This window comes from Streptomyces sp. NPDC006643 (assembly GCF_042870175.1).
Classification (GTDB): Bacteria; Actinomycetota; Actinomycetes; order Streptomycetales; family Streptomycetaceae; genus Streptomyces.
Window position 1 is genome coordinate 54862 of record NZ_JBIAHA010000031.1, and the last position, 56057, is coordinate 110918.

General features: G+C 68.0%; 52 protein-coding genes and 6 pseudogenes. 32 read left to right on the forward strand and 26 right to left on the reverse strand.

Annotated features, from left to right (window positions below):
- Positions 1–171: 171 nt before the first annotated feature.
- Positions 172–606: a VOC family protein gene (locus tag ACFYNU_RS33580; protein ID WP_356589246.1), complete on the forward strand. Its 435-nt coding sequence runs from the start codon at positions 172–174 to the stop codon at positions 604–606.
- A gap of 144 nt (positions 607–750) precedes the next feature.
- On the opposite strand, the gene ACFYNU_RS33585 is transcribed toward ACFYNU_RS33580, so the two are convergent.
- The 3 genes and pseudogenes from ACFYNU_RS33585 to ACFYNU_RS33595 all read right to left on the reverse strand — a co-directional run bounded on the left by ACFYNU_RS33585 (position 751) and on the right by ACFYNU_RS33595 (position 2295).
- The gene (locus ACFYNU_RS33585) at positions 751–1704 is read right to left on the reverse strand and encodes an aminoglycoside phosphotransferase family protein (RefSeq protein WP_356589248.1); all 954 of its coding nucleotides are present in this window, start codon (positions 1702–1704) and stop codon (positions 751–753) included.
- 80 nt (positions 1705–1784) lie between these two features.
- Positions 1785–1943: pseudogene (locus ACFYNU_RS33590) on the reverse strand (transposase); the annotation flags it as partial.
- A gap of 37 nt (positions 1944–1980) precedes the next feature.
- Positions 1981–2295, reverse strand: a complete 315-nt coding sequence (locus ACFYNU_RS33595) for a hypothetical protein (RefSeq protein ID WP_356589250.1) — start codon at positions 2293–2295, stop codon at positions 1981–1983.
- 487 nt (positions 2296–2782) lie between these two features.
- Here ACFYNU_RS33595 and ACFYNU_RS33600 point away from each other — a divergent pair, with 487 nt between their 5' ends.
- A complete protein-coding gene (locus tag ACFYNU_RS33600) occupies positions 2783–3886 on the forward strand; it encodes a hypothetical protein (protein WP_356589252.1) in 1104 nt (367 codons plus the stop codon).
- Positions 3887–4100: 214 nt separating this feature from the next.
- On the opposite strand, the gene ACFYNU_RS33605 is transcribed toward ACFYNU_RS33600, so the two are convergent.
- Positions 4101–4628, reverse strand: a complete 528-nt coding sequence (locus ACFYNU_RS33605) for a carbonic anhydrase (protein WP_356589366.1) — start codon at positions 4626–4628, stop codon at positions 4101–4103.
- 278 nt (positions 4629–4906) lie between these two features.
- Between ACFYNU_RS33605 and ACFYNU_RS33610 the strand changes: the two genes are divergently transcribed.
- Together ACFYNU_RS33610 and ACFYNU_RS33615 are read left to right on the forward strand one after the other, a co-directional pair.
- Positions 4907–6268: a bifunctional o-acetylhomoserine/o-acetylserine sulfhydrylase gene (locus ACFYNU_RS33610; RefSeq protein ID WP_356589254.1), complete on the forward strand. Its 1362-nt coding sequence runs from the start codon at positions 4907–4909 to the stop codon at positions 6266–6268.
- An 83-nt stretch (positions 6269–6351) separates the two neighbouring features.
- Complete coding sequence (locus ACFYNU_RS33615; RefSeq protein ID WP_356589256.1) at positions 6352–7428, forward strand: homoserine O-acetyltransferase; 1077 nt, start codon at positions 6352–6354, stop codon at positions 7426–7428.
- A 287-nt stretch (positions 7429–7715) separates the two neighbouring features.
- Here ACFYNU_RS33615 and ACFYNU_RS33620 read toward each other — a convergent pair whose 3' ends face one another.
- Together ACFYNU_RS33620 and ACFYNU_RS33625 are read right to left on the reverse strand one after the other, a co-directional pair.
- Positions 7716–8045, reverse strand: a complete 330-nt coding sequence (locus ACFYNU_RS33620) for an antibiotic biosynthesis monooxygenase (RefSeq protein ID WP_356589258.1) — start codon at positions 8043–8045, stop codon at positions 7716–7718.
- Between the two features lie 94 nt (positions 8046–8139).
- Complete coding sequence (locus tag ACFYNU_RS33625; protein WP_356589260.1) at positions 8140–8889, reverse strand: class I SAM-dependent methyltransferase; 750 nt, start codon at positions 8887–8889, stop codon at positions 8140–8142.
- Positions 8890–9296: 407 nt separating this feature from the next.
- On the opposite strand from ACFYNU_RS33625, the gene ACFYNU_RS33630 reads away from it, so the two are divergent.
- A complete protein-coding gene (locus ACFYNU_RS33630; RefSeq protein WP_356589262.1) occupies positions 9297–10268 on the forward strand; it encodes a helix-turn-helix domain-containing protein in 972 nt (323 codons plus the stop codon).
- A gap of 2 nt (positions 10269–10270) precedes the next feature.
- Complete coding sequence (locus ACFYNU_RS33635) at positions 10271–10705, forward strand: SgcJ/EcaC family oxidoreductase (protein ID WP_356589264.1); 435 nt, start codon at positions 10271–10273, stop codon at positions 10703–10705.
- Positions 10706–11136: 431 nt separating this feature from the next.
- Here ACFYNU_RS33635 and ACFYNU_RS33640 read toward each other — a convergent pair whose 3' ends face one another.
- A complete protein-coding gene (locus tag ACFYNU_RS33640; RefSeq protein ID WP_356589266.1) occupies positions 11137–11289 on the reverse strand; it encodes a hypothetical protein in 153 nt (50 codons plus the stop codon).
- Positions 11290–11308: 19 nt separating this feature from the next.
- On the opposite strand from ACFYNU_RS33640, the pseudogene ACFYNU_RS33645 reads away from it, so the two are divergent.
- Positions 11309–11547: pseudogene (locus ACFYNU_RS33645) on the forward strand (IS630 family transposase); the annotation flags it as partial.
- A 389-nt stretch (positions 11548–11936) separates the two neighbouring features.
- On the opposite strand, the gene ACFYNU_RS33650 reads toward ACFYNU_RS33645, so the two are convergent.
- Both ACFYNU_RS33650 and ACFYNU_RS33655 read right to left on the reverse strand, forming a co-directional pair.
- Positions 11937–12668 carry a hypothetical protein gene (locus ACFYNU_RS33650; RefSeq protein WP_356589268.1) on the reverse strand — a complete coding sequence of 244 codons (732 nt, stop codon included), beginning with the start codon at positions 12666–12668 and terminating at the stop codon, positions 11937–11939.
- A 580-nt stretch (positions 12669–13248) separates the two neighbouring features.
- Positions 13249–13434, reverse strand: a complete 186-nt coding sequence (locus tag ACFYNU_RS33655) for a hypothetical protein (RefSeq protein WP_356589270.1) — start codon at positions 13432–13434, stop codon at positions 13249–13251.
- A 978-nt stretch (positions 13435–14412) separates the two neighbouring features.
- Between ACFYNU_RS33655 and ACFYNU_RS33660 the strand changes: the two genes are divergently transcribed.
- The gene (locus ACFYNU_RS33660; RefSeq protein WP_356589272.1) at positions 14413–14673 is read left to right on the forward strand and encodes a hypothetical protein; all 261 of its coding nucleotides are present in this window, start codon (positions 14413–14415) and stop codon (positions 14671–14673) included.
- 420 nt (positions 14674–15093) lie between these two features.
- Here the strand turns inward: ACFYNU_RS33660 and ACFYNU_RS33665 are convergent, their stop codons facing one another.
- The 3 genes from ACFYNU_RS33665 to ACFYNU_RS33675 all read right to left on the reverse strand — a co-directional run bounded on the left by ACFYNU_RS33665 (position 15094) and on the right by ACFYNU_RS33675 (position 19862).
- Complete coding sequence (locus ACFYNU_RS33665; protein ID WP_356589274.1) at positions 15094–15561, reverse strand: HIT family protein; 468 nt, start codon at positions 15559–15561, stop codon at positions 15094–15096.
- Between the two features lie 408 nt (positions 15562–15969).
- Positions 15970–16497 (reverse strand): hypothetical protein, encoded by a 528-nt coding sequence (locus ACFYNU_RS33670; RefSeq protein WP_356589276.1) that lies wholly within the window; start codon positions 16495–16497, stop codon positions 15970–15972.
- A gap of 482 nt (positions 16498–16979) precedes the next feature.
- A complete protein-coding gene (locus tag ACFYNU_RS33675; RefSeq protein ID WP_356589278.1) occupies positions 16980–19862 on the reverse strand; it encodes an NACHT domain-containing protein in 2883 nt (960 codons plus the stop codon).
- Between the two features lie 126 nt (positions 19863–19988).
- Here ACFYNU_RS33675 and ACFYNU_RS33680 point away from each other — a divergent pair, with 126 nt between their 5' ends.
- The 3 genes from ACFYNU_RS33680 to ACFYNU_RS33690 all read left to right on the forward strand — a co-directional run bounded on the left by ACFYNU_RS33680 (position 19989) and on the right by ACFYNU_RS33690 (position 22239).
- Complete coding sequence (locus tag ACFYNU_RS33680) at positions 19989–20204, forward strand: hypothetical protein (RefSeq protein ID WP_356589280.1); 216 nt, start codon at positions 19989–19991, stop codon at positions 20202–20204.
- Positions 20205–20516: 312 nt separating this feature from the next.
- The gene (locus tag ACFYNU_RS33685) at positions 20517–21422 is read left to right on the forward strand and encodes a ParB/RepB/Spo0J family partition protein (RefSeq protein ID WP_356589282.1); all 906 of its coding nucleotides are present in this window, start codon (positions 20517–20519) and stop codon (positions 21420–21422) included.
- The gene (locus tag ACFYNU_RS33690) at positions 21400–22239 is read left to right on the forward strand and encodes a DUF6551 family protein (RefSeq protein ID WP_356589284.1); all 840 of its coding nucleotides are present in this window, start codon (positions 21400–21402) and stop codon (positions 22237–22239) included. The genes ACFYNU_RS33685 and ACFYNU_RS33690 overlap by 23 nt, the downstream gene beginning before the upstream one ends.
- A 1037-nt stretch (positions 22240–23276) precedes the next feature.
- Here ACFYNU_RS33690 and ACFYNU_RS33695 read toward each other — a convergent pair.
- A complete protein-coding gene (locus ACFYNU_RS33695) occupies positions 23277–23939 on the reverse strand; it encodes a sigma-70 family RNA polymerase sigma factor (protein ID WP_356589286.1) in 663 nt (220 codons plus the stop codon).
- Between the two features lie 1092 nt (positions 23940–25031).
- Here ACFYNU_RS33695 and ACFYNU_RS33700 point away from each other — a divergent pair.
- Positions 25032–25544, forward strand: coding sequence for a hypothetical protein (locus tag ACFYNU_RS33700; RefSeq protein WP_356589288.1), 513 nt, complete (start codon positions 25032–25034; stop codon positions 25542–25544).
- 373 nt (positions 25545–25917) lie between these two features.
- Positions 25918–26190 carry a hypothetical protein gene (locus ACFYNU_RS33705; RefSeq protein WP_356589290.1) on the forward strand — a complete coding sequence of 91 codons (273 nt, stop codon included), beginning with the start codon at positions 25918–25920 and terminating at the stop codon, positions 26188–26190.
- A 468-nt stretch (positions 26191–26658) separates the two neighbouring features.
- On the opposite strand, the gene ACFYNU_RS33710 is transcribed toward ACFYNU_RS33705, so the two are convergent.
- Together ACFYNU_RS33710 and ACFYNU_RS33715 are read right to left on the reverse strand one after the other, a co-directional pair.
- Positions 26659–27420 carry a hypothetical protein gene (locus tag ACFYNU_RS33710; RefSeq protein ID WP_356589292.1) on the reverse strand — a complete coding sequence of 254 codons (762 nt, stop codon included), beginning with the start codon at positions 27418–27420 and terminating at the stop codon, positions 26659–26661.
- A gap of 12 nt (positions 27421–27432) precedes the next feature.
- The gene (locus ACFYNU_RS33715) at positions 27433–27669 is read right to left on the reverse strand and encodes a hypothetical protein (protein ID WP_356589294.1); all 237 of its coding nucleotides are present in this window, start codon (positions 27667–27669) and stop codon (positions 27433–27435) included.
- A 2803-nt stretch (positions 27670–30472) separates the two neighbouring features.
- Here ACFYNU_RS33715 and ACFYNU_RS33720 point away from each other — a divergent pair.
- Positions 30473–30910 carry a hypothetical protein gene (locus ACFYNU_RS33720; RefSeq protein ID WP_356589296.1) on the forward strand — a complete coding sequence of 146 codons (438 nt, stop codon included), beginning with the start codon at positions 30473–30475 and terminating at the stop codon, positions 30908–30910.
- A gap of 640 nt (positions 30911–31550) precedes the next feature.
- On the opposite strand, the gene ACFYNU_RS33725 is transcribed toward ACFYNU_RS33720, so the two are convergent.
- Positions 31551–32387, reverse strand: a complete 837-nt coding sequence (locus ACFYNU_RS33725; RefSeq protein WP_356589298.1) for an alpha/beta hydrolase — start codon at positions 32385–32387, stop codon at positions 31551–31553.
- A gap of 355 nt (positions 32388–32742) precedes the next feature.
- On the opposite strand from ACFYNU_RS33725, the gene ACFYNU_RS33730 reads away from it, so the two are divergent.
- Positions 32743–33015, forward strand: coding sequence for a hypothetical protein (locus ACFYNU_RS33730; protein ID WP_356589300.1), 273 nt, complete (start codon positions 32743–32745; stop codon positions 33013–33015).
- A 111-nt stretch (positions 33016–33126) separates the two neighbouring features.
- Positions 33127–33667 (forward strand): annotated as a pseudogene (locus ACFYNU_RS33735) (IS5/IS1182 family transposase); the annotation flags it as partial.
- A 15-nt stretch (positions 33668–33682) separates the two neighbouring features.
- Here the strand turns inward: ACFYNU_RS33735 and ACFYNU_RS33740 are convergent.
- On the reverse strand, positions 33683–34186 hold the full coding sequence (locus tag ACFYNU_RS33740) for a DinB family protein (protein WP_356589302.1): 504 nt from the start codon (positions 34184–34186) through the stop codon (positions 33683–33685).
- Positions 34187–34416: 230 nt separating this feature from the next.
- On the opposite strand from ACFYNU_RS33740, the pseudogene ACFYNU_RS33745 reads away from it, so the two are divergent.
- Together ACFYNU_RS33745 and ACFYNU_RS33750 are read left to right on the forward strand one after the other, a co-directional pair.
- Positions 34417–34542 (forward strand): annotated as a pseudogene (locus ACFYNU_RS33745) (IS5/IS1182 family transposase); the annotation flags it as partial.
- Between the two features lie 22 nt (positions 34543–34564).
- Entirely contained in the window at positions 34565–34834 is a 270-nt protein-coding gene (locus ACFYNU_RS33750; RefSeq protein WP_388768269.1) for a hypothetical protein, read from the forward strand.
- Positions 34835–34842: 8 nt separating this feature from the next.
- On the opposite strand, the gene ACFYNU_RS33755 is transcribed toward ACFYNU_RS33750, so the two are convergent.
- The gene (locus tag ACFYNU_RS33755) at positions 34843–35064 is read right to left on the reverse strand and encodes a hypothetical protein (protein ID WP_388768297.1); all 222 of its coding nucleotides are present in this window, start codon (positions 35062–35064) and stop codon (positions 34843–34845) included.
- Positions 35025–35195 (reverse strand): annotated as a pseudogene (locus tag ACFYNU_RS33760) (IS5/IS1182 family transposase); the annotation flags it as partial. The gene ACFYNU_RS33755 and the pseudogene ACFYNU_RS33760, both read right to left, overlap by 40 nt.
- An 83-nt stretch (positions 35196–35278) precedes the next feature.
- On the opposite strand from ACFYNU_RS33760, the gene ACFYNU_RS33765 reads away from it, so the two are divergent.
- The 10 genes from ACFYNU_RS33765 to ACFYNU_RS33810 all read left to right on the forward strand — a co-directional run bounded on the left by ACFYNU_RS33765 (position 35279) and on the right by ACFYNU_RS33810 (position 45562).
- Positions 35279–35470, forward strand: a complete 192-nt coding sequence (locus tag ACFYNU_RS33765) for a hypothetical protein (protein ID WP_356589304.1) — start codon at positions 35279–35281, stop codon at positions 35468–35470.
- Between the two features lie 500 nt (positions 35471–35970).
- Positions 35971–36315, forward strand: a complete 345-nt coding sequence (locus tag ACFYNU_RS33770) for a right-handed parallel beta-helix repeat-containing protein (protein WP_356589306.1) — start codon at positions 35971–35973, stop codon at positions 36313–36315.
- Positions 36316–36324: 9 nt separating this feature from the next.
- Positions 36325–36534: a hypothetical protein gene (locus tag ACFYNU_RS33775; RefSeq protein WP_356589308.1), complete on the forward strand. Its 210-nt coding sequence runs from the start codon at positions 36325–36327 to the stop codon at positions 36532–36534.
- 405 nt (positions 36535–36939) lie between these two features.
- A complete protein-coding gene (locus ACFYNU_RS33780) occupies positions 36940–37566 on the forward strand; it encodes a hypothetical protein (protein ID WP_356589310.1) in 627 nt (208 codons plus the stop codon).
- A gap of 388 nt (positions 37567–37954) precedes the next feature.
- Positions 37955–38203 (forward strand): hypothetical protein, encoded by a 249-nt coding sequence (locus ACFYNU_RS33785; RefSeq protein WP_356589312.1) that lies wholly within the window; start codon positions 37955–37957, stop codon positions 38201–38203.
- Positions 38204–38351: 148 nt separating this feature from the next.
- Positions 38352–38921, forward strand: a complete 570-nt coding sequence (locus ACFYNU_RS33790) for a hypothetical protein (protein ID WP_356589314.1) — start codon at positions 38352–38354, stop codon at positions 38919–38921.
- A gap of 279 nt (positions 38922–39200) precedes the next feature.
- Positions 39201–40049, forward strand: coding sequence for an RHS repeat-associated core domain-containing protein (locus ACFYNU_RS33795; RefSeq protein WP_356589316.1), 849 nt, complete (start codon positions 39201–39203; stop codon positions 40047–40049).
- Between the two features lie 666 nt (positions 40050–40715).
- The gene (locus ACFYNU_RS33800) at positions 40716–41246 is read left to right on the forward strand and encodes an HNH endonuclease family protein (RefSeq protein WP_388768295.1); all 531 of its coding nucleotides are present in this window, start codon (positions 40716–40718) and stop codon (positions 41244–41246) included.
- 962 nt (positions 41247–42208) lie between these two features.
- Positions 42209–43894, forward strand: a complete 1686-nt coding sequence (locus ACFYNU_RS33805) for an acetolactate synthase large subunit (protein WP_356589318.1) — start codon at positions 42209–42211, stop codon at positions 43892–43894.
- 153 nt (positions 43895–44047) lie between these two features.
- The gene (locus ACFYNU_RS33810; RefSeq protein ID WP_356589320.1) at positions 44048–45562 is read left to right on the forward strand and encodes an FMN-binding glutamate synthase family protein; all 1515 of its coding nucleotides are present in this window, start codon (positions 44048–44050) and stop codon (positions 45560–45562) included.
- A gap of 30 nt (positions 45563–45592) precedes the next feature.
- Here ACFYNU_RS33810 and ACFYNU_RS33815 read toward each other — a convergent pair whose 3' ends face one another.
- The 4 genes and pseudogenes from ACFYNU_RS33815 to ACFYNU_RS33830 form a co-directional block, all read right to left on the reverse strand.
- Positions 45593–45772: a hypothetical protein gene (locus ACFYNU_RS33815; protein ID WP_356589322.1), complete on the reverse strand. Its 180-nt coding sequence runs from the start codon at positions 45770–45772 to the stop codon at positions 45593–45595.
- Positions 45769–46008, reverse strand: coding sequence for a hypothetical protein (locus ACFYNU_RS33820; RefSeq protein WP_356589324.1), 240 nt, complete (start codon positions 46006–46008; stop codon positions 45769–45771). Before ACFYNU_RS33820 ends, ACFYNU_RS33815 begins: the two co-directional genes overlap by 4 nt.
- Positions 46009–46378: 370 nt before the next feature.
- Positions 46379–46515: pseudogene (locus ACFYNU_RS33825) on the reverse strand (IS5/IS1182 family transposase); the annotation flags it as partial.
- A gap of 210 nt (positions 46516–46725) precedes the next feature.
- A complete protein-coding gene (locus tag ACFYNU_RS33830) occupies positions 46726–47580 on the reverse strand; it encodes an SGNH/GDSL hydrolase family protein (RefSeq protein ID WP_356589326.1) in 855 nt (284 codons plus the stop codon).
- Between the two features lie 48 nt (positions 47581–47628).
- Between ACFYNU_RS33830 and ACFYNU_RS33835 the strand changes: the two genes are divergently transcribed.
- Positions 47629–47841, forward strand: a complete 213-nt coding sequence (locus ACFYNU_RS33835) for a hypothetical protein (protein ID WP_356589328.1) — start codon at positions 47629–47631, stop codon at positions 47839–47841.
- A gap of 160 nt (positions 47842–48001) precedes the next feature.
- On the opposite strand, the gene ACFYNU_RS33840 is transcribed toward ACFYNU_RS33835, so the two are convergent.
- Positions 48002–50365, reverse strand: a complete 2364-nt coding sequence (locus ACFYNU_RS33840; protein ID WP_356589330.1) for a tetratricopeptide repeat-containing protein — start codon at positions 50363–50365, stop codon at positions 48002–48004.
- A gap of 217 nt (positions 50366–50582) precedes the next feature.
- Between ACFYNU_RS33840 and ACFYNU_RS33845 the strand changes: the two genes are divergently transcribed.
- Both ACFYNU_RS33845 and ACFYNU_RS33850 read left to right on the forward strand, forming a co-directional pair.
- Positions 50583–50732 (forward strand): hypothetical protein, encoded by a 150-nt coding sequence (locus tag ACFYNU_RS33845; protein ID WP_356589332.1) that lies wholly within the window; start codon positions 50583–50585, stop codon positions 50730–50732.
- Between the two features lie 43 nt (positions 50733–50775).
- Entirely contained in the window at positions 50776–51264 is a 489-nt protein-coding gene (locus ACFYNU_RS33850; RefSeq protein WP_356589334.1) for a hypothetical protein, read from the forward strand.
- Positions 51265–51590: 326 nt separating this feature from the next.
- Here ACFYNU_RS33850 and ACFYNU_RS33855 read toward each other — a convergent pair whose 3' ends face one another.
- The gene (locus ACFYNU_RS33855; protein ID WP_356589336.1) at positions 51591–51893 is read right to left on the reverse strand and encodes a hypothetical protein; all 303 of its coding nucleotides are present in this window, start codon (positions 51891–51893) and stop codon (positions 51591–51593) included.
- 428 nt (positions 51894–52321) lie between these two features.
- Between ACFYNU_RS33855 and ACFYNU_RS33860 the strand changes: the two genes are divergently transcribed.
- Positions 52322–55705 carry an RHS repeat-associated core domain-containing protein gene (locus ACFYNU_RS33860; protein WP_388768281.1) on the forward strand — a complete coding sequence of 1128 codons (3384 nt, stop codon included), beginning with the start codon at positions 52322–52324 and terminating at the stop codon, positions 55703–55705.
- Between the two features lie 18 nt (positions 55706–55723).
- On the opposite strand, the gene ACFYNU_RS33865 is transcribed toward ACFYNU_RS33860, so the two are convergent.
- Positions 55724–55945, reverse strand: a complete 222-nt coding sequence (locus ACFYNU_RS33865) for a hypothetical protein (RefSeq protein WP_356589340.1) — start codon at positions 55943–55945, stop codon at positions 55724–55726.
- Between the last annotated feature and the right edge of the window lie 112 nt (positions 55946–56057).

The following is a 56057-nucleotide window of genomic DNA, read 5'->3' on the forward strand; positions in this document are numbered from 1 at the left end:
CCGCAACTGATCTCGACCTGAAGGCGGTTGGTCGGACCGGGTCCCGGGGGCCACCGGGGCGTTCCGCTGCCATGCTTGGATCCAAGGTGGCCCAGGAAGCGACGGGTGACGGGCGGATCCGCCTGAGAAAATGAGCGGCAGGGTCCCCCTGGTACGCGATACGGTGCGCCGATGTCGGCGATCAAGAAGTTCCAAGTCACCTTTGACTGCGCAGAGCCCGAGCGCCTTGCCCGCTTCTGGTGCGAAGTGTTGGGGTACATCGCGCCGCCGCCACCGGAGGGGTTCACCACCTGGGACGATTTCAACCGCACCCTGCCTCCGGAGGAGCGGGATTCGTGGTTCGCCTGTAGTGATCCCTCAGGCGAGGGCCCGCGCCTGTACTTCCAGCGCGTGCCCGAGGGCAAGACCGCCAAGAATCGGGTCCATCTCGACGTCCGGGTCGGTGCGGGGCTCGTGGGGGACGAGCGCCTCGCCACGCTGGAGGCCGAGTGCGCACGACTGGTCGCGCTCGGTGCGACCCACGTGCAAACGCTGTACGCGGACGAGGAGAACGAGTCGTGCATCCCGATGCTGGACATCGAGGGCAACGAGTTCTGTGTCGACTGACGTTTCCAAGCCGGTAGCTCGCTCTGGCCCCGTTCACACGGCGGTGCGGAGTGAGCAGGCCGGCGCCCCGACGAATCGAGATTCGGCGTCAATGGTTGGCGGCCGACTTCGACACCCCGAACAGCGGGGCGAACTGCCGCAGGCTCAGCCCAGCGTGTCCATCAGGGTGGTGACGTAGGCATCCAGCCGCTCCTCCACGGCTCGCGTCGTCAGGTCCGTCCGCCCAGCCTCCCGCCATGGCTGCGACACCTGCTGTACTTCTTCCGAGAACGCCAGCCCGTCCCGCACCCGCCAGTACAGCCGATCGCTCGCGGCTGCGGCCAGCACCCCGCCGGCCTCTTCGTACGCCTCGGCGAACCGCAGGCCCCATGCCGGGCCGTGCAGCAGTGCGAGATTGGTGGAGCAGTGCGCGACATCGAGGTCTGTCGGGCCCCAGGAGGTTGCCGCCCAGTCGACGACGCCGGTGATCCGGGGGCCGGCCAGGCCTTGGGGCGGCACGTCGAACAGCACGTTGCCGGGGTGGAAGTCCCGGTGCAGGAAACGCCCTTCATAGGGCGGCGCGTGCTCGCGGATCACGTCGATCGCCGCGGCCCACGCCGCCGCGTCGGCGCCCTTCGGCGTCACGACGGTGTCGGCGGTCGTCAACGTCACATACTTCCGGGGCCGCACGGCAGGCCGTAACGCGTGGATCGCCACGAGCTGACGGGCCAGCAGAGGGACGCGCGCCTTCAGCCCCTCGTTGTCGAGGACCGGCCGGCCCGCCAGATGTGTCATAAGGAGCGACGGATACTCGCAATGCGCGGCGGTCGGATCGAACGCGACCAGTCCAGGAGCCGGTACCCCGGTCCCTGTGAGCATGGTCAGGGCGTCCGCCTCCCTGTTCAACGAGTCATCGGCGTGTTCCACGTCGATGAAACTCCGCAGCACCATGTCCCGGCTGACTCCGTCGCGCGTGCCGATGGTCAGCCTCCGCATCTCGGCAGTGATACCGCCGTGCAGCGCCTCGACTCCGACGACCCGTTCGCCGACCTCCAGGTGCCGGCTCACCCACGCCAGCGTCAACGGGCGGACAGTCGCCACCTCATCGTGATTGGTCACGGTGACACTCCATCATCTCAACGACGGCACGCACAAAACCCTGCCGGGCACCGGACCGACCAGAGCCCGCCGGGGGCCGGCGACCGCACCGGCCCGTCGGTGCACAACACAGCGTCGGCCAGCTCGAACAGCGCATCAGCGCGGGCGGTCAGGCAGTCGTAGTAGCCGACCCGGCCGACCCGGAACCGGGACACCACGGTCAAGGACTCGAAGCGGACAGCATCGTGCAGAAGACCCACCCTCGCGGCGAATCGACCGATCCGCGGTAGCCGGCCGCTATTCCTCTCCGGAGTCGACTGGTCTTGATGCTTTCGCCTCATGAGCGGTGAGGATGAGACATGCGCCTTCGCCCGAAGCGACATTGACCAACAGCGTGCTCTCTTCGCCGAAGCGCAGGGTGAAGAGCGGGTCGAGCTCCATCAGGAAATCGAAGCCCGCCCGGTCGTCGTCGGACAGCGGAGGGTCGAGTATCACGCCGCACGGCCAGTCTCTTCCGGTGACACAGGCCGTCGCAAGCACAGCGAACTTGCCCAAGCAAGTCGATTGATTGGCCCACCACTCAAGCGTCGCGGTGCCCTCCCACCCATCCATCTCTGAAGTCTCCCAGGCAGCTGGACAGACAAGCGTCAGCGGGTTACCGCTCGCAGCGCAAGGCCGTGTTCCGAGCTCGTCGGACAGGTGAAGTGCGCGGACTGCTCGACCTGCGGCTGTGATCCCCACCGCACGAGCTGCCGAGGCCCCGTGAGTACGGCAACGGAGGCCCGCGTGGGTTGGCCCTGCTGCTGCGCCTGCATGCGCATGGCCGCTGGCTCCGGACAGCCTCGCGCTGTGCCTCCCCCGGGGATCGGTCCACCAGCGGGATTCGTCGCCCGGAAACCCGACCGTGGCACCGATCACCGCCTACTCGACGGCCGCCTGGGAGAACCGCAGTTTCCTCGGCCGGGCCGTGGACTGGGTGCGCCGAGCGCGTCGTGGTTTGTGCTTCGGCCCCGCGATGGATGCAAAAACACGTTGGCCGGTCTGGCACGGGGCTGCGACGATGCCTGCTGATTCCGTAGCGGAGGACGGCGGAGGGCATTTGTTCGTTTTCGCGTGTCGGGGATGCGGCACGGAGCTGACCATCCCGCTCTCCCGGGTCGCCCTGCCGACCCACGCTCATCAGAAGTACGGGAACGGGCTTCAACTCCCGGTACTCATGGAGCCGGGCACGTTCGCCGTAAACCCCGAGCCCTGGGGGCCGCCGTGGCGAAGATGGGAGGGGATCCATCCGGACGAGGCGGTGACCCGCGGCATCTACGCGCCGGTCTACGCACTCTCCGACGGCGCCCCCGGCGCGATCGTCATCGCGCCCGGCGACGCCCGCGCCACCGTACTGCTCCCGGAGAGGGCCGGCGGCTACTGCTGTGGGCTCGACGGCGCAGATGGCCCCAACATGGCCTGCGAGACGTGCGACCTGCCCGTGGCGACTCGAATCGACGACTGCTCATTCTGGCAGGCGGTGTGGCTCGCGCCCGACGCCGTGCGCCGACTGACCGTCGGCGGCGCCGACTCCGTACCACTGACCTGGACAGAGCTGCTGGAGGAAGGGAAGTCCACGCCTCCGTTCGAGCCGATCGCCACGTGGGGCTCGCGGCTCGGGCCGAACCACTTCTGGTCATGGAGCCCACGGTGGGAGGCTGCGGTCGGCCGGGCGCTCGCCCATCTGCTGGCAGCCTCGCAAGGCCGGCCGGTGATCGTCCCGGACGGTCTCAGCATGGAGGTGCTCCAACGCGCCCTCGACGCCATGCTGCCTGCCGGGCGGGCACGGCGTGCCGTTCTGGCCGGACCAGGACAGCCAACCGCCGACGGGGACGTGGACATCCTCCTGGTGCCGACCCACCCGCAGACGGGACGGACCTGGACCCCGGCCGACCCGTGCACTTCGGCCTACCTGGTGCCTCTGCCGTTCGGGGTGTGGCTGTGGCTGGCCTTCCCCGAGCCGCACCTGCCACTTCCCGCGTCGGGCGGCATGCCCGACAGCGTCCTCCGCGACTACCCGTCCGCACCACGCCCCCGGTACTCGTTCCGGGCCGACCCGGACGCCTTTCAGCACACCCTCGTCCGGCTGCCGGCCGTCCGTAATCCGTGGTTGCGAGAGATCCTCCAGAACCTGCCCCAGCACACGCGCGCCGGCCTCTTCTAGTGGACCGGTCCAAAGACGGCGGAATCGAACGGCGCCGGACCGTGTGTCACCCGAAGTGATGAACAGCCCTGCTGGGCAAGCCGGTCACGCACGCCGACACCACCGAAGCGATCCCCGATGCCCGATGCCCGGTGCCCGTCTGTTCGCCCTGGACGGCGCCCGCCACCAGGCACCGCCGCCCCGCGTGTGGGACGGCGGTGCCCGCCAACCTCCGTCACACGGACGGTACGTGAGACCGAGTCACCTCACACTCGGGGTCCACCGGGTTGAGCAGTCCCGAATCCACATCGAAAATGAACCCATGGATCGAATCCTTGTGCGGAATAAAGGGGTTGACGATGATGCGGCGAATCGACTGCTCGACGTCCGTCTCCAGATCGTCGAATGCCTCGGCCGCCCACTCCGGCCGAATCCCTGTCTCCTTCTCGATACCCTGTCTGAAAGAGTCGTCGGAGAATTCGAGCATCCCGCACTTGGTGTGGTGGATCAGGAAGATTTTCCGTGTACCCAGCAGACGCTGACTGATCGCCAGGGAGCGGATCGTGTCGTCCGTGACCGCTCCCCCCGCGTTGCGGATGACATGCGCCTCGCCGTCGTGGAGGCCGAGGATGCGATAGATGTCCAGTCGCGCGTCCATGCAGGCCACCACGGCGAGAGAGCGGGACGGGGGGAGGTTGAGATGTCCCGCGAACGTCTCCGCGTAGGCGGTGTTGTTGACGAGGTACTCGTCCGTGAAAGACACGGGGGACTCACTTTCCACAAGGCGGCTGGAGACAACGCCACCGTAGATGGCCGAAATTCGAACGTAAAAGACGACAGAGCGCCTCTCCACGATCTGGTAATGAGGTGGCAACAAACGCGGTGTGTTGCCACATCGTTTCAGCTTCGTGGCCATTCCCGCGCCGCACTTCCGCCCCTGTCCGCACGGCCTTTACCGTCCAGGTGGCACGCGCCGGTGTCTGCCGCCGTAGCGATCCGCCAGCCCCATTCCTCCGTCTCAACCGTGCGAGGCCGCCACCCATGAGCCAGCCCGTCGACTCCGTCACCGCCGGACACACTCCAGACGACAGTTCCCGGCAGGACCCCGGCGCCGCCTGGTCCTTCGAGACCAAGCAGATCCACTCGGGTGCCGAGCCCGATCCGACGACCGGCGCCCGTGCCGTTCCGATCTACCAGACGACGTCCTTCGTCTTCCGGGACACCGGCCACGCGGCCTCCCTCTTCTCGCTCGCCGAGCCCGGCAACATCTACACCCGGATCCACAACCCCACGCAGGACGTCTTCGAGCAGCGGATCGCCGCGCTGGAAGGCGGAGTCGCGGCCGTGGCGCTCGCGTCCGGACAGGCCGCCGAGACGCTCGCGATCCTCACCCTCGCCCGCTCCGGCGACCACATCGTCTCCAGCACCTCGCTCTACGGCGGCACCTACAACCTCTTCCGCCACACGCTCCCGCGCTTCGGCATCGAGGTGTCCTTCGTCGACGACCCGGACGACATCGACGCCTGGCGGGCCGCCGTCCGCCCCAACACCAAGGCCCTGTTCGCCGAGACGCTCGGCAATCCGCGCGGCAACGTGCTCGACGTACGGGCGGTCGCCGACGCCGCCCACGACGCGGGCGTCCCGCTGATCGTGGACAACACCGTGCCCACCCCGTATCTGCTGCGTCCCATCGAGCACGGCGCGGACATCGTCGTGCACTCGGCGACCAAGTTCCTCGGCGGGCACGGCACGACCATCGGGGGAGTGGTGGTCGACGCCGGGACCTTCGACTTCGGCGCGCACGCCGAGCGGTTCGAGGACTTCCACACCCCGGACCCGAGCTACCACGGACTGCGCTACTGGCCGGATCTGGGTCCGAGCGCGTTCGCCGTCAAGCTGCGTGTGCAACTGCTGCGCGACCTCGGCCCGGCGCTGTCGCCGCACTCCGCGTTCCTGCTGCTCCAGGGCGTCGAGACGCTCAGTCTGCGCCTGGAGCGCCATACCTCCAACGCCCTGGAGCTGGCGCGCTGGCTGGAGCGGCGCGACGAGGTCGCCGCGGTGCACTATCCGGGTCTGGAGTCCAACCGCTGGTACGAGGCCGGCCGCCGCTACCTGCCGCGCGGCGCCGGGGCCGTGCTCTCCTTCGAGTTGCGTGACGGTGTCGACGCGGGCAAGCGGTTCGTGGACGCGGTGGAGCTGTTCAGCCATCTCGCCAACATCGGTGACGTACGGAGCCTGATCATCCACCCGGCCTCGACGACCCACAGTCAGCTCGACGAGGAGCAGTTGACCGCCACGGGTACGTCTCCGGGTCTGGTGCGGCTGTCGGTCGGGCTGGAGAACATCGATGATCTGAAGGCCGATCTCGAAACGGGGTTCCGCGCCGCCAAGGCCGCGTCCTGAGTACGACACGGTCGACCGAGCTCCCCCTCCCGCCGGCCACCGGGGCCTGGCAGGAGGGGGATCCGCCTGGGCGCCGCGCCTGGATGTCCCTGGCCGGCCCGCTGTCACTGGAAGGCGGCGGGTCGCTGCCCGGGGTGCGGATCGCGTACGAGACATGGGGGCGGCTCGCGGCGGACGGGTCGAACGCGGTGCTGGTGCTGCACGCGCTGACCGGTGACAGCCATGTCGCCGGTCCCGCCGGTCCGGGGCACCCGACGGCGGGCTGGTGGGACGCGCTGATCGGTCCCGGCAGACCGTTCGACACCCGGCGGTGGTTCGTCGTCGCGCCCAATGTCCTGGGCGGCTGCCAGGGAACGACGGGCCCCGCGTCGGCCGGACCGGACGGGGCGGCGTGGGGCCCGTCGTTCCCGTACATCACACAGCGCGACCAGGTCGCGGCCGAGGCCGAGTTGGCGGACGCGCTGGGCATATCGCGCTGGGCGGCGGTCGTCGGCGGCTCCATGGGCGGGATGCGCGCGCTTGAGTGGGCCGTGAGCAGACCGGAGCGTACGGGGTCCCTGCTGGTACTCGCGTGTCCGGCGGCGGCTTCGGCGGAGCAGATCGCCTGGGGCTCCGTGCAGATCGAGGCGATCCGCTCCGATCCCGCCTGGCTGGGCGGCGCTTATCACCGGGCGGGTGCTGGCGGCGGTCCGCACCGCGGGCTGGGTGTCGCGCGCCGGATCGCCCATGTGACGTACCGGAGCGAGCCCGAGCTGTCCGCCCGGTTCGGCGGCACGCCCCAGCCGGGTGAACACCCCTGGCGGGGCGGGCGTTACCAGGTGGAGTCGTATCTGGACCACCACGCGGCGAAGCTCGTGCACCGGTTCGACGCGGGCAGCTACGTGGTGCTGACCGAGGCGATGAACGGCCACGACATCGGACGGGACCGCGGTGGCGTCCGCGCCGCGCTGAGCCGGGTACGGATGCCGACGCTCGTCGCGGGTGTCGACTCGGACCGGCTCTATCCACCAGCGCAACAGGCGGAGTTGGCCGCCGGAATACCCGGCGCCGACCGCCTCAAGGTCATCGAATCGCCGTACGGGCACGACGGTTTCCTGATCGAGACGGACCAAGTCGGCGCTCTGGTGCAGGAGTTGCTGGCCGGAGTGGGACGGGCCTGAACGGGGGTCGGTACGACCGCGGGGTCGTGTTGATCCCCGCGATCAGGAGCGGTCCGACCGACCCACGGGTGATCCGCACCGGCGGGGCGGGCGCAGCTGCGCTTCTCCGTACATCACAGCTCGCGGTGCGGCGGGGAGGGCGCGACGTCACGCGCAGGGCTTGGGAACCGGGCATCGGCGCGAAACCTTCAACCGCACAGCGGAAACACGCGCCGCGCGCCGCGCGCCACCTGCCCGGCTCCGCTCTCCGCCGGTATCAGTGAGCCGGCGCCGACCCGGGATCTTGTCTACGGATTCTTCGGTGTCGCTTGCTGGACGACCTCGAAGGACCACAGTGTCGACCCGCTCGCGGCAGGCTTGGGGCGCTCGCTGCTCTGCGCGTCACCGCTCTGGTGGGCCGTCTTCATGGGGCCTTCCATCCAGGCTTGGAAGGACTCTTCGTCTCGCCACCGCGTGTAGACGAGGTAGTCGTCGGTGCCTTCGACGGGGCGGAGCAGTTCGAACCACTCGAACCCGTCGGAGTTCTCCACGGCATGGGCACGGGAAGCGAAGCGCTTCTCCAGCGTCTCCCGCTGCTCGGCGGGGACGGTCAGTACGTTGATCTTGACTACGCTCATGGCCTCATCCTGCCGCACGGCGGTGATGTCCAGGGAATCGGTGTGCGGCTCGTCGCGCCACGGCGGGCAGGCATCGGCCCGTGTGTCATCGAGTTCAAGTGGCGTGGGTCACCGGAGTTGATGGACGCCGTGCGAGGAAGACGAACTCTCTTCCTGGACGGTCGGGCGCGTCGCGAACATCTTCCACCACGTATCCGTGCGCGACCAGGTCCTGCTCGACTTCCTCCCGTTCGCGGAAACGCAACGTCGAATCCGATGTGAGCACCTCTCCGTCCGCGGCGAAGCCGTAGGTCCAGCGGAATGTCACGAGGGGCAAGCTCACCTCGACCAGCTGGACCCAGCTTTCGACGGAGCCCACGCCTGGGATCGCCGTCACACGGTATGAGTTCTCGCGGGTCCACTCTTCCCAGGTGCGTCTGGCCGGGTCGCGGGTCTCGAAAACCAGGTACCCGCCGGGCCGTAGGGCTTCGTAGGCTCCCCGCAGGGTCTTCTGCCACGTATGCGGGTCGGCGATGGCCTGGGCGACGTTCGCGGTCATCGTCGCGAGGTCGGCCTGGAGCGGGGGGAGGTCCGTCGCGTCACCGCAGATCCAGCGCACTCGCTCGCTGCCCGGTTTACTCCGAGCGACGTCGATGGACGCCAGGGCGGGATCTACTCCGACGACCTCGATCCCGCGGTCGGCCAGGAGGAGCGCGAACACCCCTGTGCCGCAGCCGATGTCCAGCACTTGGTGTGCCTCGATGCCCTCTGCGATCCGGAGGTAGGCATCGAGATCTCCGCGGTCAGGGTCGAGCGGATCGTAGATCACGGCGAGCCGTGGATGCGCGAAGCAGTCGTCAGCCATGCGTTTGAAGGTATGGAGAGCTGACCCGGACAGCTACTGAGTTTCGTCGGGGATAGCGCCTTGAGATGGTTTGGCTTCCTCGCCCGGAACACCGCCTACCAGGTCCTCGCCGCCTGCCGCCTGCCGCCCGCAAGGCACGCAGGTTCCCGTTCCTCTGGCGCTCCTGACCCGCCCGACACCGGCAGACGGCGGGACCGTCACGCAGTGCGATCACGGCCAAGGACTGCCATCGCTCCGTCCGCCCCGTGTCGGAAAAGTCACAGCAATGGTCTGACCTGCGTCCAGCGCCAGACCGGGCGTCACGCACGGCCGCCGTGACCGGAGCGCGGCAGCGGCGAAGATGGAACACTGTCGTGATGGACGGTGATGGGCCGCAGCTGAGCGGCGTCGCGCAAGCCGAGGACCGAATGAGAAGCGCCGACGGCTTTCTCGAGAGGCTTGAGCGCAGCGATCTGCCGCCGCTGCGCGGCGACCGGCCCACGGGCGAGGACTTCCGCGCCGACGTCGTGAGCCGCGACCTGGGCCCCTTGCGCCTGACCGAGCTGGTGACCCCGGAGGGCGAGTGCTTCCGCGACGCCCGCTCCGCACGCGCCCGCGACAGCGAGCTGTGGCAGGTCGAGGTGGTGACACGAGGACACGTACGCGCCGAGCAGGGCGGCAGCACCGCCGTGCTGGGACCCACGGACCTGGTCCTCATCGACCCGGTACGGCCGGTGCGGTTCGCCAGTTCCGCGACCACCCACGTGACCATGCTGATGCCGCGGCACCTGCTGCGACTCGGCGCCGACGACGCGGCGCGGCTGGTCGGCGTACGGATACGTGGCGACCGGGGTCCCGGAGCTCTGGTCTCCTCGCTCGTACGGGACATGACACGGAGCCTGGACGGGTTCCGCGCCCACGAAGCGGACCGGTCGGCGGCTGCCGTGATCGAACTGATCGCGGTGACGCTGGCGTCCCGCCTGGGTGACGTCCGCCCCGTCGACGACGACGTACTCCGCACGAGAGTCATCGGCTTCATCGAGGCGAGACTGTCCGACCGGGATCTCACCCCGGCCAAGGTGGCCGCCGCACACCATGTCTCGGTGCGCCGGCTGCACAAGCTCTTCCAGGACCAGCCCCTGACCGTGGCTGCCCTGATCCGCCGACGACGCCTGGAGCGGTGCTACGCGGATCTGGCCCAACGGAACACCACGGTCGCCGCGGTGGCCGCCTCGTGGGGTTTCGCGGACCCGGCGCACTTCAGCCGGCTGTTCAAGGCCACCTACGGACACAGCCCGGGGGCACGCGTGTCCAACGACGGTGCACTGATCGTCAATGACCACATCGAGGGACGCGGCAAGGATGGTGGTCGAAAAGACGAAAAGCGGAAAGGGCCCTGAAAATGACTCCGTCGCTCGGCACTCTGCGTGCTGTCCCTGCTCGAATAATCGAGGGGTGGAACCGTGGTGACGCGGCCGCGTTCGCCGCGGACTTCGCGCAGGACGCCGAACTCATTGATTTCGACGGCACTGTCCACAAGGGACGTGACACGGTGATCGCGTTTCAGCAGCCGCTCTTCGACACGGTGCTGAAGGGCTCTCGGCTCGTGCGGGGCGAGGTGGAGTTCACCCGGCTCGTCGCGCCGAACTGCGCCGTGGTGCACCACCGCTTCGGCATGGTGATGGCCGGCGAAGAGGAACCCCCGCCGACCCGTTACTTCCTCCAGCTGTTCGCGATGGTCTGGCAGAACGACCGCTGGGAGATCGCGACGCTTCAGAACTCACGCCTGGTCTCGCTGGAGTCCGCCATGGCCCTGGACGCACAGGCGACCACGTAACGGAGAACCGGTGCCCGCCTCGCCGACGTCCGGCGAGGCGGGAAGCCGCTGCCAGACCTTCGCGCCCTTGCGGCTCACGCCGATCGGTTCAGGGAATCCATCGGGTTGTGATGGGCATTGTTCAGAGCCCCCCCCGTGCTGAGGCTGCCGTGGTGGCCTTCGGGGCCGGCCGGCCTTCGCTCATGGGTGGATACGACGCCGCCGTCGCCGGCGGCTGACCGATCCGGGCAGGGTGCAGCTCCTGAGATCCCTCCCGGGACCGCTGCGGTCAAGCATGCCGAGAAGCTAGCAGGCAAGCCCTCTCAACTGCGAAAACGTCGAAACTGGTTCAGTCAACACGTCGCGGCGCTTCTCCCGCCCGTACTGCCAGGCGGACCGGCCGTTGCCGTCCCAGGTGAGTTCGTGGACACCGGGTGGGCACCGTACGCCTTTCATGCGTCGCCGGAGACCAACATCGCGAAGCCCGGCGCGAGTTCCTTCAGCTGGTGGAGCCTGGCGAACTGGAGACGGCCCCGGTCGCAGCCGGCGTCCGTGCCGGCCCTCGCCACGCTCCAAGCGGTGGAGCAGGGGCTGTCGGCGTCCATGGCTGCTACTCCGTCGGTGACGATCCGCGCGGCCCGCTCGGACGGGGCCCTGATCTACGTGATCCTGTGCGCGTCCTGGGCCAACCCCCATTGAGTCCCGCTTTGGACCACTACGGCTGTTCACCCTGGCCAACTCGAACCATCCCAACCACACAGTCCAGACACGGGCCCGCGCGCCTACCTGCGCCGGCGCAACAGAACGCCCGCCACTCCGATGTCCTGACCGCCCTTCGACGCGAAGCCGCAGGTCGGACGTGACGGAGCCCGGGAGCATGTCCAGCTCCCGGGCTCCAGCTTGCCACCCATTTGCGCACACCGGCGGCGTTTAAGAGCCGCGGGTCATGTTGAGATCGACGTGTTCTGCCTTTGAACTACAGCGCCACGAGAGAGGCGCCGGGGGGACTTGAACCCTCATCCGTCGATGTTCGCCCACGCTCGGTCGATCCGGTGTTCGGCGGCGAATACTGAGACTGGAGCGAGAATCTGAGTTTCACGGGGCCGCCTCTGCCAGGCTTGGGCCACCCCCGCACGTGGTGCGGGGAGAGGGATTCGAACCCCCAACTGACACCCCTTGATCAGCTTCAACATCAGTTTCAGCTTGCGCTCATCGCGCACCCTCCGCTCGCGACGGAGGGCGTATGTGAGGGCTACCGGAAGAGGTAGCCGAATACCGCGTCGCCGATCCGCTGGTCGGTGACCTCGGTGTTGTTCGCCTCCTCGCGGGCGAACTTGACGGACTGCTGGAGCTTCTCGACGCGGTCGAGGAGCTCGTTGACCCGCCGGGCGGGCAGCGCGCCGGAGAACTTGACCGTGGTCCAGTAACCGACCGCGACATCCTCGTAGTACACCTCGACCTGCGCCGGGTGCTTCTCCGTGGCCTCGGCCTTCACGTGGTTGCGTGGAACCTTCTTCGTACGGATGGTCCGCACCGGGTCCGTCTTCCACGAGTCCGTCGAGGGGTCCAGGTTCCACGACTCGGAGGCGTCGAGCACCGGCAGCTTGCGCACGAAAGTGTGCAGGTCGGTGAGTTGCTTCTCCAGGAACAAGAGGTACGGGACGGGCACCTGGGACACCAGCACCGTGCCGTCGACCACCACGTCCGCGACCGCGGACCGGTTCGCCCAGTCCTTCGTCGCGGTCACGTCGAAGAGCCGCGTCAGCGTCACGGCGGTCGCACGCAGAGCGTCCTCGGCCTTGATCTGCACCCGCGTGGACTCGGGCGGCAACTGCTCGCCCTCCTCGTCCTTGGGCTGGTAGGTCCGGGAGATGCCGGCCAGCAGGGCGGGCTTCTGCACGTCCTGGTGAGCCTGGGTGAGCTCCTGGAGGGCCTTGGACTTGACGCCCTTTTCGACTGCGATGATCTGATTCAGCTTCGGCACACATCGAACCTAACAACCCCGCGCCACACGCACATCCGATTAAACGCCTGCCCTGTCCCTGTGCAGCGCTTCGCGTTGGTGGGGCCGGGTTCTAGCGCCCGGTCGGTGGGCGCCGGTTGCGGTGGCCGGCAGCAGGGTTGCGGGGCTTGGGTGGCGGCGGGGCGCTGGACACTGGATGGCTCGTCAGGTCCGCTGCTAGCACCTCTTCTGACTCAGGTTGATCGGTCCGCATCAGTCGTCGGTATCGGGTCTCTGCCTCTCCAAGACCTCCCTTAGAGAAGTAGTCGGCGCGTGTCAGCCCCCTGACCGGTCATTAGACGCGTGGGTTTCCGGCCCCCGGCGCCCCACGGCGAGGCGCCCTGTGAGGCGCCCTTCTCCAACGATCCGGTGGAGGTCGGCGACGCGTTCAGCGGCTGCGCCCGTTCGGCGTGCACTTCGTGCACACGCCAGAAGCCCGCCGGCCGGTGTCGGTCGGCGGGCCTCTGGCGGCCTGGCGGTTGCTGCGGGCCGGGTTGGCCGGCTACAGCTCCCGGAGCATCATCCAGACGAGGAGGTCGATGCGGCGGTCACGGGTGTTGGTTCAGGCACGCGAACCGGGGCCGCTGGAGGCGTCGCCGATACGCTTGATGGCGGCGGTGATTCCGGCCTTGACGATCGTGTCGTTGTGCTTGTCGGCTGCCTTGACGGCCTTGTCCAGGACTTTGGCCGCCGGATCCATGACGGTGCTCAGCGCCTGCTCCGAGTCCCGGCCCCTGATGGCTGCCACTCCTGCGTTTGCGAGGGCGACGGGTGCTACGACCACCGACGTGGCGAGCAGGCCCGTGATACAGACAACCCAGCCCGAGAAGGTTGTGGGGTCATCGAGTGTTCCTGACATCGCGGCCTCCTGTTGACCTGCGGTGACGGAGCGTCCTTGCTCCACTACCTAACGTTGCGTCATTTCTGGCTCCCGGGCGTCATGTTGAAGGCTGATCGCCGTTCTCCTCCGCGAGGACGACTGAGCCCTGGCCCGTCAGGGGCACGCTTTTGCCGGCCATAGCTTCAGGAACACCATCGCGCCCACGCCCGCTACGGCGCGTGCGAGAGGGGAGCCTCCGGGCGGTCGCAAGGTCGGTCCAGTTTCTGGGCCCGGAAGTCGCGTCATGAATCCGATGATCCCCTCGCGTACGGAGAACAGCCGGGGCGGGTTTTCGCTCGTACGCGGATCTTGGGACCATACCCGCGCCCGCAGGGAGCACTCAGCGCCGCGAAACAGATGGACCCGATCTCAATCTTCCGTCGGCGCTGGCCGGCGACTACGGATGCATTCAGCGACCGCCGTACGTGACGGAGAAGTTGTGCTCGCTTACGGAATCACCCATCTCGACGGCCAGGCAGAATGCTCACGCTGTGGCAGCGGCTTCAACAGCAGGTGGAATCACAGCTCCGCGACCGCTGGTCCCCCTCGAACTGCGCTTTTGCGTTTAGCCGCAAGGGAGTGGCCGGGCGCCGGCCCGACGGGCAACAGTTGGCTTCACCAGGCGCGACACGAACGTTGCGTATCTGGACGGTCCACATTTCGTTCCGACGGCTTCTGAACCCTGCTGACACAGGGCTACAGGAACAGGTATCAGGGGGAATCACCATGCGTAACTTCAAGAACAGGACTGTGTCCGCTGTGCTCGGTGGTGCCATGGCCGGGGGGCTCCTCCTCGCGGGAGGGTCACCGGCTGCCGCAGCCTCCTGCAGCGTTACGGCCGGCAACGTGCTGAGGACCCACCCCGGCTGGGTCACCGGATACGGTGCCTGGGTCGGCAGTGGCTGCGGTGACATGGAGATCAAGATTCAGCGCAAGGTCCTGGGGATCTGGTACACCGCGAACAGCGACGACTGGGACGCCAGCGACGACAGCTCCGGCAACATTTCCGTGCGGGCCAGGTGCAGTGGTACTCAGACCTGGCGGGTGTGGCTGGACGGGGAGAAGACCGACAGCAGGACCGGCCCTACCAAGTCGATCACCTGCTAGCGCTCTGAGAAGCACTACTAAGATCGACGCTCACGCCGCTGACCACAGATGGCCGGATTCCCGAATTCGGGAATCCGGCCATCTGCCTTGAACCGGCCGAGGTGAGGTGGGTTCTCCGCCGCATAGGCTCAGACGTTCACGTCGCGATCTACCGGTTTCCCGACATGTCCACGAGCGTCGACGCGCCGGACCAGGCAGGCGCACTCTCGTGGTCCTCCACTCAGCCCCTCGGCCTCCTTGGGCACGTCGTCTCGGAGGCTGCTCAATCGGTGGTCGTGCTTCACGGGAGGACGGCTACAGAGCGAAGTGGGTTCAGCACCCAGTCCCTTTTGCCGCGCTGCAAGACATCCGTCTGCTGCACTTGCAGCACGACTGGCTTTATCGAGCAGTGGTGGTTCTGGCACACATTCCGTGATCTGGTTACTGAGTGTTCGGGTGCCCATGAAGTTGAGCTCGAAGAGAGTTAGCTATTTGGTCTGCCTGGTCAGCCGTTACTCGCTCCTGGTCTGGCCGCCGAAGCAGCTCGAAGATGCCCGGCCCACGGTGTTCTGGTTGCAGGTCTGCCATGCGCGGAACGATGTGGAAGTGCACGTGCGCGAAGCCTTCGGCTTCCGCGAACTGGACGACGTAGGTCTTGGCGCAACCAGTCACGCTCCGGAGCGCCCGGGAGAGCTTGACCTGCCACACACCTAGGGCAGATGCCTCAGGGTTGGTGAGATCATGAACCGCGGCAACGTGGCGCCGAGGCAGCAGCACCAGCCAGCCCGGCACCGCGGTGTTGAAGGCGTGGGCCACCCGCCAGTGCTGGTCATAAACCACGCACTCGCGTGGTGAAAGGTCGTCGAACTCTGCTTCCTTGCTGCACGCGTAGCAGTTGGGAGTCGTCATGAACTGAGATCGTAGAGCTGTCACGCTGTCGAAACGCCTGCCAGCCTCAGAGGTCGGTTCGTACTCCTGCGGGTACACAGCAGCCACACGCCGGCGTGCCGCTCGAATGCTCTACCGGACAGTGATGTTCCGGCGGGTCAGCAGTGCGAGCGCCGGCTCGTGGGTGAGCGGGTCAGCGATGTCGCGCGTGCGGGCCGTGTCCCCCCAACACAGTTCTGGCGCCAACCTCATAGGGATCGCTCAATGCCTCCTGGCCGGTCTCCTCACACCAGGTGCCCTTCTTGACCACAACCGTTTCACACCGCCACAGCGCACGCCCCCATGCAGGTCGAGGAACAGATCCGACTGTCACAACACGGCACGGCGCGGACCGGACGCAGAGAACCGACCTGTTCCAGTTCCGCAAGCTCACCAGAGCCCGGCGGGCGTCCGTCCCGCCGCTTTGAGGAGGATGTCCCGCGTGGAGCCCATCGCGTACTTGTCGATATCGCTGGAGAGTTCCGCCACGTCCAGCAGGAGCGGCCCGATGTCGACACCGGCGTCCCGTGCCTGCCCGCACAGATCGTTCAGGGCAACCATCATGTCCCGTGCGTCCCGGCCCTGGTCCTCGACGGACATCTCCAGCAGCCGCTGTCGGAAGCCCTGTGCTGTGGGATCGAAGGGCAGGGTCGTAGCCCAGCAGAACGAGTGGCACCGCTCCAGGAGCGCCCGCAGGGCGGCGCGGACGTCTTCGTCGCCCTCCTCGTATCGGGAGAGTACGTCCCGAAGCGCGGCCTCGGCCTCCGGGCGGATCCCCGCCTCGTCCAGCGGATGCGGGCCCTCTTCCACCTTCCGCGTCCAGTCAGGGTCCGTGAGATCCACTGGCCTCGTCGCGACGGGCTCGATGCACAGATCGATCAGCGCGACCCGCTCCTCAAGTTCAGCCAGTTCGGTCACGGCGCCCCTTCCCTGTCCGCGTCTCTGCGGCACGACGAGGTCACATCCTCCACGGCGGGAACACGGGACGCCATGGCCGCAGCCCGCGGACGGTTCCTCCGTATCGACGACGCGACAGACTGATCAGCTCGACATCTCGTTCGGATTCCTGGCTGATGCGGAACGCGGTGACGAGACGTCCGATCAGTTTCTCGTGAATCGGACAACACGCGGTGCCGGCCCGAACTCTTAGCCTGTGCAGGAGCCTCCCAAGGGGCTGCCTACGGTGCGGACTGTGGGGTGGCCTCGGCGGCCGGCCCCGGGCTCCCCCATTTCATGCCCAGTGCTGCGAGGGCGTCGAGCTGTTCGGACAAGCGCAGGAGCGGACCCGGCAACGACCGCGAAGCTCAGCGAGATAGGGGGCGCCCTCCGTCTCGGTGAACTCGGGGAGACGGAGAAGCAGCCGCCGCCCGCGACGGCGGGTTGGGCCCGTGACTGTTGGTTCAGATGCGTGGGCGGGGAGTGCGGGTGACGGAGCCGGGCGGAAAGAATTCGGCCCCGAACACATCGGCCGCTCCGTCGATGTGCAGAGTCAGATCACGCATGCCGCGGAGGGGAGTGAGGTCCACGATCCGGCTCTTGCCATAGCAGCTGATGTGCAGTGTCTGCAGACGGGGAAGGCGTTCGCGTACGAGTGTCAGGTCCCCGCCCTCCCAGGGCAGCCAGAGTTGGCGGATCTGGGGGAGGGGCGGTAGCCGTACGATGTGGAGCCCGGAATCGTGACTCAGCATCAGGTGGTGCAGGTTGGGCAGCTCGGCCACCTCCGCGGACCCTCTGACAAGTCCCGCCAGGTCCAGTGTGGTGAGGTTCGGCCAGCGGGTGATCCCCTCCAGCGTGAGGCTCCGGCACGCTGCCGGCCCGAGACGCAGACTCGTGAGGTCTGCGCCCACCGGCAGATCGCCGAGGCTCTGCTGGGGAAGATCCAGGTCGATTTCAAGGGACTTGAGATGGACCAGAGCCTCGAGACTGTCGACAAGTTCTGCCCCGCAGCCAACGAGGTCAAGAGTGTGGACAGACGCGTCCGCCAGCGCCGTCAGGTCTGTGACGTTGGGGCAGTTGACGAGCCGGAGCTGTTCCAAGCCCCGGTAAGCGCGCACGAAACTCATGTCCCGCACCACGCTGTTGTTGAACATGCTCAGACTGCGGAAGCCCTCTGGTGCGAGTGCGGCTGTCACCGTGTCCACGGGGAAGTCCCCGAAGAAGGTGATCCTTCCAGGCATCGGCAGGGCTCGGAGTGCGGCCATCTGCTCGTCGGAACGGATCGCCAGCGCCGGAAGGCCCGGCATGTGGGCGAGGATCTCGCGGGCGTAGTCGTGGGTGTCGAAACGATCCCACGCGTTCGCCAGGGCAAAGGCCGTCGCACTGCTGGCGCGGAACTTCTTCAGCACGGTGAGAGCGGCGTCTCCGCCGATCTCGGAGGCAGTGATGGCGACGGCGTTGGCTTCGTCGTCCTCAAGGCCCTCGGGTCCGGGGAGGAGGCCGAGTATGACCGGGCCGACCGCGGCAAGTTCCACAGCCTCGTCGTAGCTGCGCGGGGGCAGCAGCGCTCTGCTGCGCTGTTCGACCTCCCGGCGCACGTCGGGGTCGAGCTCTGTCGCGTTCTCCAGGCACGCGGTGGCGAGCAGATGCAGGCGGACGCGGTGTTTGGGGGTGCGGTCACCGCGGGTGGTGAGACGGCGCAGCAGGGTGACCCGTTCGTGGGGGCGGGCGTGGGCGACCGCCATGCGCAGGACGTCCTCCCACTGGTCGTCGTGGGCATGGCGCACGAGGAGGGGGAGGTCGCGGGCCTCGACGGCTGCCTTCGCGCCGAGGTAGTCCTGGAAGGTGCGGTGAATGAAGTCGACCGTCTCCGCGGTGGGGGTACGCAGCAGCCCGGAGCGGGCCACCAGATGGGCGAGTACACCCGCGGCGTCGCTCTGCTCGGCGACCCGGGGCATTGCGGGCAGGGCGTCACCGATCAGGGCCTGCGCGGTGTCGTGATCCATCTCCGTTTGGCCGTTGCGCACGAGCCAGTAGGCCAGCCGCTGCAGGAGCTGAATGCTCTGGTGCTCGGTGAGGACCAGGCCCTCGGGGGCGTCGATGTCGCGTTCGCGGTCGCGGCGCACCAGCAGCATCGACAACGCCGCCTCGTAGAGTTCCATGCGGCCTTGGGGGAGATGGCCGTGCCGGTCACGGTGCAGCGCGCACACCAGGGCGCACAGCAGCGGAGTCGTGGTCAGCCGGGCTAGGTCCCGCTGGGAGCGCAGGGTGTCCTTCAGCGCCTCCTGCAGTGAGGACAGGTGGGCACGCTCCCGCGCCCCGTCGGCACCGGCAGTGGCTGCGGAGTGCCAGCGGGTGACGAACACCCCCACGTCCCGCTCGCTCATCGGCCGCACCGTCAGCTCGCTGAAACCGCTCTCCGCCAGCCACCCCTCAGGGACGGCGCCAGGGCGGGTGGTCACCACGCATGCGGCCCGGGGATAGGCGGCCAGCGTCTCCAGCAGCCACTGCCTGGCCTGCGACCGCTGCGCCCGCGGGACTTCGTCGAGGCCGTCGACGAGCAGCAGCCCCCGCCCGCCCTCCAGGACCCGGTCGGCCCAGCCCGAAGGCTGCGCGTCGGACAGCGAGCACCCCACCGCGGTCAGGAGCTCGTGCGGCCCGGGCAGCGCACCGTGGCGGATCAGGGTACGCAACGGCAGCATGAACGGCAGACACCCATCGAGGTGGGCCATGTCGCCCGGCAGTTCCAGCCGGGCGGTCATGAGCGCGAGCCACTGCAGCAACGTGGTCTTCCCACCGCCGGCCAACCCCCGCACCAGGACCCGCCGCCGCCCGGCCAGAGCCTGCTCGGCCCGCTCCACCCTCCCCTCCACCCACTTACCGGACACACGCGCAAGGCTGTCCGCCTGCGCGGAGGCAGCGAGTTCCAGACTCAGATAAGCCGCGTCCAGCGGCCAGCACGCCCGTTCCGGTCGGGACAAATCCAGCCCGATCACCGACAACTGACCATGCCGCTGCTCCACATACCGCCGGTACCGTTCCTCGAACCGCCCGTCCACGCCCGCGTCAGCACCCCCGCCAACCACTCGCGGGGCCGGAAGTGTGGCGGACGGCAAGGCCGCGCTGCGCAACTTCAGCAACTGGCCGGCATCCGCGCCCAGGGCACGGGCCAGCGCGACCACAGTGGCCTCGCTGGGCACCTGAAGCCCGTTCAAGGCCCGGCTGGCGGTGGTATGCCCCAGACCCGCCCGCAACTCCAGACCGGCCATCGTCAGCCGGCGCTCCGCCCGCAGATGCCTCAACTGCGCCTTCAGCTCCGCAAGTCCATCCCTGACGTCCCCACCCACCGCGCTACCCCCGTCAACTCCGCCCTTGTACTGACCCGTTCATCTTCGTCCACCTGAACACCACCGCACCCGTATCCGGACATCTTCCGTCCCATTACGCAACCCGCAACGGAACGGAAGAACCTCATGGCCCTGTCCACCACCGCGCTGGCGCTGTTCGCCGTCGCACTCCTCGCCGTCACCCTTCTCGCGCTCCTGGTCGCCGTCGGCGCCGGCCTGCTCGCCCAAGCCGACGGCGCCTCCACACCGGCCGCTCTGCTACGCGCCGGCGTAGCCTTCGGCAGCACCCTCACCGTGCTCACCGCACTGCTCGCCCTGGGAATCAGCGCGCTGACGCCATGACAACCGCAGCCCGCATCCCCCGCTCACGCGGGTCGCAGCGGAGGCAGCCCCCGGACGACAGCGGCCGGGTTGAGGCGCGTACTTCCGGTCGAGCGGGCCTCATACAGCCTCAGGCAGCCGTCGGGCGTCCGCGTCTGCCGCGCACGCCGTTGAAGGGGCGGGTGTGGAAGCGGCAACGGCTCCCGCGAGGCCTCAACTTCCGTCACTCATAGTCACTACGAGGAGTGGGGGCTGATCTTTTGGGGGAGTCTTCTTGCATTCATTACCAGCGGCCGATAGAACATAACCCATAGGAAATTGGCGCAGTCATGGATGGTCAGTTTGAAATACGTAACCATTCCTGTGGGGGACATTGTCGACGACCGTCCCATCAGGAAATCTTATGAAGATGTCAAAGGGCTCGCCGTCTCCGTCAAGGGAAACGGGCTGCGCGTCCCGCTGATGGTCAACCCGGCAGACATGTCCCTCATCAGCGGGTCGCGCCGGCACGTCGCCTGCCGCATGGCGCGCCTGGTGACCGTGAAGGTGGCATTTCCCTCGAATATCGATGAGGCCCTTGAGGAACTCGGGACGCATGTCACCCGGCCCAACAACCTGCACAGTGTCCCGATGCGACCTCGAGAAAAACTGGACCTGGCTCTGAGGCTGGGAAATCTACCCAAATCCGCATCCCGATCCATCCGTTCCGATCACATCATCGGGCCGGCCGTGGGGCTGACCGGGTCGATTCTGTGGCGGCTGCGCTCGGTGGACCACGAGGCGTCGAGAAGGGGCCCGGAGCAGGACTCCAGCGCGCGTGCCGCCAGTACCATGCTTGGCCTGATGCTGGAGGCGGTCGAACGTCCCGTCCACGGATGGACCGCGGGGCAGACGGTGCGCCTGCTTCACGGCATTTGGAAATCGGGAGAGTGCGCCGACTCCCTAGAAAGCGTCTGCACCCCGCCGGCCAGCCCAAAGATCAGGGTGTCCGGACAAGCGCTCAAGCCCCAGACCGTGCTGCGCCCCCCGCCCACGCCGAGGCCGGGACACGTCGAAGTCCGGCGCGGTGTGGACACCATCTCCGGCGCGTGCGCCGGCCTGGCCAGTCTGGACACCACGAATATCGCTCCTGCGGACATCACATACCTCATCCGGGAGATCAAGAACAACCAGCAGATCCTCCGCCGCATCCTGAAGAACGTCCAAGAGGCTGACCATGACCACTTTGCTCGCCAGTGAGATCGAACTCCTCGCTCCTGACAGCGTGACCACCGACGACCGGGTCAACACCAGGCCCGTCGACCGAAGTTGGGTGGCGCGAAGGCTCAGAGAGGGGTTCGATGAGAAACGCCTGGGCGTTCCTACCGTCTCGGCCCGGCCGGACGGCACGTTCGTCTGGCTCGACGGACAGAACAGAGGTGCACTGTGCATGGCTGCGAACCGTGGCGATCTGAAGATCAGCATGAAGGTGTTCAGAGGGCTCACACTGGCCGAGGAGGCGGAGCTGTTCCTGGGGCTCAACGACAACCGCAGGGTCGCACCGATCTACAAGTTCCTCGCCGAAGTGACTGCAGGCCGGCCCGAGGCCCTGCGCATCACCCGGATTGCGACCGAGAACGGCTGGACGGTCTCCGACGCCGGGGGCCCCAGCAATATCGCGGCCGTCGCAGCACTCAGCACGATCTACCGCTCCACCACGCCGCCCGGGACCACCCTGCGCACCGTCCTGTCCATCCTCACGCAGGCATGGGGACACACCCCCGAGGCAGTGAGCGCCCATCTGCTCCACGGCATGGCTTCCGTGGTCAACGGCTGCCCCGAACTCATCCCTGCCGCCATGGTGAAGAAGCTGGCTCTGCACGACGGAGGGCCCGTCAGTATCGTCGGCAAAGGCCGCGGCTTCCGGTCGGCCACCGGATGCACCGTCACCCAAGGTGTCGACCAGGTCATGAGAGGCATCTACAACAGCAGCCGCCGCGCGGGGCGCCTGGAGACCTGGGGGCCGCCCGCGCCACGCTCCGCCGGCGCCCAGGCGCACCTCACCGCACACGGGTGACACGTGCCGGGGACCGCAGGACCGCGGGCGAGCCCCGGCGCACTGGACGGGCAGGACTTCGCCCCCCATCAGATGAATCCCGCCGCAGCGCGCCGACGAGCCCCGACCTCCGGCGCCGGTTGCCTCCGCATCGGAGGTATCGCAGCCTCCCGCAGCCGCGGACAGCAACCGATGCCCCGCCGGGGCGACGAGGATGGTGAGCGCGGCATCCGAGCACGGCGACGCCCGCCATCGACGCAGAACAGCGGAACCGCTCGCCCACCGCGGCCAGGAGGTGCGCCCGGTGTTCCATGCCGCAGACGTGTCCCGTTCGGTTGCCGTGCGCGGCGGCTGACTGCTGCCAGCGGGGTGGGGAGCGTCTGTCGCAGCACCCGGCGTCCTGTGCGCGGCCTGCGTCTCCCGGTGCGCACGCGTGTGGTTAGGAGGCCCGCCTCCTTCCGGCGGGCCCGTCCTCCAGAGAGAGCGCGCGAGGAAGTCGCGTACTTCCTCGTAGAACTCGTGGTCCTGCGGGCCCTGTTCCGCGTAGCCGGGGGGGCCTCCCTCGCCGCAAGGGGTCTGCTTGTGCCGCCCACCGCCCCTGCCTCCCGCCGACGGGCTGGCCCGCCCTCTGAGCCAGTCGGTCAGATGCTGCGCGTCGCCGTGCCCCCATGCCGCTGCAGCGTCGAGATACTTGACAGTCCGTTCGTAGCGTTCCCGACCAGCCGCCTCCTGCGCCGACTTCTGGCTCCCACCGCCACGTACTTCGATGACCGCCAGCCGGAAGGCGGCTCCGGGGTGCCGTTCCCGCCACGCCACTGCGAGAAATGCCCAGGCGTCCGTCAGCTCCCCCCGTCGCAGCAACCGTGTGCCGATCCGGTAGCAGCGGTTGGCGTCGGCACGTACTTCACTCACCACACCGGCGTCGTGCACCAGCTGTGGTCCCCAGTCGCCGTCGGGACGATTCCAATAGTCCACTGGTTCCTTCCGCTTCCGAAGGGGCGGAAGGCCCCCAGAGCTTCCGTTCGTGGTGCCGAGAGCCTTTTCAGGCGTGCCGTCGCTCATTTCGTTTCACCGTCCTTGGGTTTTTTTCTGTTCACATGAGCCGCCCGGACACGGTCCTTGACGTCCGGGTGCTCCCTCATCTGCCGACGAGCTCGGGACAATTGCGAATCCACCTGCGCGCGAGGGATGCCGAGTTCCTCGGCAACCTTCTCGGGTGACAGACCGTCCAGCACTGACAGCTGTACACACTGCCGTGCCTGCGGGGCGCGCAGGGAGCGGAGCGCGGCCTGTGAGCTCTGCCAGATCTCTTCCTCCGCCGACTGGCCCCACACCGACGAGTCGCCGTAGCCGGCCGTGACGCTCAATTCCCGCCAGTCCAGGCCCGCCTGCCGTACAGCCACGACCGCGGCCGACTCCAGTGCCATGTCATCGCTCGAGCACTCCCTGACCTTGCGGACGCTGAGCGCCTCCAATACCAGCCGTTCGACGCAGCGTTTCAGATAGGCCACCGGCTGCCGCTCCGGATCCACTCGGCCCTTGCCCACCGCTTCGGTGATCGCGTCGTCGACGAGTTCCTCGTGCGAGGCCTTCGGCATCTGCGTGAAACGCGCGACATGGTGAAGCAACTTCCCCCGCAGTTCCTGGTGTTGCGCGGCAGTCATCTCGCTGAAGTAGGAGCCGTCAGCGCCACCCGCCCGGTCCGGGGCGCCAGCGCTCACCACGGCTGTCTTCTGCCGGTATGAACGCGCACCCCACGGTGCGGCTGCGGGCGGCCGGTCACGCAGAGCGGCTGCTCACGATGCCCGGCGGCAGGCCCGGCACCGATCAACGTACGATGTGGCACTTGGCATGCGTTTCGGGGAAAAATGGCACATAGCAAGGGAATTCGCCTTGCGTCGGTCAATGTACAACGGGGACCCTGCTGCATGTCAGTCGCTCTCAACCAGTTGGCGGGAAGGGCCCGTGGCCCTTCATCTTCCGGTGGGCGGAAACAGAAACTCCCTCAACAGGCCTTTTCCTGAAAGGATTTCGCCTGTTCGGCCGACACGTCCCACCGTCGGACGTGGGAACGGGCACCGGGGATCGGCTATTTGCCGTTCGTTTCCGCCGGCTGCTCTTCCGGCCGCACCCGGCGGGGCGCAGTCCGCCGCAGCGCCAGCCGGAAACCGTCCGGATGCTGCACATGCACCGCAGCTCCCTGCGGGAGGCGGTGCAGCAGAAGCAGTACGCCGAGATCACGGTCCCACCGCTCTGTGAGGTCCGGCACCTGTACGTTCTCCCCGCGCCGGTTCCTGCGGCGAGAAGGGGACCAGTACCTCGCCACGGCGCACACTGCGGATACCACTCCCGCACCCGCTGCCATGTACTCGAGAACTTCGCGCATCACGGTCTTCCTCTTCTCTGCTCCTGAAGAGGCCTTTTGCCTCACTTCTCCTAGGGCGGAGAAACGTTACTTCTCAACAAGCGAGGTGAACGTTCCCTCGGGAGAGTGGAACGGTTCCGCTTTCCGGCGGACAGATGAGGGGGCTTCGACCCAAACACCCGGGCGCACGGTGCTGTTGCCCCACCGAAGCCGACGCCGCATCCGTCGGTGCGCTCGCACACCGCGTTCGGCCTGGCAGTGGCCGGCTGATCGGTGCTGAGCCGGTTTATGCCTTCGCAGATGAAGGCCGGGACGGACCCGACGAGCACCGTTGGTCCTGTCTCACTGAACTTTGATCGGTCTCACCGAAGTTTTGAGTGAGTGCTCCTACGCACGTGAGTACGAGTACTCACGTGCAGGGTGGGTGGCTTGATCACAGACTTGGCGCATGAGACGAACCTCTGCCCTGACTGGCATGGATGCCCGCTTCTCGCGCCGCCCACGGCACACGCACGTTACTACGGCCTTTGTCGTTCTGGTTCTCGCCGCCTGCGGTGCCGAGAAGACAGGTACCGACGGACTGCGGAGCGACCCCGCTGGAACCGCCGAGGTCCAGCCCGGCCTCACGGAGATACTGGACAGCGTCGAGCAGTCGTGTCTCCCGAGCGCCCCGCCAGAGGCGGCGCCGAGCAGTCCGGCGCAGGCACCCCCCGGTGCGGTGGAGACACCGCCGGACGTTGAGCCCACCGTCCCCACCGCAGGGCTGGAAGTGGAGTTGAACGCTCGCGACTGGTGCGCGAGCAACCTCCACGAGGAGCTTATCGCGCAGGCGCTCTGGGACCTGGTGGATCCCACCCCTGCCAAGGTCAGGACGATCCTGAACGACCTCGGCTACGTCGACGGGCGCATCCACGACCTGACGGTCGGGTGCGACCACGCGGTTCTTCCTCGACCTGCGTGACAAGGGCGGACGGCTCTGCTTGGAGGGCTCGGCAGCCGGTGAGAAGACCGTCATCGACAAATGCGTAGCCCCCGTGTCCGGCCCGTTCACGCCAGGAAAGCGGAATCAGTGAACACTGGCCTGGTGTGATCGGAGCCCGGCGCACGATCACTCAAGCTTCGGTGAGACCGATCAAGCTTCGGTACGACAGGACAACCGTGGTGCCGCCCGGCAGCGAGTCCGCTTCCGCTCCGGCGACACGCTCCACAACCGGTGAATGAGAAGACGCCTCCTGACCGTACCCGCCGGTCCTGCCCGTACGTGCGTCTGTGATCACCTTACGGTTCGCCCTGTGCCAGCGATCGTTGTCGCTCCCAGGCCTCACACTGGGTGCATGACGACCTATCAGGGACCTGTGACCGTTGTGGCCGGTGACGTGGAAGCCACGATGCAAGCCGACTTGTCTGTCACCGACCGGGGCGGGGCGAAGTCCTGGAGCGGTCACCTGTCCGAATACGAAGACACCGACATGTTCAAGGTCCTTACCTCGGACACCGCCGTCATGCGTCTCCCGAACGGGCGGGAAGGGCGCTTCGTGCTGGAGGGCAGGCTGACATCCGGCCAGATCGCGATGGGCGTGCTGGGCAGCGGCCCCGCACCCTTCTGAGTCCGGCGGCGCGAACGGTGCCATCGGCACGAGACCACGGCAGCCGCCCGCGACGTCCTCGACCCTCATGCCCAGGAGGTCACTGTGAGTGCGAGGCCGAGCCTTTTGAGCTCATCTGGTGATCAGCGCAAGGCTGTCCGCGATAACCAACACCGACTGCCGCGTATCACCGAACGCGGCAGCTCGTAGTCCGGGAAGGAGACCCAGTGGTTGAGCACGCCGTCACCCGGATCCGCTGCGGCCCCTGCCAGATACCGGGCAGCCGACGGCGGGTACCGGATCGCAGCGGGGGAGGGACGGCCGGACGCGTCCGCTTCGGTGTACGGCCGGAGCCCGGCACCTGGTGGTGACGGGCCCCGGCGGTCCCGGCCTGGTCCGGGCTTCAGAAGGTGTATGGCTCAGGGCTTTCGTTCCGCCGGGACGGTGAGGTGCGGCAGTCAGGAAAGGGCCTGGCCCGCGTTCCGATGGTCAGGGCATCCGCGGGCGGTTGATGCCTTTCTGTGAACGAGGGCTTCTGAGACCTTGGCAGAGGCTGGCTGCCCGTGTCCGCCACGGCCTCACCTCCGAGAGCGGCCGGCTGCCTTGTTCCTTCGCGGGCGGCAGCGGAGCGGAGGGTGCGGCGTCTGCGGGCACTCCTCGATGGGTGGCGTCGGCGCGGGTCCAGGCCCCCTCCCATAGGCTGGCTTTCCGCGTTCCGGGCTGCACGTTCCCGCACACCTGCACGAAGGCCATGAAGAGATCCTTGGACGGCATGCGTTTCCCGGCGAGAACCGCGCCGAGAGTGCTGCGAGGGAGACGCCCGACCCCTGCTTGTTCGGCGAGTACACGAAGAGGCTTGTTGCCGTGCGTGAACCGCATCTCGTGCATGGCGTCGAGCAGTTCGATGGGTTCACGGATGAACGAGGGTGCGAGTACGCGCCGCCGCCCGGCGCCGGCGCCGGGGCTGTCGGGCGGTGCGGTGGCGGTCCGGGCCCTCTTCCACAGCCGCTCGGCACGGCGTTCCTCCCCGTCGCATACACGCACGTAGGCCAGGACCACCTGCCACGAAGGAAGACTGCGGCCCTTGTCGGCGTAGTAGAACCGCATGTGAGGAAACGGGTTGGACGGATCTGTCGTTGCTCGTAAGGCCATCTCGCGGTAGCTCAACCCCGACAGCTGGCGCAGCGACCCTAGCCACTGCGCCAGCTCGTCGACGGGGTTCGGCTTCGCGAGGGCACTGTTGCCCCTCACGATGCCTCCCCCTTACGCCCTGCGGCCTGTGAAGACGCCGGCCGTGCGGCGGATGAGTTCGACGGCCGCCAGGCCGCCGACGGTGAGCGTCGCGATGATCGTCTCCGGAGTCTGCCCTGCGACCACCATGGCGGCGGTCAGAAGCAGTACGACGATGACGATGACGACGGCCGGGGCCGGCAGCTGAACGCTGCCGGCCTTGACCGGGTCCTGCACACAGGCGTGTGCGGATCCGTGCCTCTTCTTCATTTGTGATCTCCTCGGTCGTTGCTACTCGACACGAGGCTCCGCGTACGACGGTCCTCCAGCCTTGCAGAGCGGGGTGACCCAGAGCCTGATGCCCAGCTTTCTGCCCTCCTCTTGAGGACGTAAAGGCGTTACCGGCAGGGCTGTTTCATACTGTCCTACTTGTGGTTACTGCCCGTCAGGGAAAAACCTGCAGGCAGGCGGGGTGCAGGCCGGGTGGCTGTTTCCGCGGCAGGAGTAGAAGTCCGACAACTGTCTACTCGCACCGCTTGTGCGAGGCGGATGAAACCGCAATTCTCTGGGGACAACCAGAGCAGGGCGTTGGGAACTTTCTCAAGGCCGGGCAGACGGAGAACCCCTGAGGAGAAGTGCGCCCGGGGCAAAAAGAGCGAGGGAGGGGATCGGCATGGCAGCGCAGGAAAGCCTGAGTTGGATGATCGTTCTCACGGACGCCGAGGGATTCCCTCCGCCTCGTAGCGACAAGCCGGCGCATGTGAGGGAGCTTCTTCACGAGGCCATGCACCACGGCTTGCTCTCCTCGGCCCGTGGGGTCCCTTCCATGTCCGCCGCCGCCCCGGCCTGGCCCGGAGGTTTCACGACGGAAAACTGCGGCAGCTCTCCTGATGGCCCCCTCCTTCCCGTATACCGCAGGCAGGTGCACCGGCCGCCTGATGCGCGGTACCGCAGTGACACGGACCCGGCACGGGTCCCGTGGCACCTGCCTGCTCCGGCGGTCCGGCAGGCCGGACAGAACCGGAACCTGGCCGTGACCGCGCACGCGTTTCTGCACAAGACGGCGCCCCCGCGGAGCCAGGGCGCCGCCGAGCACAGTCTTGCCCCGGTCAGCCGCGCCAGCACGGATGTAACCCGCCAATGTTTCCTCGTCCCCGTCAGGGGGGGCCGGCCCCCCGGCGCCCGGAGGCTGCCGGGCGGACCGCTCCACGGGAAGCCGGTCGCCATCTGCAGACCGTCGGCCCGACGAAGAGCGCGGAAAGCGCCGGCGGAGGCCCTGCCGGAAACGGCATTCCCTCACTCCGCAGGTTCGGCCGGCCGCCCGTGCCATACCGGGCGCATACGACGCCGGGTTCCCCGGCGGAGCGGTCCGGCGACAGGCGTCGCACATTCGGGGCGCCCGGCCGCTCCTGCGCGCCCGGCCGTGGGGATGAGGCCCGGCCTTCGAGCCGCGTCCAGGCCAGAGCTGTTCCGGCTCCTTGACGCCGGTCGCCACCAAGGAAAAGACTCCCGCATCCGCTGATTTATGACGCGGACATGATCACGGTCTCCCCGGCCGTTGCTACTCGACACAAACAGGGGACACAGGCATGCCTCGTTGCAGCGAAGCATGTCACTGCGCAGCGAACCTGCGCAGATTCCGGCGGTTTCGGGGATACCACAGCCTTCTGTGTGGGTTCGCGAGACCGCCGGACGCATGGGGGGCGTCTGGAAAGGAGAACCACTCGCTTCGGTCGCCCGCCGGTTCCTCTTCTTCCGGCCGGACCCGGCGCACGTGCTGAAGCCGCATCCGACGGCCGGAGGCGATCGCGCTTGCTGGGCCATGGCGGGCAGGGGCGCTGTTTGCCACGGACTCCCGCCGCCCCCCGGCCAGCACTCCACCCGCCGGGGGCAGGTGCTGTCCGGGGCAGGTTCCGGCCCGAGTACCTGCTTCGCCAGACCGTTCTGGCATTCGCCCTCAGGGCGGAAGGCCTGGGACATCGCTGATGGGAGCTGCGCTTCACGCCGCCGGGGCAGCCGGTGAACTCAGGTGCTGTGGCGCCCGAGGATCTGCCTGGACGGCTCGCGTCCACCGCGCCGCCGTCGAGCCCGCTCCTGATGGGGGCGGGTCAGGCCACCGAGGCGAACAGTGTCTGATGCTCATCGCCTCTCGCGACAGGGAACGCTCCTACGGCTCCTCCACCACCGGAGGCTTCGACGCTACTGACCTCGGCCGCCGCGTGGACGCCGCAGGCGGTGACGTCACCGCAGCCGTTCACCAGTGGCTCGTCGCGACCGGCCGCATCCACCAAGACGCCTACATCACACACCTGGAGATCCGCACCTGGCGCCCCCGCCGACCACCCGGCTTCGGACGAACGGAGACGTGGGTGCCGGGGGCCGGACACAGGGCCACGTGTACACCAAGACAGTCGTGCGGCCCGTCGCGTTACCAGCGGGCCTCAGAAGGCCGAAGGCCAACACGACCCGCCAAGGCTCTGACCGTGGAACCCACAACCCCAAGCCCGTCACGGATACAGAGCTTCGCGCGCCCAACTGCTGCCGAGCGCGCCGTACTGCACGAGCTCCCCCGCGTTCCTGGCGGCCTATCAGGATCGCCGAGGGCGCCGCTCCACCGGCGGCCACCGAGTGGCCAGCAGTGCACGACGCCCGCTGAAAGGCTCCGCAAGGCGATCCTCCGGCGTCCGGTGATAGCCACCGACGACGTCGAGCGAACCCCCCTTGTACTCCAGGTCCCTCCACGACTGGTGCCGTACCGCCGCGACGACCTCCGCGGGCGGCAGACGGCCGGTGTCGAAGTAGTCGCCCAGCAGTACCTTCACCCTTATGGAGTCCAGGTACCGGGTTCCGGTACCGCACGTCCGGCCTCGTCGGCGGCAACGCCTGCTACTCCCACTGCGGTGCATCGGCGACGGATTGCTGCTCGTCGCCGAAGTACTGCTCGGTGTAGAGGTCCTCTTCTCGCATGTCCGAGGTTGTGGTGCGGCAGCGCCGCCGGCAGAAGAGCACCTCGGCCAAGGGGTATCTGCCGCATGTCCCGTCCCGGTAAAGGTGATGCCCCTACAGTTCTCCCATGGCCTACGACGAAGAGACCGGGACCATCCGAGACGTGTTCGTGGTGGAACGCCCGGCTGGGACGAGCCTCTCGGATTCGAGCAGTCCCGGGGGGATCAGCGCCCTCCTGCGGGACGCCGCTAACGTGCTCGCTGGACACGCCGTGCTCTACCCGGCCGACGCCGAACTCGGTGAGATCAGGGCTGCGGCGAGGGAGAAAGGCCGTCAGGAAGGCATGCTGATCGGCGTCGTCGCCACCGTCGCCGCCGTCGCGGTCGGTGCCGTCGCCGTGAAGGCCATGCCGCACGCCGAGAGCAAGCTCAACAGCCTCAGATCGAAGCTGAACCGCAAGCCCGGGGATTCCCCCGAGACGGCCCCCCTCCAGGCCGTGCCGGAACCGCCCGCCACGAAGGACGAGGTGCCTCCGCGCCGAGGTCGGCACCTGCACGTGGCGTGAGACCCCATGCGGACCACCTGCCGCATGTGCCCTCGCGAGGTAGGACGGTGCCGCAGTCTGTCCGGCGTGACGCCTGCGCACCGAGGACATGCTGCACACCGCCTCCTGTGCCGCGCACTCGGCGAGTCCGCGGAGAGGATTCGGCCCGGCCTGGTCATCCCGACCGGCAGACGCAAGGGACTCGGTCCCTCCGTCGGCGGTGTCTACCGCGCCCTCGCGGAACACGAGAAGGCCAGGCGTATCCCGAAGCCGTCGAGGCCGCCGCGCAGGCCGACTTCACCGTCGCCCCGCGCAGTCAGGCATGCGTACAGCTCCGACCGAAAGGGTGACACTTCCACGAACGCATCCCGCAGGACGCCCCGATGCACCAAACGCACGCCCACGGCCTTCGCGCTGATCCACTCTGTGACGGAGAACAGGATCAGAGGAAGGCCGCCGACATGTCCGCTGAAGTGCGAAGAACGCTGATCAAGTGCGAGTTGCGATCGACGCCGGTCGTTGGATGACAAGGCCAACTGCCGTTTCTCGGGCTGTCCCAGTTGTGGCCGCCCGAGGGTCGGCGGTCAGTTGGAGTGGGCCGCGCCCCGTGCCGAGTACCAGGAGGGGTACCAAGCACCGCCGGGCCGCTCGAACGACAAGCTCATCCCTTGATGAACTCGGTGATCTGCGGGGCGATTTTCTTCGGCGCCATGACGACAGCGCCGTGGTTGAGTCCGGGCAGGGTGCGGTGGTCGGCCTGCGGCAGGATCTCGGTGACGGCGAGGGCAGCGCGCCTGAACGCGGCCGGGCTCTTGCCGCCGGTCAGCACACGGGTGCGTACGGCCACCCCCTTCCACTCCTCGGCATCGAGCGGCTTGCCCTGCTGGGTATCACCCATAACTGCGATGTCGTAGGGCAGAGTACTGGCCAGCTTGGTGAGGTTTGCCCACATCTTCGGCATGAGTTTCATGAAGAACACCGCGATGCCGGGCATGCCCTGCACCCTGGTCATGAAGTACTTGACCGCGTCGCTGTGCCGGCCTGCCGTAAGCAGCACGGTGATCTGCTGCGCGAGATCCGAGGGCGGCCCGTCGTCGCCTTCGGCGACCACGAACGGCGGCTCATACAGAGCCAATTGGTCGACGTTGACTCCGGCAGCAGCCGCGCGCAGGGCGAGGACCGCTCCGGAGGACGAGCCGAACAGCGACGCCGAACCGCCGACGTGTTCGACCAACGCGGCGATGTCCTCAATCTCGCGGTCGGGAGCGTAGGCGTCGGCGTCACCGCTGGCGCCCCTCCCACGCCGGTCGTAGTTGATCACAGTGAAGTGCTGGGCGAGAAGAGCCGCGAGTTTGGTCGTGTCGGAGCGGTCTGCCAGCGCCGAGGCAACCAGGATGATCGCCGGCCCGCGGCCCGACTGCTCGAATGCAATCTCGGTGCCGTCGGCGGAGACGACATGGGCGTCTGCTCTGGCCGACTGCTCTCGCTCTGTTGACATCTTCATCTCTCCGGTTCACGTAGGGCCGCGCTGCTGTGTTGAGCGTTACTGCCGATAGGACCTCCGCAGCGCAGAGAACTCATCGGTGTGCCGGGCGCTCGACGCCGAAGCCCTCACCTCTCGGAGGGAAACAAACCCCTCACGCAGGACCGCGGACATGGCCGGAGACGGCTGTCGCTCACGCTGGCGAGTTGTGCGGTCCGGCGGGAGGAATGAGCAGAGCAACACCGTCTCCGGTCAGTCTGCTTCGGCCGTCCGGCCGGCAGGGCATGCAGATTCCGCCCTGTTCCCCGCCCCAACCCTGCGGACGGGCGTTTCGATGCCTGCTTGGATCGGTCGGGGGTACCGGGCCGGTATGGCCATGGTGAAGCGTGTACAAGTAGCCCTTGCTCCCCGCGCGGTACGGCAACTGCGCCGCGTCCGCTCTGTGTACCTGGTCGGCGTGATGCTGTCCGTACTGGGTCTGCTCCTGCAGTCCGGCCGGGTGAACAGCGGCCGGCAATCGGAGATCGCCGCCGCCCTGGTGGTGGTGTTCACCCTGCTTCTCGGACTGACGGTGGTTCAGCTATGGCGGCACCAGAGGACAGCCCACTGCAGTACCGCCAAAAAACTGACCCCCTCCGCCTGAACACCGGAAGAGAAGACGAACCGCCACGGAACGACGGCCGGCTTCCGAGCTCAGCCCCCGGCGGTATCACCGGAGGAACCGGGCAGATCCAGGCGATGGACGACAGCCGCCGCATCGCGCGGCGACGGTGGAGTGACGTGCGTCCCGCAGACCGGGCCCTGCCGGGCTCATCAGCACGCAGCCGGGGTTCGTAGGAAAGCGCCACGAGTGCCGGGGGAGACCCACCTGGCCGGGGGGAGGACGGACGCCATCCGCCGGTCCAATGGGGCGGCGCTCCGCAGCTCGTATCGGTGATGGAACGCATCCGCGTTGGCCGGCCTGGCGGCGGGCACCCGCGCCCGCCTGTCTCGGCGATAACAGGCGTACTCCTCGCGTCGCAACCGTCGCCACCTGCGCCTGCGTCAGATCAAGCGCACCATTCCCGAGCCGAAGGACCACCGGGGCCAACCGCCTGGCACGTGGTGAGGACGGCCGGCCCGCAGGCTTCGACAAGACGATCTACCGGCGAAGGAACGCAGTTGAGCGGACGATCAACACGTTGCAGAGCTTCCGGGCCGTGGCCACGCGGTTCGACAAGCGCGGCCACATCTTCCACGGCGCTGTCGCCTCGATCCGGCTCCGGCTCTGGCTCTGGCTCTGGCTCCGCCCGTGATCTCTGCCGGGTCTGCTAGCCGGTTGTGCCGTCGAGCATCTCGCGCAGGATGTCCAGATGGCCGTTGTGGCGGGCCGTCTCCTCGGTGAGGTGGTGCAGGATCCAGCGCAGGTCGACGAGGAGACCGTTGCGGATGGCTCGCTGGGCCTGCTCGCCCAGGCGGTGCCCGGCTACCAGTTCGCGGTAGCGGGCGCTCTGCTCGGTGTACTCATCGAGCAGTTGCGCGAGCGGGAAATCGACGGCGATACGCATCTCGCGGTCAGGGTCCTCATCTGTCATGGGTGCCAGGTCTTCCTCGCCGAGGAAGACAACCTGGAACCAGTAGTACTCAACCCAGCGCAGGTGGTTGATCACTCCGCTCATGGTCATCAGCGGTGAGCCCGGCAGGAGCGATTTGTGTGCGTTCTCCTCGGAGACGCCTTCACATTTGGCGCGGGCGGTGCCTCGCGCGTAGTCGAGAAACGTGGTGAGCTGGCTGCGCTCGTCCCACGCGGGCGGTGTGTCATCGATTCTGGTCATCGCGCGAAGCGTCCCCGATCACCACGCCCGGTGTCGAGGCATTTCGTGGAGGCCCCGACCTGCTCCACCCAGCCTTCTGTCCAGCGGTCCGCCCGGGATGATCCGCAGGACAGAGCCCGGTGCTCTGCCGGCCGGGCGCTGAGCGCCGCCCTCGCCGGTGCCGGCACGCTGACGGTGGCGGAGGCGCACCGCATAGTGTTCAGCTCCTGGCGCCGCCGAGAGCACTACGCCTCGGGCCGATGTACGCGCTCCAGCCCAGCAAGCGGTTCGCGAGAGACACCGTGCTCATCGTCGACGGCGCCCTGGTGCCAACTCGCGATCACACGATCGCCGGGCAGTCCAAGAAACGTCGGCATTGGGCCGGTGGTGTCGCTGCCCGTGTACGCGTCTCTGACCCACGCCCTGGCCGAGGCCTTGGTCGACGTCCTGTGGTTCATCGAGGGCAGTGAAGACGAGCAGATGGATCCGGACGACGCCCTCAAGGTCCTGGAGGGCGTCGCCCACCTGGTCAGCAAGCTGTCGAGCGACCAGCGGTACGAGTTGATCGACCTGCTCGGGACGATGGCCGAAGCCGAGTCCGACCTCGCGCGGCGGGAGTTCCTGGAAGGGTTCCCGGAGGGCTTCGGGCTCCTTGATGATGCGGTCTGACCTGTGCTTCACGAGTAGAGCAGGACGCGTTTGCGCAGGAGAGCGGAGCCGGCCCGGCCGAACATCTGGCGTTTGAGCATCCTGATCCGGTTGACGTGGTCTTCGACGACCCCGGAGCTCCACGGCAGCGTGAGTCCGGCGATGACTGCATTACGGTCACGGTCGATGCCTGCGGCGAGTGCGTGGAGGTCGCACCCACCAGAGTCCGGTCCTCCAGCGGAAGGCTCCACGGCCGCCCCCTACGGACCGCGTCCGCATCCTCGCGCCGCAGAACCGTCACCAGCTTCCCGAAAGTGCGCGGGCTGAGCCCGGTGAACGGAGTTATCCAGGACGGCTCCGACGCTGTGATCACAGCAGCCACGCCAAGATCATCTCAGCCGCCCTATCATTCGATCCAAAGACGAGCAGCCGTCGAGGGGGCGGACAGAGGTGGCAGCAGCACGCATGGCAGCAGCAGTGCTGGTCACATGGGCCGCACTGATCGCGCTCCTACTCGCGCCGGCGCCCCTGCCAGAGCAGTGGCGCCACTACGTCTACTCTCCAGCGCGCGTGGGCTTGTGGCTGCTGGCCATGCTCGTCGCGCCCGTCGTGGTCTGTACCGTCAAATGGCCATGGATCAAGTCGGGCGGCAGGTGAGCCCCGACTCGCATACGAGCCCGCGGACTGCCCCGTAACGGCTGGTCGTCAATGGCGGGACAGCCCTTAGGAAACCGTCGGCCAGCGGTTCGGGGGAGAAACGGCGTAGAGCGTGACGCACCCGTCCCGACAACGGCAGCTCCTGGCGCCAGGTGTACAGCACCACGGTCGGTGACGGCGGAACCGACGACGTGACGCTCCGGCACAGGACGCCACCTGCGTGTCTATGCGACGAAGCGCGCCACCGACTACGGCTATTCGCTGTTCGAGGTCGAGGCGTACGCCGATGGCGGCACCACCCCGATAGCCCCTCCCACCGCCCCGCCGTCCGACGGCCCGGCGGTCAACGTGTCCACCGCCGAGCAGCTCAAGTCCTCGCTCGCGGCCGCGAAGCCCGGCCGGACCATAACCTCGCTGCCGGCACCTGCCGGGGATCCTTCGTCACGGAGCGCTCCGGCAGCGCCTCTGCCCCGATCACCTTGACCGGACCACGTGGTGCAGTGCTCATCAACGACGGGCCGGCCGGAGAGCCCTCGGGCAACTGCCCGGCCCCGGCCGCCGGTTACGACTCCGGGTACGGCCTGTGGCTGTTCAAGGCCGCACACTGGAATCTGAAGGGTTTCAGTGTCAGCGAGTCGAAGAAGGGTGTCGTACTCGACACCGCCCCCAACGTCACCATCGACGGCCTGGACGTCCGTGACATAGACGAGGAAGGGGTCCACTTCCGACGTTCCTCCGCCGACGGGGTGATCCGCAACTCCACGATCCAGAACACAGGACTGGTGCAGCCTGGCTACGGCGAAGGGGTCTACCTCGGCTCCTCCAAGTCCAACTTCACGTGCTAAGCCGACTCCATGGGCGTGGACGCGTCGGACCGCATCCACGTACTCGACAACCGCATCGGGCCCAACGTGGCCGCTGAGGGAATCGACATCAAGGAGGGCACGAACGACGGAGTAGTCCGCGGCAACACCTTCAACGGCACCGGCATCACGGGGCAGAACTCCGGCGACTCCTGGGTGGGCGATCCGCAGCGGTGGGACTGGCAGGGCGATCCGCCCTGAAAGTAGTGGTCGGTCTGTGGTCGCCCCTCTGACCATGGGACCGGACGCACCGTGCGGGACCCAGGGGCCGCGGCTGGTTCCGCCGGCGGGTACGCCGTCCACCACCCGGGCTGTGTCGCGTCAGCCTCGACCCTCCAGCCGGCCGTGCGCAGCACCTCGGCCGGGCGCTCCACCTCCCCGTCACGTGCCGGGCGGGACCGTCGGCTCCGTCACGCCACCTGTGGTGAAGGCAGTCGCGCGGTGGAGGACGGCACCAGCGGGGCGGGGGCGCTATTTGGCCCAACTTATGCGTGCATCAAGCCATTTCATGTCCACCAGGTGATCCCGTCGGAGCCGCCCCGCATGATCAGGGCATCGGCGGTGCCCGAGAGGCGGGCGCCGCGTCGGCACGCGGGGGGAAGCGCGATGGGACACACACGTCGTACGGCCAGAGGTATCGCGGCGGGGGCCGCCGTCGTCGCGGCGGCGGTGCTGGGGACGGTGCCCGCACCGGCCGCGGAGGCGTCGGAGGAAGCCGCGGCGGCCGACATGCCGGGCTTCCTGGAGCCGTCGGACATGCCGCCCGACCCCTTCTCCACGTGGTACGGGGCGGGCGGCCCCTCCGAAGGACCGCACTGGCCACTCTGCGGGGAGACGCTCGTCCTGCCCGAAGCGAACGTCTGGAACGCCGCCTACAGCACGCCGGAGACGGCGGCGGGCTCGCAGGTGTCCGTGGTGCTGCCGACGGAAGCCGGGGCCGTCACCTTCGCCGCCCAGGCCGAGGCGGCGATCACCGGCTGCGAGGCACGCATGGAGCAGGAACAGCCGGACCGACCCGTGACGTCCTGGGACCACGGGTGGATCGACGTCGAGGAGGGCGCCCGTGTCTACGGCACGGGCTTCCAGAGCGGTTGGGGCTACAGGAATCAGCTCGTCTCGGTCGGCCGCGACGGTGACACCGTGACGATCGTGAGCTGGGAGAGCAACTGGGGCGACCCGCCCGTCGACGCCTTCAAGGAGACCACCAGGACAGCCGTGAACAGGCTCTACTGAGGAAGGGGCGGCACGCCCTGCGCGGCGGAAGCCGATCTCGACGGTGCTTCGTTGTGCCGGCCGGGCGGACTGGAGTCCGTTCAGCAGCTCCGTGCACGGGGCGTACTGGGTGGATCCGCCGCACGAAACACGCGGGAGCTGCCCGCCGGGGAGGAGGCGCCCGCCGCCCGTTCGAGATGGTCGATGAGGTCGTCGATCTTGCCGCGATGGGTGGCTTCGTACTCCGGTGGCATGAATCCCTAGCCGAGGTCGAAGGTGAGCTCCATGACGGGTCCGCGCAGGCCCTCCTGCGGAGTCTCGTAGCTGACCCGTACGAGCGGCACCAGGGAACCCGGATGACCTGGTGTCCTGCGTGACAGAAAAATAGAACACGTGATCGAATGAGGGGATGAGTGCCCGACCTTTCCCCGACGACCTTGTCCGCACCCAGCGCGCCTGGACCGCCACCTACCAGGCCCTCGCCGTGTGCCGCCCGACCGACCACACCCTGCTCCGCCGACGGCTGCTGCGGCTCTCCTCCCGCCTGCACCAGCACCCCTGTCTGGTCTCCCGCCCGGCGGCCCGCCCCGCGCTGCGCGCCGCCGCTGCCGTAGCGGCGGCGGGTGGTGATTCGGCGGACAGACGCGTGGCGGGATGAGCGGGAGCAGCGTGCCGACGGAGCGGCAGATGCAGATCCTGCGGGCGGTCCGGGGCTGGATCGCGGAACGAGTGGACCGCCGCCGACCCCTCGCGCGGGGCCGGGCTGTCCGAAGCCCCCGGTGGCGACGCTCTGCCACCATGGGGCGATGAGTCGACCCGACCTGCGGATCAGCCCGGACGACGCCACCTGGCGCGGACTGCTCGCGCTCGCCGAGCTGCACCACACAACACCGGAACGCATGGTGGCGAGCTGGACAGCGAGTGAGGTGGCCCGCCAACTGGGCCAGATGCTCGCCGGCATGCCCCCGGAATTGGTCGTCCCCGAGGTGGGCACGTTCGCCGAGGTTCCGGCTCCCGGGCAGCATCGCCGCTGGTCGATCCGCGGCTGTCGGCCGGTCGGGGCTGACGAACCGTTGACCGTCAGCCTGATGGCGGCCCCGGGAGAGCTGCCGCCCGACGTCTACTTCGTCGCCCGGACGCTGCGACGCTGGGCCGAGTTGGGCGCGCACGCGCGCGTCACCGCTGTGGACTGGCTCGCACTGCCCGCCGATACGGCGCTGATCCGCCCTGCGCTGACCTTCGGCAGTGGCCGGCGCTGGACACTCCGCCTCGCGGACCGCGACGCCTCCGCCCTGACAGGACGCGGCGTGCTGGTGCAGTTCAACGACATGAAGATCACCAGCATCGACGTGCTCACAGATGCCAGGGAACACTGACTGCCCGTCAGCTCGCCCACACGCCGACGCCGCCCGGCAGACCATCCAATTCACGGTGCAGGTCGACCGCGAGGGTGGGAAGGCGCCGAGGAGATCCGCCGCGCCTTCGGCGAGGCCGCGGCGGCCCGTCCGGCACCTGCGGGCCACCGGCACGCTGCCCACCCTGGAGGTCTGACGAGCGCCTAGCCGACCGGCCCCGTCGTCACGCAGGCCGACGCCCTCGCAGTCGAACACATTACGGAAACCAGTGCCGATCGCGTGACTGAAGGGCACGTACTGATGACCACCATCACGCTGCGCAAGGGCCGTGACGCCCGTACCGTCGGCCCCGGTGGGGACACCGGAGCAGTACGCCGGCGCAAGCTCTACGCCTTCGAGGAGGACGTGGATCTCGGCATCCTCACCCCGCGGGCCCGCGCCCTGGCCGAGGCCCACCGCGCCATCCTGCCGACCACACGGATGACCCTGGCGCAGGGAGGTCCCGGCCCCGGCTTTTATGCCCACTCCGCTCCCAACTTCCGCAGCGCGTCCAGCTGTTCGGGGGTGAGTTTGTGGCGTCTGGTCTTGGCGTTGGTGAGCCATACGCCCAGCTTCACGGTCACCGGCTCCGTCTCGTCGTCGGCCGTGATCTCTACGACTATCCAGCCCTACCGCTTCGCCGGCGCCTGCGCCGATCCCACGGGCCTCTACAAAATGGGCGCCCGCTACTACGACCACAACCTCGGCCGCTTCACCCAGCCCGACCCCTCCGGCCAGGACACCAACCCCTACCTCTACGCGAACGGCGACCCCATCAACAACACCGACCCGACAGGGCTTTTCAGCCTCTCCGGTGCACTCGACGTAGCTGGCATCGGGCTGGCTATTGGTGCGGTGGCGGCCTCTGGGCCTCTCGGAATCGGCCTAGGGCTCGCGGCGGCTGGTACAGATATCGCGGGTGCAGTTGTGAGCGGCGCTTTCGGTTCTGAGATAGCGGGCGTCGCCGTCGTCAGCACTTTCACCATGGGAGTAGCTGGCGGTGCGAAAGCCCTCGCCAAGGGCAGCGCGGTGGCCGGCCGAACAGCGACCGGTGTGGACGCGGGGTATGCGGCTCTCGGGTACGGAGCAAACAAGGCCATAAACGACTAAGGAGCTGTATACCATTGCATTTCGTGATCGCTGCTGGCGGTGCCAGCTCAGGTAACGCGATACTGACCATCGTTCTGGGCGTCATCTTCTTCATCGGCTTGGCCGCTGTCGTAATTGCGAAGAGGCGACGTCCCTGAACCTGTTTGCGACTATCAGGAGGGTCCTGGACCGCAACATGACCCAGACCCCTCGTCTGGCAGCGTCGAATTTGCGGCTTCGCAACTACACCTGATCTACGCAGCGACCTGCGGGCGCACGCGAGGCCGATCATGTCCCCGCCGCTTTCCGTACGGCTCGAGCGCAGAGGAGGCCGTCGACAGGGCCGAGTTCAGCCGCCAGCTGCTGACCAGTGGGCGCGGTCTGGTCGGCAGGATTGTCTAGTTAGCGGCGAAGAGCGCAATGTGATCGACGGACCGGGCACCATCCAACGACTCCGACAGCGTCGGGCACACTGAGGCGGTGGGCACGATGAAGGCAGCCGAATCCCGCCGGAAACAGGCGCGCCGCCTTCGTCATGGTTTCGGAGCCGGGCGGCAACCGGTTCCGATACCTCCAGGACCATCGGGAACTGTTCTCAGTCGGCCTCGACGCCCCACAGGGCCAGGACGCCCAGCACGCTCACGCCGCCCACCACCCTCTGCCGCGCCACCGCACGGCCCCGCGCATCTGCCCGGCTGGCAACCCGACCTGGTCCGCACATCTCCCTTTCTAGGGTCTGTAGCCGTGCAAGAAAGCTGTCCCGACCCAGCAGGGCACTGGATCACGATCAGCGGCACGTGTGACACCAGAGAGACGATCCTCAAGCGCGACGGCGCGAGCGTCGTCACCAGTTCCTCCTGCGCGGCCACGTCGGGCAGTTGGTATTCGCCGTACGACGGTGCGACGTGGTCAGCGGCCTCGGACGTGGACATCGACCACCTGGTGCCGCTCTCTGAGGCCTGGGGGTCCGGCGCGTACGGCTGGACGGCGGCGAAGCGGGAGCAGTTCGCCAACGACCGCACCCGCCCCCAACTCATCGCGGTCACCGACAACGTGAACCAATCCAAGGGCGACCAGGACCCCGGCACCTGGTGGCCCTCGCGTACCGCCTACAAGTGCACCTACGCCCGCGCCTGGGTGCAGGTGAAGCACTGCTACGGCCTCAGCGTCGACTCGACGGAGAAGAGCGCGCTGACGTCCGTCCTCAACGGCTGCTGACCGGGACTGTCCTGGGGCTCCTCGCCTGCCGCGGCGGTGAATCGCGGCGGCCGGCGAGGAGCTGAGGACGTTGTCGGCGGGCCGGGTCAGCCAGCCGCGGACCCGGTGCGGCTTGACCTGGAGCGCGGCGAGGATGCGCCCGGCCTGGGAGGCGGAGATGCCGGTGTCCGCAAGGTGCTCGGCGATCAGCCGGTGCGACCAGCCGTCGTAGGGGGGTGGGGCGGTGTACTGGTGCCGTCGCGACGACCCGCAGCCGTACCTCCGGCCCGCACACGGGCGGTCGGCCCGAGCGGGGCCGGTCCTCCAACCCGACCAACCCCTCTTAGGCATATCGGTCGCGCCACCGCACCACCGTGGAGACATCCACCCAGACGATCTCCGCGATCCGCCAGGCCGGACAGTATGCGCACGCACCCGCTCCAACAGCACGCCACGATCATCAGGATCAAGAACCATGCCCGGTCAACGAGCCGATGCCCATCGGCAGAACTTCCGCGGCGCAGCACTAGGCAGGTTCGACCCAGACCTCGAAGCCGAGTCCGCCGATCTCCACCCGCAGCCCGACGTCGCCCCGAGGCTCGTAGATCGGGGCTACGCCGCTGACCAGAGAGTGCGATTTCCAGAAGCTCCACGAGCAGGTCGCGAATGCCTCACAGCTCGGTCCTTTCGTCGATCCCCGACAGCGTCAGGCACTCAAGACCTGTGGATCAGATTTGGGCGGGACGCGAAGGGCGTACCTGGCCGCCGAGTACGGCATCGACCCTGCTGCCCCCTTCCGAGGGCGCGCGGCGCCGCCTGTACCAGCCCCGTCGGGCGGCGCCGAAGGCCCGGACGGCGCGCCCCCAGGGTCCAACTGAGCTTCTCGTAGCCCCGGTCCGCAGGCGTCCGGGCGGCCGGCCGGGGTAGACGGCTGACCGGCCCGCCCATCGGCACGGCCAAACTCAGGAGAGGACACGATCAGCGTGAGCGACGCCGAGCACCGGAAGCAGACCCCCGACGGAGCGGCCGAACTCCTGGTTCGCTGCCTGGAGAACGAGGGCGTCGAGGTGGTGTTCGGCGTGCCCGGCGAGGAGAACATCCGTTTCACCAACGCCCTCGCCCGCTCGGAGAAGATCCGCTACGTCCTCACCCGGCACGAGCAGGCCGCGTCTTTCATGGCGGAGATGCACGGCCGGCTCACCGGCTCGGCGGGTGTGATGTCCGCGACGCTGGGGCCCGGCGCGATCAACCTGATGCTGGGCGTCGCCGACGCTATGACGAACAGCACGCCCGTTGTCGCGATCACCGCGCAGGTCGGCAAGGAGCGCAACTACAAGGAGTCCCACCAGTTCGTGGACCTGGTGAGCATGTTCGCCCCGGTCACGAAGTGGTCGGCGGAGGTCCCGGCTACCCGGGCCATCCCCGAGATGGTGCGGCGCGCGTTCAAGACCGCGGAGTCCGAGCGGCCCGGCGCCGTCTACCTCGCCGTGCCCGAGGACGTCGACGAGGCGACGGACGGCTCGAACCTGCGCCCGCTGCACAGGAACGTCGTGCAGCCCGAGGCACCGTCCCCGAAGCAGATCGAGCGGGCGGTGGAGCTGCTGCGGGAGGCCCGCCGGCCGGTGATCCTCGCCGGACACGGCGCGGCGCGCGGCGGCGCCGAGGAGTCGCTGGCGGCGTTCGCCACCGCACTCGACGTGTCGACGGCGACCACCTTCCACGGCAAGGGCGTCCTGCCCGACGACCACCCGTGCGCGACCGGCACGTTCGGCTTCATGCGGCGCGACTACACCAACTTCGGGTTCGAGGAGGCCGACGTTGTCATCGCCGTCGGCTACGAGCTGCAGGAGTTCGACCCGTCCCGGATAAACCCGGACGGTGACAAGAAGATCGTCCACATCCACCGCTTCCCGGCGGAGGTGGACGACAGCTACTCGGTCGACGTCGGCATCATCGGCGACATCTCCGCCTCCCTCGACGCCCTCGCCACCGAACTCGACGGCCTGCGCTGGACCATCGACGACGAGGACACCAGGGCCACCCGCACGCTGCTGGCCAAGGAACTCGAGCAGGGCGCCGCGGACGAGCGCTACCCGCTCGCCCCGCAGCGCGTCATCGCCGACACCCGCGCCGCGCTCGGTCGCGACGACATCGTGCTGGTCGACACCGGCGCGCTGAAGATGTGGATGGCCCGGCTCTACCCGACGTACGCGCCGAACACCTGCCTCATCTCCAACGGCTTGTCCACCATGGGCTTCTCGCTGCCCGGCGCGCTCGCGGTTCAGCTCGCCAGGCCGCAGACGAAGGTGCTGGCGGCGGTCGGCGACGGCTCGTTCCTCATGCACTCCCAGGAGATCGAGACGGCGGTTCGCGAGAACATCCCGCTGACCGTGCTGATCTGGGAGGACAACGGCTACGGGCTCATCAAGTGGAAGATGGACCTGGAGGTCGGGGAACACTCCAACACCGACTTCGGCAACCCGGACATCGTCCAGTACGCCCGCAGCTTCGGCGCGAAGGGCTACGAGATCGAGTCCGCTGGGGACCTGCTGCCGACGCTCCGTGAGGCACTGGCGGACCCGGGCGTGTCGATCATCAACTGCCCGGTGGACTACGCCGAGAACATGAACCTCATCGAGCACCTCGGGCACCTCGACTCGGCGCTCTGACCGCCCGCGGCGCGGCCCGACCCCCGTACGGGCCGCGCGGCGGCCCACCCGCGGGGGCGGTGCCCTCGGGTCTGCGGCATCGCGTGGCATTTCCGCGGCGCGGGGTAGATGGCCACCGTGAGGTTCGGCCAGTTGAGGAGGGGAACTTTTGTCATGCGTGCTCGGACTATAGGTGCGGCAGCCGCCACGGGGCTGGCGCTGGTGGCCGCCCGCGACCTCGTGCAGAAGAAGCACGCGCTGCTGAGGAACTTCCCCCTGGTGGGGCACGCCAGGTATGTGCTGGAGACGATCGGCCCCGAGCTACGGCAGTACATCGTGACGTCCAACGACGAGGAGCGTCCCTTCAGCCGTGACCAGCGCAGCTGGATCTACGCGTCGGCGAAGGGGGAGAACAATTACTTCGGGTTCGGCACCGACAACGACATCGAGCACGTGCAGGGTCATGCATACGTGAAGCAGCGTACGTTCGCCGGTGCGCTGCCCGATCTGAGCGACCCGCAGGCGGCGTTGCCCTCGGCCAAGGTGCTCGGCGGACCGCGCGGCCGCGCGAAGGCGTTCCGCCCGGCGAGCGTCATCAACATCTCGGCGATGAGCTTCGGCTCGCTGTCCGGCGCGGCCGTCACGGCGCTCAACAAGGGCGCGGCGCTGGCCGGGACGATGCAGAACACCGGCGAGGGCGGCCTGTCGCCCTACCACCTCAACGGCGGGGACCTCGTCCTCCAGATCGGTACGTCGTACTTCGGCTGCCGCAACGAGGACGGGACGTTCAACCTCGACAAGCTCAAGTCCATGGTCGCGGGCGTGCCTGTCAAGGCGATCGAGATCAAGCTCTCGCAGGGCGCGAAGCCGGGGCTCGGCGGCATGCTGCCGGGCGCAAAGGTGACCGACGAGATTGCCGGGATCCGCGACATTCCCGCAGGCAAGGACTGCGCTTCGCCGTCGCGGCACACCGCGTTCCACGACGTGGACTCGATGCTCGACTTCGTGGAACTGTTGGCCACGGAGACCGGATTGCCTGTCGGGATCAAGAGCGCCATCGGGGAGATGGACTTCTGGGAGGAACTCGCCACCCTGATGGAGCGGGGCGAGCGAGGGGTCGACTTCGTGACCGTCGACGGTGGCGAGGGCGGCACCGGGGCGGCTCCCCTGATCTTCGCCGACTCGGTGTCCTTGCCGTTCCGCGTGGGCTTCTCCCGCGTCTACGGCGTGTTCGCCGAGCGGGGCCTGACCGACGACATCACCTTCATCGGCTCCGGCAAGCTCGGCCTGCCCGAGAACGCCGTCGTCGCGTTCGCCCTCGGCGTCGACATGATCAACGTGGGCCGTGAGGCGATGCTGTCCATCGGCTGCATCCAGGCCCAGAAGTGCCACACCGACAAGTGCCCCACCGGCGTCGCCACCCAGAACCCGTGGCTGGCGCGCGGCATCGACGCGCCCTCGAAGGGCATCCGGGCCGCGATGTACCTGCGCACCCTGCGCAGGGAGTTGCTGAAGGTCTCGGGCGCCGTCGGTGTGCCCCACCCGTCGCTCATCACCCCCACCGACATAGACATCCTGAACGGCGACTACGACGCCCGCAGCTTGGGGAGTGTGTACGGCTACAAGGATGGCTGGGGCTCGCTCGGCCCGGAGCTCGCCCATGAGATCGCCGAACTGCTCACCATCTGAGCCAGCTACTCGGCCACCTGTCTCCAACCGTCATGCCCTGCGCAGCACGCCCACCGAGTGGACGGTGGTGCGCATCGCGGTGCGCACCGGATGGACTCGGTGTGCACCGGGTGCGGAGTGCACCGAGTGCGCGAGCACCAGGTGCTCATCGCACATCGCCTCCAGGGTGTCGGCGGTGTCCGGGTTCCCGGGGTCCGGGATCACGTTCACGGTGAACCGGATGATGCTGCGGGCGATGCCCCCGGCACCGCCGTGACGGGGGAGTCCCGCACCACGGACAGCAGCGCGCACCCGACCTCGTCCAGCGCGAAGGAGTCCGCGGACAGCTCTGCCTCCCCGTCCACGGCCGTGGCGCGCCCGACGATGTCCTCGGCAAGCCGCAGCAGGACGAACGCCAGCTCCGGGTCCGCTTTCGCCCGCCAGGCGACAGCAGCACCGCCACCCATCTGCAGCGCCAGCAGCTAGTCGAAGCCGAGCCACCGCGACCTGCACCGCCCCGTCGTCGACCGCTGACGAAAACACCTGCCACACGGCGCGGCCCCGGCCAGATAGCCGGGGCCGACGACATGTCCGGGACGGCCGCAGCATCGGCAATAAGGCTGGCCGCCCCGGACATCCCCATCACCCACGTGTGAGATCAAGAGCACTGCAGCATGCACCGTCCCGCCATCTTCGCCGCCGTCATCGAGGTCGGCCACTGGCGGTTGTACGCCGACCGGCGCCGCCGCAGCAGGTCCCCGACCGGCGGAACGCCATCGCGTGCGTCGACGAGTACGAGGGCGATCCAGAGCGGCCCCGTACACCTACGGCGACGAGGCCGCGCTCGTAGCGGTGCGGGATGACGAGCCCAGTGCGCGGATAGTCACCGTTCGCGATGGCTCGCCGACCGCGGACTTGGCGCCGGACTCCTCCCACACCTTGCAGTCGTTACGGTTCCCGGCGAGCGGCCGGCCAGCTGGCCGCCGCGCCCCGGCATCCTGTGGTTCGCGCGGGAGGCCGGGGCACGGATACGGATGGGCGGTCGGTCAGTCGAGGAGAGCGATGCGGATGGCTCGTTCGACGTGTGCGGCGGTGTTGGCGTATCCCGCGCCGTTGGGGTGGACCAAGGTGACGCGCTTGTTGATGAGGCCGCAGTTCAGCGCGGTTCCGGGGAGCTTGGCGGGCTAGTAGCCCCCGGCGTCGCCGCAGATCCCCTCGACCCACTTGGTGTCTGCGGGCTGGCAGGCGTCGTGGCCCACGCTGGAGGAGTAGACGTCCACGTAGCGGTCGCCGAAGAACGACGTGGTCTGCTGGATGGTCCTGTTGAGCGGCTTGAGGACGTTGTCACGGAGCCAGTCGATGTCGGCATGCTTGATCGAGCCCAGCTCGGTGAGGGAGAGGCGGTTGCAGGAACTGCCCTCCTCCGGCAGGACGGCCGGGTAGCCGACGGTGATCACCCTGGCGTTGGGTGCCGCCTCGTGCACCTTGGCCAGCATGTCGACGTACTCGTCCTGAACCCTGGCGAGCTTGTCCTGCATGCTCTCCTCCCCGGCAGGCGGGTTGGTGTAGTACTCGCGGCAGGACTCGCCGGTCTTCGCGCCCAGTTCGAGGCACTTGAGGAGCATGCCGCCGACACCGATGGTGACGACGTCGGTCTGGTCGCCCAGGTTGGCCCGCGTGATCTGCGGGTCGACCGTGCTCCACCCTCCGGCGGGGGACTGGACCGGACTGACCGGCGTCTGCTTGGCCGTGGCGATGTTGTCGATGGTGGCGTTGCCGCAGCTGACGTTGGTCAGGCGCACCGTCTTGCCGGGCGGGAACTCGTCAAGCTCCCGCTCGACGAGACCGGGGTAGGCGTCACTGGTGCGGTCGCAGCCGTCCCGCGACGCATCACCGAGTGCGGCCTGCGGGTCCCCGACGAAGCCGCCAGCCGTGTACGAGTCGCCCAGCGCGGCCCACTCGTACTGATCAGCCGCGCCGGCGGAGCCCGCGGGTCGAGGGCGACCGCCGCCAGGGCGAGCCCGACCGCCAGCGTGCACGCACCAAGCGCGCCACCCATGCCTGAACCCCTCCCACTGGAGGTCCCCATGAGCAGCACCGACCGCGACGTCGACCACGCTCTCGCCTGCCCCGAGCCGCCGGCCTCCCCGCTCTGGCACCGCCACGGCACCGCGAAGGCCCGGCCCCTCACGCCCGCCCAGCAGAAGCGCAACTGCGAGCTCTTGGTGCTCGCGCAGCGCACTTCCCGTTCCCGATCCCGCTCCCCTCGCCCCACCGAGACCCTGGCGGAGGCCAGCTGATGGACACCAAGCACGGCGCCGTCGACGCGGCCACCGTCGCTGCGGCCGCCCCGGACATGTCCGGGGCGGCCGCAGCATCGGCGAATGAGTCTGGCGTGGATGGTTCGGGACAGCAGCCGCTCTCCAGGCCCATCACTACTGGCGGGAGCGGGTTGGGAGTTCAACCGTCACTTGACGCATGCTGTTGCCGTAACGCCGTCACCCTGTTGCGTAGATCGGCCGCCTCCTGGCTGCGGCCGAGCTGCTCCAAACAGTGGGCCTCATCCTCACGGCTAGCGAGGGCGTCGGGGTGGTCAGAGCCGAGGACGCACTCTCGCTCGTCGGCCACGCGCCGGTACTCGACCAGGGCATCGGCCCAGCGGTCCAGCCAGCCAAGGCCGACGGCGACCTCGCGGCGGCTGACCAGCACATCGGGGTGATCACGGCCGAGGACCCGCTCGCGGAGGTCGCACACCTCGCGGGCCTCAGCGAGGGCTTCCTCCCAGCGGCCGAGCCGTCCGAGGTTGACTCCGAGGCCCTGCCGGGAGCGGAGGGTCTCGGGGTGGTCGGGGCCGTGGACGCGGGTCCGGTCGTCGATCAAAGCACGGTAAAGCGTCAGAGCCTCGCCGCTGCGGCCGAGTCGGCCGAGGCTGATTCCGACCTCGTAGCGCGCGGCGAGGGTGTCTGAATGATCTGACCCGAGGGTCTGGGCACGGGCCTCGGCGACCTCTCTATGTATCTGCAACGCTTCGTCCCAGCGGTCCAACTTGCCAAGTGTGTAGGCGACCTCATAGCGGGTGAAGAGGGTGTCGGGGTGGAGGGCGCCGAGCACGCGGGCTCGGGCCGCGGCCACCTCAAAGGCCATCTGGTACGCCTCCTCCAGTCGCCCGATGCGGCCGAGGTTGAAGGCGAGATTATGGCGGCAGCGCAGGGTATCCGGGTGCTCGGCGCCCATCACACGCTCGCGGGCAGCGAGCACAGCCGCATAGATCTGATGCGCTTCGAGGGGGCGGCCCAACTGGCCCAGGACGTAGGCCATCTCCTGGCGGGCGGCCAGCGTGTCAGAGTCGTCAGCGCCGAGCACTCGCTCTCTCGCATGAGCCACGTGGGCGAATTCGACCAGCGCGTCGGCGGCGCGGCCCGTGCGGGTGAGTGCGAAGCCGACCCAATAGCGACTGGTGAAGGTGTCTGGGTGGTCAGGGCCCAGGAGACGTTCACGCTCGGTGGCAACAGCACGGTGCACCTGATGCGCCTCTTCCCAGCGCCTCAGCCGGCCGACAGCCAATCCAACGTCATGGGCATGGGCGGGGTCGAGGCGTGAGGCCAAATCGATGGGAAGCCCCGTCGGGACGGGGGGCAGATCAGCCACATCGAGGAGATAGTCGAACGCTTGATATCCGTCAGCGGAGCCGATCAGCAGACTTCCGGTCGCGCCGTGGACGGGAGCGCAAAGCCAGGAGAGTGCGTCGTCGAGTGGTTCGGGGCGAAGTCGGTCGCCGCCGCGGTCTTCCAGGTAGCGGACGTGTAAGTCCGCCAGGACAGCGGACGACACGGGGGTGTGCATGCCCAGCCGCCGGCAGTCGACGGCTGCGGCCAGGATCGCAGCGGCACGTGGATGCCCGCCGGGTGCCCAGGAGTTCTGCCAGGACATGAGCATGGTCGGGCCACAGGCGAGGGTTTCGGCGATCCCGAAGCGCTCGTCGGCAACCGCCCGGGCGAGCCGTGGATCGGCGACATGTTCTGCGGCGCGTTCGCGTTCGGCCGCTGACCATCGCCGGTCGATTCTGACGGTTCGAGCGCTTTGCAGCAGCTCACGGGCTGTGCGCTCTCGCAGTGCCCGCTCTTCTGGGGGTACGTCGATGGGAGGAGAGACGAATTGGTGGTACTCCTGGGCTCGCATGGTGGATATGACCAGCACATCGCGTGAGCCGTCGCCAAGCAGTTGGGCGAGCAGCGTGGCAGTGAGCCCCTGGGCACCAAGGTAGCGTTCAAGGTCATCGAGCCACACGATGCACTTCTTCTCCTTCTGCACTGCGGGCAGGAGGGTGAAGAGCCCCGATGGGGTGGGACAGGCGAACACGTGGTCCGGGCACACTGCACGCAAGGTCTCGTAGGCGAGGCGGGTCTTGCCGGCCGTGGACTCGCCGACGATCAGAACGAAGCCGCCACTTGAAACGGCGGCGTGTACGTCGGCTTCTCGGTCGCGCCGGATGAACGGCGCCACGCGGTCTGTGACACCGTCCCTGACGACGGGCTCGGCGGCGTGCACGCCCAGCGCAATCGGATCATTCAGATCACGCACACGGGGCAGCCGGCCGGCGGCACTGACCGCATAGAGGCTGGCTGATACGAGCTCGCGCTGCCGGGTAGCCGTGTCAATGCGGGCCGACACCCGGGTGACGGGCAACATGGTTATCGCTGCTGCCGCCGCCGCGACTGCGGCAGCTCGCTCCGGCGGCATCCAGATTGCCGCGACGACTCCCGCCAGCCCGGCAATCCCGGCGAGCACGAAGTAGGCGATCCACAAGTGGACGCGACCTGCCACGATCCCTCCCCACGATGTTCCGAAGAACACATCCTCAAGGCTGAGTTCAGCGCCGTCCAGAGCGCCACCACTTGGCTACCGAGCACCGCGTTGTGTCTCTCCGTTGATGTTGCCTTCGGGGCGGTGTCTCACGAGTGATCCGGTGTCGGTCAGTCCGGCCCCGCTGACCGTCCGGTTAATCCCAGTCGGACGGCGGCTGCTTGACCCTGCCGCCTGTGTGGACATCGACGACATCAAAACCCGGTTCCCCGACAAGTACGACCAGCACATCGAGGACATGGTCAACAGCCTTCAGCACAACAAATCCCTGCAGAAGATGCTCACGAACCACGGGTGGTCGATCGACACGGCGGCGCTGCTGAAATAGGCCAAGCGGACAGACCGAACCCGAGGACAGAGAAGGACCAAGGATGGACATCGAGATCACGCCCCACCTCGGGGTCGGCCACTTCCGGCTCGGCATGCCTTTCGACGAGGCCATGGAGACGGCGCGGGAACGCGGCGCCACGGTGAAGCACAGCCCCGAGGGCGGCAGGCCACCGGGCAAGTACGTCGTGAAGCATCCGGACATCACATTGAACATCGTGCTGATCTTCGACGCGCGGGAGAAGCTGGACAGCATCGAACTGTGGCGGTTCGTCAACGAAGACGGGAACGTGAACGTCTCACTCGCCGGTTTCGACGGCCTCGACGTATTCCGCACGCCCAAGAAGACGCTGCGCCGCGAGATCGAACGCCGGGGGTACACCATCGACTACAACGACGCAGGTTTCGACGGCATCGCCGACCTCAACGTCATCTTGGCCAACGCGAGCAGCCAGGACATCCCGGCCGCCCCCCGGACAGGCTTTCCCCTGTACTTCGACTACATCCTCGTGGCCGAGAAGATCACGCCCTGAGGCCGGCAGCCATGGCGGGAGTCGGTGAGGCGCCGGACCCGGGCCGCCGAGGAACGCGCCGGCAAGGCCGACGCCACGACCGCCCCCGCCACCGGGGCGGGCTCAGCGGACTCGCCCGGGCAGTGGACGCTCGACGGCGGGAAGCTCCCCTTCCGGGCCGTGCACCGGCATGCCGACTGCTTCGCCGTCCCGAGCTCCCTCGCTGCGGCGGCCGAAACGGTCAGTCGTGAGCGAGGGAACGCCGCACTAACACGCGGTGGCCGGGTGGCGTGCGGCCTGAACTCCGACACGACATCAGGGCCCTGTCGGCCTTGCGGCGGCTGCGTTCAAGCGGCTTGGTCGTAGGCGGGGCCGGTTCCGCTGGTGCCAGAGCCGGGAGTGGTGTCGTCTTCGTCGGCTGCCCGGAGCGGCGTGCGCTTCTCGACCGCGCGGCAGGTGAGCCAGGCGGCGAAGGCCGCGGCGGGGAGGGCCCAGGCGGTCGGCCACAGGTGTTGCCACCACGCGGGGCTGGGGCCGGCGAGGGCTTCGACGGTGGTGAGCGCCATGGTGAAGGCGTATGTCCAGCAGAGGAGTTGGCCGGCCCGGCGGGTGGCGGAAAGTGGTCGTCGCGTGAGGGCGTGGCGGGTCAAGTCTCTTCCCCCTGGAGAGTGCCCTCCGCGGCCCTCGGTGAGCGCGGCGCGGGTGTGCTGGGCGGCTGGTTGTGGAGTGGGGGATGGCCGCGTCCGGAGCTGCAGCCCGCGGGGTGGCCCGCTGTCTGGTCGGGCGGTTCTTTTGACTGACCTTGACCGTTCGCTGTTCATAAGGCGAGTGAACAAATGGGTTCGGCGTTGCTTTTCAGCCAGATTGGCTACACGGAGTTCAGCGGCGCTCGCCGGGAGAAACTTGCCTTACGGAAACTATTAGTCGGACGAATGGGTGCATAAGTTCGGCTTGATTGTGGGGGTCTTTGTGTTTTCGGCGCTGAAAGGGGTCGTGTCGCGTGAAGGGGCTGTGACAGCTTGTGGTGGCCCGGTGACCGTTGGGGTTGCTGGTTCTGGCTTTCCGTGGGGGGAAGTTGATGCATTCACGTGCTTCTGGCACGCCGTTTCGGCGTGCCCGCAGATCCACCCGATACGCCCTGACGGCGGCGGTCGCCGCAGTTTCGCTGGCCGCCGCGTCGTTGCCGGCGTTCGCCGCGCCGGAGCCGCGGTTGCCCGATCCCACCTCGCCGTGGACCACTCCGGGGAAGGTGACAGCGCCGGCCGTACAGGCCGGTCCGACGACAGCGCCGGCTTCGCAGTCGGCGGCGGAGCCGTCGCAGGAACGTTCCGCCTGGTACGCGGCGCAGGAGAAGGCGCGTACTCTGCCCGACCGCGGCGCCTCAGGCGCCTCGGCCGCGCAGGGGGCCCGGTCTGTCGTGGAGTCCGAAGTGCCGGAGGGGCAGGGGCAGGTGCCATGGCATCAGCTTTCCGACACGCGGCTCTCGGACTCGCTGGTCGCCCGGGTGAATCTGTCCAACGGGAACCTGATGCTCGCCGGCACGGACTTCGATGTTGCCGGGGTGGGGCAGAGTCTTCAGCTGGCTCGTACGTACAACTCGTTGGACGCCCCGTGGGGGAAGGTGTCCCAGCGCTGGTGGCAGGGCTGGGAGCGCTACGCGCAGATCACCACCGCCGAGGTCGTGGTGTACGACGCGACGGGCGACGCGGTGCGGTTCGTGAAGAAGACGGACGGGACGTTCACCACGCCGACCGGGTACTCGAAGGATCTGAAGAAGAACACCGACGGGACGTACACCCTGACGACCCGTAAGTCGGGTTCGAAGGACACGTACAACGAGCACGGCACGCTGACGAAGGTCACCGACCGCAACAACGGAGCGATCACGGTCAGCCAGCACGACGAGAGCGGCGAGCACAAGGGGTTCAAGCTCACCGAGACCCGCTCCGGCCGCTGGGTCGACCTGCTCAAGACGAACGCTTCGCAGTGGCAGGCCAAGGACCACACCGGCCGCACCGTCGTCTTCGACCTCAACAGCGCCGGAGACCTGGTCAAGACCACCGACACCGCGAACAAGGCCACGCACTTCGCGTACGACTCCTCGCGGCGCCTGACGAAGGTCACCACTCCCGAGAACAAGGTCACCGAGTTTACCTACGACGCGCAGAACCGCGTCACCTCCGTGAAACGGGCAGGCGGCCCGACCTGGGTATACGCCCACTCCGCAGCCACCCCGGCGGCGGCCGGCACCACGACCGTCACCGACCCGGACGGTGACGACACCGTCCACACCCACAACGCGGACGGTGAGATCACCAAGGTCACCGATCCGCGAGGGAAGAGCCGTTCGCGCACCTATCTGAACCGGAATCTCCAGACGGCGGTCGACGCGATGGGCACCGGGACGGGCGGCACCGGCGGTAACGTCACCGCCTACGGCTGGGACGCCCGCAACAACCCCTCCTCCGCCAAGCTCCCCACCGGCGCCACGGCAGCGGTCTCCGCGTATCAGACGATCGCCGGCACCGACCTCCCGAAGGACTTCAGCGCCCCGGACGGCAAGAAGGACACCTTCGGCTACGACACCTCCGGCAACACGCTCTCCGTGACCACGTCCGGCACGGCGGGCGGCAGCCGCAGCTACACGTACAACAAGGCCGCCCCGACGTGCGGCGGCTTCGAGGGCCAGCGCTGCACCTCGAAGGACCTCAACGAGAAGGTCACGTCCTTCACCTACGACACCAAGGGCAACCTGTCGAAGGTGAAGCCGCCGTCCCCGCTGGGCGAAGTCGCATACACCTACGACGCACTGGGACGCCCGGAGACCGTCACCGACGGCCGCGGCATCAAGTCGGTGTACGTCTACGACTCCCGTGACCGCGTCACCGAGATCTCCTCGCCCCACTCGACGGTCCGGTACACGTGGGACGGTGACGGCAACCAGACCTCCCGCACCGACGCCTCGGGCACCACGCGCTGGGATTTCGACGGTCTGAACCGCGAGAGCGTACGCACCCTCCAGAACGGCGCCCAGACCGCCCTCGCGTACACGCCGGGCGGAGAGGTCGACCACTACACCGACCCCAACGGCAAGACCGACTACACCTGGGACACCGCCGGGCGCCTCACCGAACTGAAGGACCCCGCCAACAAGATCACCGCTTACCAGTACAACAACAACGACAAACGCACCAAGACCACCTACCCGGGCGGCACCACGCAGAGCGTGACACTCGACAACTCCGGCCGCCCCACCGCGATCAAAGCCACCTCGGGCACCACCACGCTTATCGACCTCGCCTACACCTACGGGTACGGCACCGGCGGCACGACGGACGGTACGAAGATACGCACCCGTACCGACGAGGCCACCGACAAGAAGATCGCGTACACCTACGACACGCAGGAACGCCTCACCTACGCCAAGGAGACCGACACCGCCGGGGTGCGTACCGCGTCGTGGCTGTACTGCTTCGACAAGGCCGGCAATGTCACCCACCTCAACAGCGGCCCCGTCACCACCTGCCCCACCACCCACAGCTACACCTACAACGACGCCTCCCAGCTCACCACCCGCAGCGGCTCCACCACCGGCTGGTCCTACGACCTGGCCGGCAACGAGACCGCCGCCGACCCCGCGTCCGGCACCGCCCGCTCCGCCCAGACATGGTCCGACCACAGCCAGCTCACCAACATCACCACCGCCGGCACCGCCCGCGACCTCGTCCACGCGGGCACCACGAACGACGAGCGCACCAAACTCGCCGGCACCTGGTTCCACACCACCGCGCTGGGCCTGACCGGCACCACCACGGGAAGCGCCGATACGGGATTCATCCGCGAACCGGCGGGCACCCTCAACTCCATGCGGACCGCCGGAAAGAGCTACTACTACCTGACCGACGCGACCGGCAACGTCCTCGGTCTCGTCAATGACACCGGCACACGCACGCACACCTATGCCTACAGCCCCACCGGTACCCCCCGCACCACCCCGACCGAAACGGTCGTCCAGCCCTACCGCTACGCCGGCGCCTACGCCGACCCCACCGGCCTCTACAAAATGGGCCACCGATACTACGACCCGAGCATGGGCCGCTTCACCCAACCCGACCCCTCCGGCCAAGAGCAGAATCCCTACCTCTACGCCAGCGGTGACCCCATCAACAACACCGACCCAACCGGACTCTTCGGTTGGCCGGACGTCGGAGAAGGACTGGGAGGCTTTGCAGGGGGCACTCTTGGCGTGGTGGCAACTGCCACCGTCTGTTCAACGGGTGTGGGATGCATCATTGGCGGAGCGGTGCTGACAGGTCTGGGCACTGGATCCGGAGCGTCTATCGGATCGGCTCTCTTCGGCGGAAGCAATGAGGACCGAAGCGATGCCTTCATGAACGGCTCACTGTGGGGAGCACTCGGGGCCACTCCAGCTGGATCCGCGCTTGGCCGCTGGCTGGGATAGCGCGTCCTGGAAACGGTCTCACAGGCCAGAAAGGAGGAAGCTGTGAGTAGAGAAAGATCGAGCCTGCAACGCCGTGCGCGCGGTGCGCTCGCCCTGGGTGCCTTCGGCGCGCTGATCGCTGGGCCGATGGAGTACTTCGATTCCGGTAACGGGCGCGATGTTGTGCTCGCGCTTCTGGTCGGCGCGACGGCCGGCGTGATCGTGGGCTTCCTGTTTCCCGCCCTGCTGCGGCGGCGCCAAGAGCAGCGGCCTACTACGCCGCCACCTGCCCCGCCACCGCCACCACCTGGACACGGATAGGGATCTGACCCGAATGAAGCATGGGGCCCCGGTACAACCCGGGGCCCCACCG

Excerpts from the sequence above, each read along its gene's own strand:
- ACFYNU_RS33785 (WP_356589312.1), top strand. The coding sequence starts at position 37,955 with ATGAGTGCCCGACCTTTCCCCGACGACCTTGTCCGCACCCAGCGCGCC.
- ACFYNU_RS33610 (WP_356589254.1), top strand. The coding sequence starts at position 4,907 with ATGAGCCAGCCCGTCGACTCCGTCACCGCCGGACACACTCCAGACGAC.
- ACFYNU_RS33795 (WP_356589316.1), top strand. The coding sequence starts at position 39,201 with ATGACCACCATCACGCTGCGCAAGGGCCGTGACGCCCGTACCGTCGGC.
- ACFYNU_RS33625 (WP_356589260.1), bottom strand. The coding sequence starts at position 8,889 with ATGGCTGACGACTGCTTCGCGCATCCACGGCTCGCCGTGATCTACGAT.
- ACFYNU_RS33715 (WP_356589294.1), bottom strand. The coding sequence starts at position 27,669 with ATGAAGAAGAGGCACGGATCCGCACACGCCTGTGTGCAGGACCCGGTC.
- ACFYNU_RS33700 (WP_356589288.1), top strand. The coding sequence starts at position 25,032 with ATGAGACGAACCTCTGCCCTGACTGGCATGGATGCCCGCTTCTCGCGC.
- ACFYNU_RS33630 (WP_356589262.1), top strand. The coding sequence starts at position 9,297 with ATGAGAAGCGCCGACGGCTTTCTCGAGAGGCTTGAGCGCAGCGATCTG.
- ACFYNU_RS33615 (WP_356589256.1), top strand. The coding sequence starts at position 6,352 with ATGTCCCTGGCCGGCCCGCTGTCACTGGAAGGCGGCGGGTCGCTGCCC.
- ACFYNU_RS33665 (WP_356589274.1), bottom strand. The coding sequence starts at position 15,561 with ATGACGACTCCCAACTGCTACGCGTGCAGCAAGGAAGCAGAGTTCGAC.
- ACFYNU_RS33580 (WP_356589246.1), top strand. The coding sequence starts at position 172 with ATGTCGGCGATCAAGAAGTTCCAAGTCACCTTTGACTGCGCAGAGCCC.
- ACFYNU_RS33740 (WP_356589302.1), bottom strand. The coding sequence starts at position 34,186 with ATGACCAGAATCGATGACACACCGCCCGCGTGGGACGAGCGCAGCCAG.
- ACFYNU_RS33765 (WP_356589304.1), top strand. The coding sequence starts at position 35,279 with ATGGCAGCAGCAGTGCTGGTCACATGGGCCGCACTGATCGCGCTCCTA.
- ACFYNU_RS33780 (WP_356589310.1), top strand. The coding sequence starts at position 36,940 with ATGGGACACACACGTCGTACGGCCAGAGGTATCGCGGCGGGGGCCGCC.
- ACFYNU_RS33835 (WP_356589328.1), top strand. The coding sequence starts at position 47,629 with ATGAGCAGCACCGACCGCGACGTCGACCACGCTCTCGCCTGCCCCGAG.
- ACFYNU_RS33690 (WP_356589284.1), top strand. The coding sequence starts at position 21,400 with ATGACCACTTTGCTCGCCAGTGAGATCGAACTCCTCGCTCCTGACAGC.
- ACFYNU_RS33775 (WP_356589308.1), top strand. The coding sequence starts at position 36,325 with ATGGGCGTGGACGCGTCGGACCGCATCCACGTACTCGACAACCGCATC.
- ACFYNU_RS33860 (WP_388768281.1), top strand. The coding sequence starts at position 52,322 with ATGCATTCACGTGCTTCTGGCACGCCGTTTCGGCGTGCCCGCAGATCC.
- ACFYNU_RS33850 (WP_356589334.1), top strand. The coding sequence starts at position 50,776 with ATGGACATCGAGATCACGCCCCACCTCGGGGTCGGCCACTTCCGGCTC.
- ACFYNU_RS33595 (WP_356589250.1), bottom strand. The coding sequence starts at position 2,295 with ATGGATGGGTGGGAGGGCACCGCGACGCTTGAGTGGTGGGCCAATCAA.
- ACFYNU_RS33725 (WP_356589298.1), bottom strand. The coding sequence starts at position 32,387 with ATGTCAACAGAGCGAGAGCAGTCGGCCAGAGCAGACGCCCATGTCGTC.
- ACFYNU_RS33635 (WP_356589264.1), top strand. The coding sequence starts at position 10,271 with ATGACTCCGTCGCTCGGCACTCTGCGTGCTGTCCCTGCTCGAATAATC.
- ACFYNU_RS33685 (WP_356589282.1), top strand. The coding sequence starts at position 20,517 with ATGGTCAGTTTGAAATACGTAACCATTCCTGTGGGGGACATTGTCGAC.
- ACFYNU_RS33680 (WP_356589280.1), top strand. The coding sequence starts at position 19,989 with ATGGCCCTGTCCACCACCGCGCTGGCGCTGTTCGCCGTCGCACTCCTC.
- ACFYNU_RS33720 (WP_356589296.1), top strand. The coding sequence starts at position 30,473 with ATGGCCTACGACGAAGAGACCGGGACCATCCGAGACGTGTTCGTGGTG.
- ACFYNU_RS33810 (WP_356589320.1), top strand. The coding sequence starts at position 44,048 with ATGCGTGCTCGGACTATAGGTGCGGCAGCCGCCACGGGGCTGGCGCTG.
- ACFYNU_RS33820 (WP_356589324.1), bottom strand. The coding sequence starts at position 46,008 with ATGGGTGGCGGTGCTGCTGTCGCCTGGCGGGCGAAAGCGGACCCGGAG.
- ACFYNU_RS33620 (WP_356589258.1), bottom strand. The coding sequence starts at position 8,045 with ATGAGCGTAGTCAAGATCAACGTACTGACCGTCCCCGCCGAGCAGCGG.
- ACFYNU_RS33730 (WP_356589300.1), top strand. The coding sequence starts at position 32,743 with ATGGCCATGGTGAAGCGTGTACAAGTAGCCCTTGCTCCCCGCGCGGTA.
- ACFYNU_RS33640 (WP_356589266.1), bottom strand. The coding sequence starts at position 11,289 with ATGGACGCCGACAGCCCCTGCTCCACCGCTTGGAGCGTGGCGAGGGCC.
- ACFYNU_RS33705 (WP_356589290.1), top strand. The coding sequence starts at position 25,918 with ATGACGACCTATCAGGGACCTGTGACCGTTGTGGCCGGTGACGTGGAA.
- ACFYNU_RS33790 (WP_356589314.1), top strand. The coding sequence starts at position 38,352 with ATGAGTCGACCCGACCTGCGGATCAGCCCGGACGACGCCACCTGGCGC.